This window comes from Streptomyces hydrogenans, from assembly GCF_014656075.1.
Classification (GTDB): domain Bacteria; phylum Actinomycetota; class Actinomycetes; order Streptomycetales; family Streptomycetaceae; genus Streptomyces; species Streptomyces hydrogenans.
Genome location: NZ_BNBS01000064.1, coordinates 1 through 46,842 on the forward strand (window position 1 = coordinate 1; position 46,842 = coordinate 46,842).

Sequence of the window (46,842 nt, forward strand, 5' to 3'; positions counted from 1 at the left end):
GGATCCGCCCCGCCACCGCCCCCGCGCGGCCCCGCCGGTCCGGCCGCACGGCGCGGGCCGGCGCCCCCGTCCCCGTACCCGCCCCGCGTCCGTCCTCGCACCGGCGGGTGGTGATGCGCTGCTGACGGGCCCCGCCCCCGGCAGCCCTTCCCACCCGACCCCGCACCCGCGAGGAGCACCGTCATGCCCACGGACCCGTACGCCGTCCTCCAGGCCCTGCTGCGCGCCGAGGCCGCCCGCGCCCGCCGCACCGCCGAGCCGCCGTCCGCACCGGCCCCCGCACCGGCCCCCGAACCGGCCGCGGAGCCGGTACCCGCCCCCGGCCCGGACCGCGAGCCGCCGGTCCGCTGACCGCCGGGATCCGGCCGCCCCGCGTCCCGGGGCGGCCGGATCCGTCGGGTCATCGGGGAATCCGATTTGCGGCCGCCCGTCCGGGCGTACGAGGCTGACCGGATGACCTCGACCGACCGGACCCCCCACCCCGCTCGGTCCCCTGACCCCGCCCCGGGCCCCGCGCCCGGACCCCGCACCCCCGCCGCCCCCGCCCCCCGAGCCGCCGACCGGTGCCTCGCCTTCGCGCGGCGCCCCTGCTGGGACCGGCCCGACCCCGCGTACCGGGTCCGCCGCTGGCCCGACCTCACCGCGCTCTGCCTGGCCACCGTCTTCTTCTGGTCGAGCCTCAGCCCCTCGCTGGTGCCCCGCCCCTGGTACCTCCAGGGCATCGTCGGAGGCATCACCGCCGCCATCGGCTACGCCCTCGGCTCCACCGTCGCCTGGCTCTTCCGGGCCGTCGTCCCCCGGCACCCGGGCGAGCGGGTCCGCGTCCGCTGCTGGCAGGCGTACTGGCTGCTCGCCCCGCTCGCCAGCCTCTGGCTCGTCTCCGAGTCCGCCCGCACCCAGCGCCGGCTGAGGGTCCTCCAGGACCTGCCGCCCTCGCTGACCTGGCACACCCCGATGATCGCGCTGATATCCCTCGCGCTGCTCGCCCTCGCCCTGCTCCTGGCCCGGCTGGTCCGGCTCGGCGCCGTCACCCTGATCCGGCTCCTCGGCAGGCTGCTGCCCAGGCCCGTCGCGTACGCCACCGGCGCGCTGCTCACCGCCCTCGCCGTCCTCGTCGGCGTCCGCGACATCGTCTACGACCGGGGGATCGTCGACGTCGCCGACCGCATCGCCGCCGCCACCAACGGCGGCACCAAGGCGGGCATCGAGCGGCCCGCCTCCCGCTTCGTCTCCGGCGGCCCCGGCTCGCTCCTCGGCTGGGACACCCTCGGCTACGAGGGCCGCAACTTCACCGGCTCCACCCCCACCCGGACCGCGCTCACCGCCTGGAGCGGGCACCCCGCCCGCGACCCCGTCCGCGTCTACGTGCCCTCCACCCCGCCGGTCGCCTTCGCCGACGACCGCCCCTTCGCCGCGCAGGCCGCGCTCGCCGTCCGCGAACTCGACCGCACCGGCGCCTTCGACCGGGCCGTCCTCGCCGTCGCCGGCACCACCGGCACCGGCTGGGTCGACCCGAACGTCGCCGAGGCCCTGGAGTACATGTACCGGGGCGACACCGCGATCGTCGCCGTCCAGTACTCCTACCTGCCGAGCTGGGTCTCCTTCCTCGTCGACAAGGAGAAGGCCGGCCAGGCCACCCGCGCCCTCGTCGACGCCGTCCGCGCCCGGCTCGCCACCCTGCCCGAAGGGCGCGGGCCGAAGCTGGTCGTCACCGGCGAGAGCCTCGGCGCCTACGCCGTCGAAGCCTCCTTCGGCAGCGTCGACGCCCTCCTCGCCGGCACCGACGGCGCCCTCCTCATGGGCCCGCCCGACTTCTCGCCGATCTCCCGCGAGCTGCGCCGCGACCGCGACCCGGCCAGCCCCGTGTGGCGCCCCGAGTACGACGGCGGCCGCCACGTCCGCTTCGGCCAGTTCCCGGCCGCCGACCTCGCCCGCCCGGCCGCCGCCTGGGAACACCCGCGCGTGGTCTACCTCCAGAACGCCTCCGACCCCGTCGTCTGGTGGTCGCCCGGCCTGCTCCTCGACCGGCCCCGCTGGCTGTCCAGGCCGCTCGGCCCGGACATCACCCCCGAGATCCGCTGGTTCCCCTTCGTCACCTTCTGGCAGACCTCGGTCGACATGGCGGTCTCGTACGGCGTCGACGCCCCGCACGGACACCGCTACGGCGCCGGAGCCGTCGACGGCTGGGCCGCCGTCGTCCCGCCCGAGGGCTGGACCGACGCCGACACCACCCGGCTGCGCGCCTACATCGGCCACCGCCGGGCCGCCTACTGACGGCCCGCCGGCTCCCGCTACGCCTCCGCGGGAGCCTTGGCCGGCGCCGTCGCCGGAGCGCCCGGCCGCCCGTGCGCGGTCAGCAGCCCCACCGTCGCCGCGGTCAGCGCGATCAGCGCCACGAGCCCCGGCACCAGGCCGACCAGCGGGCCCGCGAGCACCCCGCACACCCCGCCGGCCAGCAGCACCCGCGGCGGCCGGCCCGTGGAGCGCCACGCCAGCGCGGCCGCGCCCAGCAGGTAGACGCCCACGCCGCCCGTCAGCGACCAGGCCACCACCCCGTGCAGCGGCTCGGCGAGACCGTAGTGCCCGGTGTCGGCGACCTGCTGGAGGACCTTCTTCATGCCGAGCGCGCACAGCACCACGCCCGCCACCAGCGGCAGGTGCAGGAAGGTGTACGCGTCCCGGGCGAAGCGCGTGCGGTCGTCGCCGGCGAGCCCCGCGAGCCGGTGCTCCGCCGCCTCGCCCAGCCGCCGGAAGTACAGCCACCACAGGCTCGCCGACAGCAGCAGCCCGGCCGTCGCCGCGCCCAGCACCGCGACCGTCAGCGGGAAGCCCGACACCCCGACGCCCATGGCCACGATCGACTCGCCCAGCGCGATGATCACGATCAGTCCGTGCCGTTCGGCGAAGTGCCCGGGGGAGTTGACCCGCCAGCCCGACGAGCCCGTGACGTAGATCCCGCCGTAGTCCACCGCCACCGCGCCCAGCCACAGCAGCAGCTGGGTCCGGCCGGTGTACGCCGAGCCGGCCAGCAGCAGCGCGAGCGGCGGCAGCACCGACACCAGCGCGGTCCGCCGCAGCGTCCGGCGCAGCGCCGCGTCCCCCGGCGCGCTCACCCAGTACGAGACCAGGTGCAGCACCCGCACCGCGCCGTAGCAGAGCACGAACAGCAGCGCGGCCGGCAGCCCGCCGGGCTCGTCCGCGAACACCTCGGGCACCGCGAACGACACGATCAGGACCACGGCCATCACGGTCACCAGCACCCCGAAGAGCGCGCCCGAGTCGGCCCGCACCACATTGCCCAGCCAGGCGAAGCAGCACCAGCACCACCACAGCAGCGCGAGCACCACCATGCCGCCGACCATCCGCACCGGCGACGGCGCCGTCGCCATCAACGCCGTGACCTGCGTGATCGCATACACGAACACCAGGTCGAAGAAGAGTTCGGCGGGCGTCACCGCGTGATCGTCCGCCGTGGCCACCAGGCCCGCCCGCTGTCTGTCCCACGCCATCCGCGTGTCCTCCCCCGTGACCGGGCGGCACGCACCGCCCGGCGCGCACCCTACACACGGGGACCGACCCCGCGCGGGCCCTTCCGGACTCCGGCATGACCTCCCGGGTAATCGACCCGCCGCGGCCCCGGACGGCACGCTGTGGAGCACCGGAACCCGGGCGGCGCACTCCGCCCGGGCGCCGGCTCCCCGCCGCAACGACCCCTTCTGGAGGGTGATCCGTCATGTCCCAGGCCCTGCTCGCCGGTCTCGCCCGCACCACCCGTCCGCAGTCGATGGTCCGCCGCTTCCTCGCCCTCGACGCCGTGGTCACCGGGGCCAACGGCCTCGCCTACGCCCTCGCCTCCGGCCCGCTCGGCGAACTCCTGGGCGTGGACTCCGCCCTGCTCCTCGGACTCGGCCTCTTCCTCACGGCCTTCGCCGCCGGAGTCGGTTGGCTCGCGAGCCGCCCGCAGCCCCCGGCGCTCGCCGTGAAGCTCGTGGTGGACGCCAACCTGCTGTGGGCCGTCCTCAGCCTGGTCGCCCTCGCCGCCTGGCTGGACCCCACCACCGCCGGACTCGTCTGGACCCCGATGCAGGCCGGCACCGTCGCCGGCTTCGCCGTCCTCCAGTGGTCCGCGCTGCGCGCCGCCGGTCGCTGAGGGGCCGTCAGGCCTCCAGGGAGCGCAGGTACTCCACCGTCGCCGGGTCGGCCGGGAGCAGCGTCTCGATGGCCAGCTCGGCGACGGTCACGTCCATCGGCGTGTTGAAGGTCGAGATCGACGACACGAAGGACAGCACCCGCCCGTCGTGCTCGATCCGCAGCGGCAGCGCGAAGTACGGATACGGCTCCGGGTCCTCCACGTCGTCCGCCCCGGACGGCTCCGGCAGCGGATACGCCGTCACCTCCTCGTACACCGCGCGCAGCGCGTCCGAGCGGGCGAAGGCGATCTGACGCTCCATCTGGGCCAGCAGGTGCCCCCGCCACTCCCGCAGGTTGCGGATCCGGGGCGCCAGACCCTCCGGGTGCAGGGTGATCCGCATGACGTTCATCGGCGGCGTCAGCAGGTGCTCCGGCAGCCCGTCGAGCATCATCGCGATCGCCCGGTTGGCCGCGATGACCGTGTACGAGCCGTCCACCACGAGCGCCGGATACGGTTCGTACCCCTGGAGCAGCCGCGCGATGCCGTCCCGCAGCGTCTCCAGCTCCGGAGCGTCGAGCGTCGACTCCGCGTAGCGGGGGGCGTAACCCGCCGCCAGGAGGAGCGCGTTGCGGTCCCGGACCGGCACGTCCAGGTGCTCGGCGAGCCGGATGATCATCTCCTGGCTCGGCCGGGAGCGGCCGGTCTCGACGAAGGAGATGTGCCGGGCCGAGGAGTCCGCGCGCAGCGCCAGCTCCAGCTGGCTGAGCCGTCGCCGCTCGCGCCAGCCGCGCAGCAGCGGTCCGACGCCCGTGTCGCTCACGACTGTTGTCATGGGCAGACGGTATCCCAGAGGGGTGACCCGGGTACGTTCCCCCGGGGAGCGACGTCCGCACCACGTACCCCACCCCGCGCACCACCGACCGGAGGGAGCACCCCCGTGCCCACGCAGCCGCTGTCGCAGAAGGAGATCGAGGACCGACTGCGGGAGCTCCCCGGCTGGTCCGTCGAGGACGCCCGGCTGGTCCGCTCCTACCGGCTCCCCGACCACTTCGCCGCCACCGCCCTCGTCGTCCACGTCGCCCAGGTCCAGCAGGAACTGAACCACCACTCCGACCTGACGCTCGGCTACGACTCGGTCGCCCTCGCCGTCCACACCCACTCCGCCGGCGGCGCCCTCACCGAGAAGGACTTCGCCCTCGCCGAGCGCGTCGAGGCCATCGCCCCCGGCCACGGGGCCCACTGACCCCCCGTCACCCCCGGGCCCGCCCCGTACGATCCCCGGCATGGCGGACACCCTGCTCGACTACGAGACCGAGGCGGCCCACTACGACGAGACCCGCGGCGGCGTGCCCCGGGCCGGGGCGGCGGCCGCGGCCGTGCTGCGACTCGTGCCGCCCGGGGCCCGCACCCTGCTCGACCTCGCCTGCGGCACCGGCCTCGTCACGGAGCGGCTGGCCAGGCCCGGACTGCGGGTCCTCGGCGCCGACGCCGCCCACGCCCTGCGCCGGGCCGCCGCCGGGCGGCTCCCCGGCCGGGCGGTCCGCGCCGACGCCCGCCGGCTGCCCTTCCCCGACGGGAGCCTCGACGCGGTGTGCGCGGTGTGGCTGCTCCACCTGGTGCCGTTCACCGGGGAGATCGTCGCCGAGGCCGCCCGGGTGCTGCGCCCCGGCGGCGTCCTCGTCGTCACCGTCGACAAGGACGCCGCCCACGACGTCGGCAGCGACATCGACGCCCTGCTGCGGCCGCACCGCGCGGCCGGTGCCGCCCACGACCTGGCCGGGCGCGTCGACGCCCTCGCCGCCGCCCACGGCCTGGCCCCGGCCGGCACCACCGCCTTCACCGGGCACGGCCAGGGCGCCACGCCGACGTCCGTCGTCCGGAGGCTCCGCGCCGGTTACTACGCCTCCTGGTTCCGGGGCGACCGGGCCGCCACCGACGCCCTCGCCACCGCCCTGGCGGCCCTCCCGGACCAGGACCGCCCCCGCCGGGCCCCGGAGTACCGCCTCGCGGCGTACGCGAAGTCCGTGCCCGCCAGGCCCTAGCCGGCCGCCACGCGGCCCCCGGCCAGTTCGAGCGGGCGGCCGGCGAAGCGCCGGCGGAACTCCCGGTCGTGCGAGACCGCGACGACCGTCCCGGGGAACGCGGCGACGGCCTCCTCCAGCTCCTCCACGAGCGCGGGCGCCAGGTGGTTCGTGGGCTCGTCCAGGACCAGCAGGTCGGCGGGGCGGGAGACCAGCAGGGCCAGTTCCAGGCGGCGGCGCTGACCGGCGGAGAGCGCCGCCACCGGCACCGCCAGGTCCTCCTCGCGCAGCAGGCCCAGCGCCAGCAGCTCCCCGGCGTGGTCCTCGGGCGGCCCGGGCCGGCCGTCCGCCCAGACCGCGAGGGCGGTCCGGCGGGTGGGGGAGTGCGGCAGCTCCTGCGCGAGGTAGCCGACCCGGCCGGCCCGACGCACCACGCCCCGCTCCGGGGAGAGCTCACCGGCCAGCAGCCGCAGCAGCGTCGTCTTGCCCGCCCCGTTGGGCCCGGAGACCAGCACCCGCTCGCCGGACGCGATCCGCAGCCCGTCCACGGCGAGCCGGTCGCCGCAGCGGACCCCCTCCAGCTCGACCAGCACCTCCGCGAGCGGCCCGGCACCGGCGAACCGCCCGCCGAACCGCAGCGGTTCGGGCGGCGCGGCCACCGGCTCCCGCAGCAGCTCGTCGAGGCGGCGGCGGGCCGTCCGCACCTGCCCGGACAGCTTGTTCTCGCTGGACCGCCGGTGCTTGCCGAAGCCCTGACCGGGATCCCTCCCGGTCACGGCGAGCCGCCGCCCCGCCGCCGCGACGAGCTCCTCGGTGCGGGTCACCTCCTCCCGCCACTCCAGGTGCTCCTGGACCCGGCGGCGTCGCTCGGCGGCCTTCGCGGTCCGGTAGCCGGCCCAGCCGTCCCCGTACCGCAGCACGGTCCGCCGGTCCCGGTCGACCTCCAGGACCGTCGTGGCGAAGCCCTCCAGGAAGGCCCGGTCGTGGGTGACGACCAGGGCGGTGCCCCGGTGCGCGGCGAGCCGGGCGCGCAGCCAGTCGACGGCGTCCCGGTCGAGGTGGTTGGTCGGCTCGTCGAGCAGCAGCAGCTCGGCGCCGGAGGAGAGCACGCAGGCGAGCGCCAGCCGCGCCTGCTCGCCGCCGGAGAGCGTGGCGAGCGGCCGGTCGCCGGTGACGTGCCCGAGGCCGAGGGCGTGCAGGGAGGCGGCGGCCCCGGCGTCGGCGGTGTAGCCGCCGCGCTCCTCGAAGCGGTCGAGGAGCGTGCCGTACGCGGCCAGCTCCTCCGGCCCCGCCGTGCCGAGGCCCGCCTCGGCGGCCCGCAAGGCGGCTTCCAGGGCGCGCAGTTCGGCGAGGGCGAGGTCGACCGCGTCCTGGACGGTGTCGTCCGGGCCGACCGGATAGGTCTCCGGCAGCGTCTGGGCCAGCCGGGCGACGGAGCCGGGGAAGCGGACGAGGACCTCGCCCTCGTCGGGGGCCAGGCCGCCGTCGAGCAGCCGGAGCAGGGTGGACTTGCCGGAGCCGTTCTCGCCGACGACGACGGCCTTCTCGCCGGGGCGGACGGTGAACGACACCTGGTCGAGGACGCGGCGGTCCCCGAAGGAGACGCCGACGTGACGGAGGGAGAGCTGGGCGCGCTCGCGCATGGGTGGATTCCTCTGGGGGTTCGTGGAAGGAGGGCACACGAAACCGGCCCGTGGCCGCACCCGCGGCCGGACCGGTACCCGGAATCAGAGGAAGTAGTGGAACGTACCCATACGGCCAGGCTAACAGCCGGCCCGCGCCGGGGCCCGGGACTTTCGCCCCGGTCCCCGCCGCCCCGCCGACCGGGGCCCCGGGGGCTCAGCCCTCCGCCGCGAACCGCGCGAAGGAGCGCGGCTCGCGCCCCAGGACCCGCTTCACCCCGTCCGTCGGCTCGGCGTTGTGCCCGTCGAGCAGCGTCGCGAAGAGGTCCGCGAGCCACTCCGCCTCCGGGCGGGGGAGCCCGAAACCGGTCAGCAGCTCCGCGTACGCCTCCGCCGTCACGGACGTGTACGCCACCGGGCGCCCCGAGGCGCGGGACAGCTCCGCCGCCACCTCCGCGAAGGTCAGCGCCCGCGGGCCGGTCAGCTCGTGGACGAGCCCGGCGTGGGCGTCCGACAGCAGCGTCTCCACCACCACGTCCGCGAGGTCCGCCACGTCGACGAAGGGCTCCGGCGTGTCACCGGCCGGGAAGACCAGCTCGCCCGCCGCGACCCCCTCGGCGAGCAGCCCCTCGGTGAAGTTCTGCGCGAAGAACGCGCCCCGCACCACGGTCAGTTCGACCCCCGCCGCCGCCTCCCGCAGCGCCTCCTCCGCCGCGACGGCCGCCGGCTCGCCCCGCCCCGACAGCAGCGTCAGCCGCCGCACGCCCTCCCGTGCCGCCGCCGCGCCGAACGCGCCCATCGCCTCCGTCGCGCCCGGCGCCGCCAGGTCCGGGTAGTAGTTCACGTACGCCGCGTCCGCGCCCCGCAGCGCCGCCGCCCAGCCCTCCGGGGCCTCCCAGTCGAAGGGCACCGCGCCGGAGCGCGAGCCCTCCCGGACGGTGAGCCCGCGCGCCGCGAGCCGCTCCGCCACCCGGCGCCCGGTCTTGCCCGTCGCACCCGTCACCAGCACCGTACGGATCGTCATGGTGTGCTCCTCGCCGCTCGTTCGCACGTCCTTCGTGGATGACTCCAGACTCCCGTCCCGTGCCCCCGCCGCCCATGCTCCAGGGGCTCGCCGGCATACGCGTGCGTCTACGCTGCGGGCATGGACGCACTCGCCGGACTCCTCGACGGGCCCCGCGCCAAGGGCGCCTTCCTGCTGCGGATGGTGATGGACCCGCCGTGGTCCGTGCGGATCGAGGACGGCGCCCCGCTCTGCGTCATGTGCGTCACCGAGGGCGAGGCGTGGATCGCGCCCTCCTCGGGGGAGCCCGTGGCGCTGCGGCCCGGCGACATCGCCGTCCTGCGCGGACCGGAGCCGTACACCGTCGCCGACCTCCCCGACCGCCCGCCGCTGGCCCGCGTCGGGCCCGGCGGGGAGTGCACCACGCCGGCCGGCGAACCGCTCGCCGAGGCCATGAGCCTGGGGGTGCGGACCTGGGGCAACGCCCCCGACGGCGGCACCACCGTGCTCGTCGGCACCTACCAGATGGACGGCGAGGTCGGACGGCGCCTCCTCGACGCCCTGCCGCCCCTGGCACACCTCCCCGCCGACCTGTGGCGCTGCCCCCTGATGCCCTTCCTCGACGAGGAGATCGCGCGCGACGAACCCGGCCAGAGCGCCGTCCTCGACCGCGTCCTCGACCTGCTGCTCATCGCCGCCGTCCGCGCCTGGTTCGCCCGGCCCGGTGCCGAGGCGCCCGCCTGGTACCGGGCGATGGGGGACCCGGTCGTCGGCCGCGCCCTGCGCCTGCTCCACGACCACCCGGACCACCCCTGGACCGTCGCCTCCCTCGCCGCCAAGACGGGGGTGTCCCGGGCCGCCCTGTCCCGGCGCTTCACCGAACTGGTGGGCGAGCCCCCGATGACGTACCTCACCGACTGGCGCCTCGCCGTCGCCGCCGACCTCCTGCGCGACGGCGACGCCACCCTGGAGTCCGTCGCCCGCCGGGTCGGCTACGGCGGCGCCTTCGCCCTGAGCGCCGCCTTCAAGCGGGTGCGGGGCGTCAGCCCGCAGGAGTACCGGGCGGACGGCTGACGGAGGGGGAGGGGGCAGAGGGAAGACGGACGGGAAGCGGATCCGGGGCCGGCGGAGGGGGGCGGGTCGGGCCGGCGGAGGGGTGCGGGGCCGGGTGTCCGGGGCCGGCGACACGTTTGCCGTACCGGCAACTTTTCTCGCGTTTCCCGCGCGGTCCGGCGCAGGCTGGTGCCATGACCCAGCATCGCGCGCCCCACGCCCCGCACGCCCACGACCACGACCACGGCCCGGGCCACGCCCACCACGGCCACACGCACGGCGACGGCACCGAGCTCGACTGGGGCCGCCTCGCCCCGCTCCTGGAGAACCAGGCCGAGGTCGCCGGCACCGCCTACCGCGAGGCCGCCGCCTGGCTCGGCACCCTCGTCCCGGCCGCCGGAGTGCGCCGTCTGCTCGACGTCGGCAGCGGCCCCGGCGTCATCACCACCGTGCTCGCGGAGGCGTTCCCGTACGCCGAGGCCGTCGCCGTCGACGGCACCCCCGAGCTCCTGGAGCGGGCCCGCGCCCGCGCCGAGGCCCAGGGGCTCGCGGCCCGGGTCAGCACCCTGCGCGCCGAACTCCCCGAGGAGACCGGCAGCCTGGGCGAGGCCGACCTGCTGTGGGCCGGGAACTCCCTGCACCACATCGGCGACCAGGGCGCCGCGCTCGCCGACTTCGCCAAGCTGCTCCGCCCCGGCGGCCTGATCGCCCTCGTCGAGGGCGGCCTGGCCCCCCGTCACCTGCCCCGGGACATCGGCATGGGCCGTCCCGGCCTGGAGGCCCGCTTCGACGCCGAGCACGCCCACTGGTTCGCCCGGATGCGCGCCGAGCTGCCCGGCGCCGTGAGCGAACCGGACGACTGGCGCGCCCTGTTCACCGCCGCCGGACTCACCCCGGCCGGCACCCGCACCTTCCTCGTGGACGTGCCCGCGCCCGTGCCGCAGGTCGTCCGCGAGCTCGCCGTCAGCCACTTCGGGCGGCTCCGCGAGGGCCTCGGCGAGCACCTGGACGCCGAGGACCGCACGACCCTGGACCGGCTCCTCGACCCGGCCGACCCGCACTCCCTGCACCACCGCACGGACCTCTTCCACCTGACGGCCCACACGGTCCACACCGCCCGCAAGGGCTGAACCGCGCGGGCCGCCGCCCCCGCCGGGGCGCGGCCCGTCGGGATCAGGCCCTCAGGAGGACACCGGCTCCAGCCGCCACCACTGGTACGGCGAGTCGGTGTCCTCCCCCTGCCGGATGTCGGCGCCCTCGGCCGCCGACCCGTCCGCCACCTCCAGGAGCAGGCCGCTGACGAAGCTCACCAGCGCGACCGTCCCGGGCGCCTGGAGGTCCTGCTCGATGATCCACTCCTGGGCGCCGAAGTTGTTCGCCCGCCACTGCTGGACGAGCGCCCCCGGCTCCGTGGAGGCGTTCACCACGTCCAGCCGTTTCCCACTGGCCGCGTTGACCAGGTGGTAGAGCCCGCCGCCGTTCGGCACCGCCGACACCCGCCACGACTGCCCCGGGGCGTCCGAGGCGGCGCCCTGCTGCACCTTGGCGCCGCCGCGCCGCGAGCCCGCGTACACCTCCAGGAGCAGGCCGCTGCCCACGTTCCGCACCCGGTACAGCCCGTCCGGGACGGGGGCGGGGCCCCCGTCCGCCCTCCCCTTCACCCGGAGCCTCAGGCGCCGACGTTGAATTCCGCCGGGTTCGGGCCCAGCCGCCCGCCCTCGTCGAGCGCGGCGATCGCCGCCATGTCCTCCGGGTCCAGCTCGAAGTCGAAGACGTCGATGTTCTCCTGGATGCGGGACGGGGTCACCGACTTCGGGATCACCACGTTGCCCAGCTGGAGGTGCCAGCGGAGCACCGCCTGCGCGGGGGTCCGCCCGTGCTTGCGGGCGACGGCGACGAGCGCCGGCACGTCGAGCAGGCCCCGGCCCTGGCCCAGCGGCGACCACGCCTCGGTCGCGATGCCGAGCCGGGCGTGCAGCGCCCGGGACTCGGCCTGCGCCAGCTGCGGGTGCAGCTCGATCTGGTTCACCGCCGGCACGACCCCGGTCTCGGCCGTCAGTCGCTCCAGGTGCTCGGGGAGGAAGTTGGAGACGCCGATCGCCCGGGCGCGGCCCTCGGCGTGGATCTTCTCCAGCGCCCGGTAGGTGTCGACGTACGCGTCCTTGGCCGGCACCGGCCAGTGGATCAGGTACAGGTCGACGTGGTCGAGGCCGAGCCGCTCCAGGGAGGCGTCGAAGGCCCGCAGCGTGGAGTCGTACCCCTGCTCGCTGTTCCACAGCTTGGTGGTGACGAAGAGCTCCTCGCGGGGGATCCCGGAGGCGGCCACGGCCTCGCCGGTGCCCCGCTCGTTCTCGTAGATCGCCGCCGTGTCGATGGAGCGGTAGCCGGCCTCCAGGGCGGTGGCCACGGCCTTCGCCGCCTCGTCGTCCGGCACCTGCCAGACGCCGAAGCCGAGCTGCGGCATCTCCACGCCGTTGTTCAGGATGACCGAGGGGACCTTGCTGTCCGTGCTCACGTGGGATGGATCCTTACGTCGTCGTGGTCGTACGCGGACGGGCGCGCGAACGCCCGCCCCTTCGACTCCAACGATCACCCGCCCCGTCGCATTCCGCCGCGCGGGGCACGGTCCCGTCAGCCGTACAGCGCCTCGACCTCGGCCGCGTACGCCCGCTCGATCGCCTTCCGCTTCAGCTTCAGCGACGGGGTGAGCAGCCCGTGCTCCTCGCTGAAGGGATGGGCGAGGATCCGGAAGGTGCGGATCGACTCGGCCTGCGACACCAGCGTGTTCGCGGCCACCACCCCGCGCCGGATCTCCGTCTCCAGATCCGGGTCGCGGACCAGGTCGGCGGGGGAGAGCGGCGGCCGGCCCTGGATGGCGAGCCAGTGGTCCACCGCCTCCTGGTCCAGGGTGACCAGGGCCGCGATGTACGGGCGGTCGTTGCCGACGACCAGGCACTGGGCGATCAGCGGGTGCGCCCGGACCCGCTCCTCCAGCCCGGTCGGCGCCACGCTCTTGCCGCCGGAGGTCACCAGGATCTCCTTCTTCCGGCCGGTGATCGTCAGATAGCCCTCGGCGTCGAGCGCGCCCAGGTCGCCGGTGGCGAGCCAGCCGTCGTTGAGCACCGCCGCCGTGGCCGCCGGGTCGCCGAGGTAGCCGGAGAAGACCTGCCCGCCGTGCAGCCACACCTCGCCGTCCTCGGCGATGTGCACGGTGGTGCCCGGCACCGGCCGGCCCACCGTGCCGTACCGCACCCGGCCGGGCGGGTTCGCGGTGGCGGCGGCCGTCGACTCCGTCAGGCCGTACCCCTCGAAGACGGTGACGCCCGCGCCCGCGAAGAACAGTCCGGTCCTGCGGTCCATCGCCGAACCGCCCGACATCGCGTACCTGATCCGCCCGCCGAGCACCTCGCGGACCCGGCCGTAGACGGTCTTGTCGAAGAACTGGTGCTGCATCCGCAGCGCCGCCGACGGTCCCGGGCCCTGGCCGAACGCCTTGTGCTCCAGCGCCTCCGCGTACTTGACGGCCACGTCCACCGCCTTGTCGAAGACGGCGACCCGGCCGTCGCCCTCGGCCCTGCGGCGCGCCGCGTGGAAGATCTTCTCGAAGACGTACGGCACGGCGAGGACGAAGCTCGGCCGGAACGACACAAGGTCGGGCAGCAGCGCCGACGCGGTCATCGACGGCTGGTGCCCCAGCTTCACCCCGCCCCGCACGGCCGCGACCTCCACCATCCGCCCGAAGACGTGGGCGAGCGGCAGGAACAGCAGGGTGGACGCCTGGTCGCCGGGCCGTGAGCGGAAGACCGGCTCCCAGCCGGCGAGCAGCGCGTCGGTCTCGAACATGAAGTGGGCGTGGGTGATCACGCAGCCCTTGGGGCGGCCGGTGGTGCCCGAGGTGTAGATGACCGTGGCCATCGAGTCGGGGGTCACCGCCCGCCGGTGCCGCTGCACCACGTCCTCGTCGATGCCCTCCCCGGCGGCGGTCAGCTCGGCGACCGCGCCCGGCCCGGCGTCCTCGCCGGGATCGAGCTGCCACAGCCGCTGGAGCCTCGGCAGCCGGTCCACCACGGACCCGATGGTCATCGCGTGGTCCTCGTGCTCCACCACGCAGGCGGTGACCTCGGCGTCGTACAGCATCCAGTGGACCTGGTCGGCGGAGGAGGTCGGATAGACCGGCACGGGCTGGGCGCCGAGCGTCCACAGCGCGAAGTCGAAGAGCGTCCACTCGTAGCGGGTACGGGACATGATCGCGACCCGGTCGCCGAACCGCACCCCGTGCGCGACGAGGCCCTTCGCCAGCGCCAGCACCTCGTCCCGGAAGCGGGCGCAGCTCACGTCCTCCCAGCCCCCGTCGGCCGTCCGGCGCCCGAAGGCGATCGCGTCGGGGGTCTCGGCGGCGCGGGTGAAGACGGCGTCCGCCAGGCCGCCGCTGAGCGGGGCCGCCTCGACGGGCGGCACGGTGAACTCACGCACGGACCAGCTCCTCCCTCGACGGCTCGGTGGCTGAAAGGGGCCGCTGAGTGGGCTGCGGCGCCGTGACCGTACCCCACCCGGAGCGGCTGCGGCAGGACCTTCACCAAGCCGCGACATTCCCCGTTCGCACAGGTCAGGGCAGGTGAGGCGGCAAATGGAGGCCGGAGGGGGGTGGTTGCGTACCGTCCGGTAGGTCCGTACGGCCCGAAGTCTCCACGGAATCTGTACCGCCCGCGCACGCCCCCGCCCCCGGCCGGTATCGGTCAGTCCTGGCGCCGCAGCCCGTCGCCGCCCTCCAGGATCGCCTCCGCCAGCGCGTCCGCCGCCTCCTGCGTCGCCCCGCCGCGCCGCCCCGCGCGCAGGACGAAGTCGACCTCGCCCAGCTCCGGCAGCCCCGACCGCGCCGGTACGGGCACGAGCCCGGGCGGCACCAGGCCGCGCGTGTGGGCCATCACGCCGAGCCCCGCGCGGGCCGCCGCCACGTTGGCGCTCAGGCTGGAGCTCGTGCAGGCGATCCGCCACGACCGGCCCTGCGCCTCCAGGGCCGCGAGCGCCCGCGCCCGGGTGATGCCCGGCGGCGGGTAGAGGATCAGCGGCACCGGCCGCTCCGGGTCGAGCCGCAGCCCCGGCGCCCCGATCCAGACCAGCGCGTCGCTCCACACCGGCACCCCGCCCGCGCCGTCCCCGTCCGCCCCGGCCCCCCGCTTCGCCAGGATCAGATCGAGCCGGCCGGCCGCGAGCCGCGCCTGGAGCGTCCCCGACAGCTCGACGGTCGGCTCCAGGTCCACCTCGGGGTGGGCGCGCCGGAACGACTCCAGGATCTCCGGCAGCCGGGTCGCCACGAAGTCCTCCGAGGCCCCGAACCGCAGCCGGCCGCGCAGCCGCGTCCCGGTGAAGAAGGCCGCCGCCCGCTCGTGCGCCTGGAGGATCGTGCGGGCGAAGCCCAGCATCGCCTCCCCGTCCCCGGTCAGCTCCACGCTGTGGGTGTCCCGGACGAAGAGCGGCCGCCCGGTCGCCTCCTCCAGCCGCCGCACGTGCTGGCTGACGGTCGACTGCCGCACCCCCAGCCGGAGGGCGGCCCGGGTGAAGGACAGCGTCTGGGCGACGGCGAGAAAGGTGCGCAACTGCGCGGGCTCGTACACGCCGGCGACGTTATCGCGGAACGTGATGACAGTCAGTGCGCTGTACGGGATTCCCGATGACGCCCGCGTGGACCAGGATGGACACCACAGCACCCGACGCGGCGGCCCGGGTCCCACGCCGGGGCACACTGCCGGGACGTGCCCCGACGGCCACGCCCGCCGGCGCGCCGGGACCGGCCCTGGCGGCCCGGGCCGGTCCGACCCTGCCCCGAACCCGACCCGTCCGACCCCGACCCGTCCGGCCCCGGGCAGCGCCCCGGATCCGACCCGAGGTCCCAGACAGCCGCCCGCCGCCGGCCGCCGCCCTTCCCGGCGACGCCCCGACCCGCCCCCGTACCCCCGACCCGCCCCCGTACCCCCGACCCGCCGCGAGTGGAGCCATGAACCGACGACCCCTCCTGCCCTCCTGGCTGCCGGTCGACGGCTACGTCCTCGCCCTGCTCGGGACCGTCGGCCTCGCCGCGCTGCTGCCCGCCTCCGGAGCGGCCGCCACCGCCGCCGAGTCCGCGGCCACGGGCGTCGTCGCGCTGCTGTTCTTCCTGTACGGGGCCCGGCTCTCCACCCGCGAGGCGCTCGACGGGCTGCGGCACTGGCGGCTCCACCTCACCGTCCTCGGCGCCACCTTCCTCGTCTTCCCGCTGCTCGGCCTGGCCGCCCGCGGCCTCGTGCCGGGGATCCTCACCCCGCAGCTGTACGGCGGCTTCCTCTTCCTCTGCCTGGTCCCCTCGACCATCCAGTCCTCCATCGCCTTCACCTCGATCGCCCGGGGCAACGTCCCCGCCGCGATCTGCGCCGGCTCCTTCTCCTCGCTGGCCGGGATCGTGCTGACCCCGCTGCTCGCCGCCGCCCTGCTCGGCGGCGACACCGGCGGCCTCTCCGCCGACGCGGTCCTGCGGATCGTCCTCCAGCTCCTGGCGCCCTTCCTCCTCGGCCAGGTCCTGCGCCGCTGGGTCGCCGGCTTCCTGGTCCGCCACAAGAAGGTGCTCGGGTACGTCGACCGGGGCTCGATCCTCCTCGTCGTCTACACCGCCTTCAGCCAGGGCATGGTCGCCGGGATCTGGCACCTGGTGACCCCCGGCCGGCTCGCCCTGCTGCTCGCCGCCGAGGCCGTCCTGCTCGCCCTGATGCTGGCCCTGACCTGGTACGGGGCGGGCCGCCTCGGCTTCGGCCGGGCCGACCGGATCGCCATCCAGTTCGCCGGCTCCAAGAAGAGCCTCGCCGCCGGCCTGCCCATGGCGAGCGTCCTCTTCGGCGCCCACGCCTCGCTCGCCGTGCTCCCCCTGATGCTCTTCCACCAGATGCAGCTCATGGTCTGCGCGGTCCTCGCCAAGCGCCGCGCCCGCGACCCGGAAGCCACCGACGGCCAGACCGCGGGCGGAGAGGGCGTGGACGGAGCGGCCGCCGACGGGCAGCCCGGCGCCGGAGCGGCCCGGACCGCCGCACCCGGCCACCCGGACGCACCCGGCCGCCCGGGCGCCACTCCCACCCCCGCTCCCGGCCGTGACCGGATCGCGCCACCGGCCCCGCCGCGGTGATCATCCGGGCGGCTACCGTGCTCCCATGCCCTCACTCGATCCCGGCCGCACCGCGCTCCTCCTCGTCGACCTGATGGAGCGGATCGTCGCGCTGCCGCTCGCCCCCCGTCCCGGTACCGACCTCCTCGCCGCCGTCGGCCGGCTCGCCGCGGCCTTCCGTGCCGCCGGCGCGCTCGTCGTCCACATCCGCGTCGAGCGGCCCGGCGTCCCCGCCCAGCCGCCCGGCAGCGACCTCGTGCCCGACCTGCCGCGCGAGGGCGAGCCGGTCGTCGTCAAGCGCACCATCGGCGGCTTCCAGGACACCGGCCTGCACGAGGTGCTCAGCGGCCTCGGCGTCCGCACCCTCGTCCTCGCCGGGATCGCCACCAACCTCGGCGTCGAGTCCACCGCCCGCGCCGCCGCCGACCTCGGCTACGACCTCGTCTTCGCCGAGGACGCCATGACGGCGCTCACCGCCGACGAGCACCGGGCCTCCGTCGACCTCGACTTCCCCCGCCTCGGCACCGTCGCCACCGTCCCCGGGATCACCCTGGACGGCCGCGGATGAGCCGCGTCCCGATACGGTACGGGGCCCGCCCCTGCTCCCTCGTCGTCTGCCGGGGGTGCTGTTGCGGAGACCCCCGCAAGAACCCCGGCACCGACCACGCCGCCCAGCTCGACCGGCTCCGTGCCGCCGCCGCGGCCTCCGGCGGGAAGCTCGCCGTCCGCACCAGCGACTGCCTCGGCCCCTGTGCCCAGGCCAACATCGTGGTCATCCAGCCCTCCACCGAGGGCCGCAGGCGCGGCGGCCGGGCCGCCTGGATCGGATTCAGCCTCGACGACGACTGCCTCGACGACATCCTGGCCTGGACCGAGGCCGGCGGCCCCGGCCTCGCCCCGCCCCCGGCGACCCTGGCCCTCCAGATGATCGACCCGCCGAAGAACTGAGGAAGGACTAAGGCAGCGCGATCCGGTGCTCGCCCGCGTACACGTTCATGTCCGGCCCCCGCAGGAAGCCGACCAGCGTCAGGCCCGTCTCCGCCGCCAGGTCCACCGCGAGCGAGGACGGCGCGGACACCGCGGCGAGCACCGGGATCCCCGCCATCACGGCCTTCTGCGCCAGTTCGAAGGAGGCCCGGCCCGAGACCAGCAGCACCGCCCGGTCCAGCGGCAGCAGGTCCTCCCGCAGCGCCCGCCCGACCAGCTTGTCCACCGCGTTGTGCCGTCCCACGTCCTCCCGTACGTCCAGCAGCTCGCCGTCCTCCGAGAAGAGCGCCGCCGCGTGCAGCCCGCCGGTCGTGTCGAAGACCTTCTGCGCGGCCCGCAGCCGGTCCGGCAGCGCGGACAGGAGCGCGGGGGAGACGCGTACCGGGGGAGTGTCGGCGATCGGGAAGCGGGCCGTGGTCCGCACCGCGTCCAGGCTCGCCTTGCCGCACAGCCCGCACGAGGACGTCGTGTAGACGTTCCGCTCCAGCGTGATGTCGGGGACGACGACCTCGGGGGCCAGCTTCACGTCCACCACGTTGTACGTGTTGGTCCCGTCCTCCTTCGCCCCCGCGCAGTACACGATGGACCGCACGTCGGCGGCCGAGGCGAGCACGCCCTCGCTCACCAGGAAGCCCGCCGCCAGCGCGAAGTCGTCGCCGGGCGTCCGCATCGTGATCGCGATCGGCCGTCCGTTCAGCCGGATCTCCAGCGGCTCCTCCGCCACCAGCGTGTCCGGCCGCGCGCTCACCGCCCCGCCCCGGATCCGCGTGACCCGCCGTCGCTCGGTGACCCGTCCCATCCCCGCCGCCTTCGATTCTTCCGGTGTTCCTGCCCCTGACCCCGCCATTCTCCGCCACCCCCGGATTCCGCGCCCGAACCGGTGCGGCGCCTGACCCCTTGTCGCGGTCGGCCAAGCGACTCGGGGGAATCTTGGTGGTTTACGTCACCTGTTACCCATGAGTCGCTGGCAAGACTGGGTGGTTCCTGCCGCTGAACGAACCATCGAGGGGGTCCCGGGATGACGGGCACTCGCATCGCCGCGCTCGGGCACTACCAGCCCGCCAAGGTACTGACCAACCACGACCTGGCCGAGCTGGTCGACACGAGCGACGAGTGGATCCTCAGCCGGGTCGGCATCCGCACGCGGCACGTCGCCGGGCCCGAGGAGCCGGTCGACGAGCTCGCCGCGCACGCCGCGGGCAAGGCGCTCGCCGCCGCCGGGCTGGCCCCCGGCGACATCGACTACGTCATCGTCGCGACCTCCACCGCGATCGACCGCTCGCCCAACACCGCCGCCCGGGTCGCCGCCCGCCTCGGCATGGGCTCGCCCGCCACCCTCGACCTCAACGTGGTCTGCGCCGGCTTCACCCACGCGCTCGCCACCGCCGACCACGCGGTCCGCGCGGGCGCCGCCCGCCGCGCCCTGGTCATCGGCGCCGACAAGATGACCGAGATCACCGACTGGTCGGACCGCACCACCTGCGTCCTCACCGGCGACGGCGCGGGCGCCGTGATCGTCGAGGCCACCGAGACCGACACCGGCGCCATCGGCCCCGTGCTGTGGGGCTCGGTCCCCGAGATGGGCCACGCCGTCCGCATCGAGGGCACCCCGCCCGTCTTCGCCCAGGAGGGCCAGAGCGTCTACCGCTGGGCCACCACCAAGCTCCCGGCCCTCGCCCGCGAGGCGTGCGCCCGTTCCGGCATCGCCCCCGAGGACCTGGCGGGCGTCGTCCTCCACCAGGCCAACCTGCGGATCATCGAACCCCTCGCCGCCAAGATCGGCGCCGTCAACGCCATCGTCGCCCGGGACGTCGTCGACTCCGGCAACACCTCCGCCGCCTCCGTGCCGCTCGCCCTCGCCAAGCTCGTCGAGCGCGGCGAGCTGCCCTCCGGCGCCCCCGTCCTCCTCTTCGGCTTCGGCGGCAACCTCTCCTACGCGGGCCAGGTCGTCCGGATCCCCTGAGCGCGGGGCCCGGCTGCTCCGTTCGGCGGAGCGCGAGGGGGAGCCCGGTGGCGGCTCCCCCCGGGCGCGCCTAGCTTCGATCGCGGTGGGGGTCTCCCCGCCCCGCCGCGAACCGGAGGACCGCATGCGCGCGATACGTACCGCTTCCGCCGCCCTGCTCGCCACCGCGGCCGTGGCACTGTCCGCCCCCGCGGCCCTCGCCGGCGACGACCCGGGCGCCGACCCCGGCACCGGCCGGAACATCACCTCCTTCGGCTTCTCCGTCACGCCCCGGACCGTCGCCCCCGGCGGCACCGTCACGCTGACCTCCGACGGCTGCGAGGTGTCGTCGGTGACCGTCACGTCGGGGATCTTCGACACCGTGACCCTCACCGAGGGCCGTCCGGGCACCGCGACCGTCGACATCGACGCCAAGGCGGGCGCCGAGTACGAGATCGCCTTCGACTGCAAGGGCGAGCGCGGCACCACCACCCTCACCGTGGACCACGGCACGGCCCCGCCCCCGGCCCCGGTCACCCCGCACCCTCCGCGGCCCCCGCACAAGGGCGTCAAGGCGGGCTTCGGCGGCTCCACCGGCTCGGACGCGCTGGGCACCGCGGAACTGGCGGCCGGCGGCGTCCTCATCGCCGCCGCGGCCGGCACCGCCGTCGTCCTCACCCGCCGCCGCGGCCGGACCGGCGGCCGCCCCTGAGACGGCCCCTCCGTCCCGGTGTGACGAGGTCCGGGACGGAGGGGCGACCACGCGACGACCCGAGACGAGGCAGGAGGCCCGAGGTGGTGGAGGGCGCGCACGGCCGGCGCGGCGCCTGGGGCGTCGTCGCGATCCTCCTCCTCACCGGCGTCCACCTCGTCCGCGGCGGTACGCAGGAGCTCACCGCGGCAGGACCCCCGCGGCCCCTCGCGGCGGACGCCCCGGCCCCGGCCGCGCCTCCGCCCCCGGCCCGCGCGGCCCTGCCGGCCTCCGCCCCGCTCGCCGTCGCCATCCCGGCGATCGGCGTGGACGCGCCGCTCACCCGGGTCGGCCTGGACGCGGACGGCTGGCTGGAGGCCCCGCCGCCGGAGCACCCCGACCGGGCCGGCTGGTACGGGGGCTCGGTCACCCCCGGGGAACCCGGCACCGCCGTCCTCGCCGGTCACGTCGACACCCCCGCGGGCCCCGCGGTCTTCCACGCCCTCGGCGCCCTGACCCGCGGCCGCGTCGTCGAGGTCCGCCGGGCCGACGGCCGCACCGCCGTCTTCACCGTCCACGCCGTGGAACTCGTCCCCAAGGACGGCTTCCCCGCCGACCGCGTCTACGCCTCCACCCGCACCCCGGAACTCCGCGTCATCACCTGCGGCGGCGCCTACAGCCGCGCCACCGGCTACACCGGCAACGTCGTGGTCTCCGCCCGCCTCACCGCCGTCCGCTGACCTGACGAATTCCGGACACCCGCTGGCCTGGACCAACCCCCCGGGGCCATCGTGGTACCCGGAGCAGGCGTCGGGGGGCGCCGGGCTCCCGGCCGCCACGGCGGCATCCCCGGGGATGGGCGGTCCCCGTGCGCCCGGTCGTGACCCGGGGTCCGCCGGCGCACGGGCCGCCCCCTCCACCACCCCCGACTGACCACGGAAAACGCCGGTGAAAGCGCCCGCCAACCCCTGGTAGAGTTATCCATGTCGCCGCGGGGAACACCCGCGAACACACACCCTGTCCGGGTGGCGGAATGGCAGACGCGCTAGCTTGAGGTGCTAGTGCCCTTTATCGGGCGTGGGGGTTCAAGTCCCCCCTCGGACACCACACGGAAAGCGCCGGTCGATGACTTCATCGACCGGCGCTTTCCGCATGCGCCGCCTAATCTGAGGACAACCCTCTCGGGGACTGCGGAGGCGTGCCATGGGCGACGCGAACGGTTCCGGTCCCGGGCGGCCGCCCCACGGCGGCGCACCACCGTCGGGGCCGCCCGCCGGCCCCCCGCCCGGCCCGCTGAGCGGACCGGGCGCCTCACCTCCCGGCCGCCGCCGGTGGCTGCTCGCGCTGATCGGGGTGATGGTCCTCGCCGTCGGCGTCGCCGGCCTCCTGGTCGGCACGGGCGCCTTCGGCGACGACGACCCGGGAGGGGGAGCCACGGCCTCCACGACGCCGCCCGCGCCCCCGGCGTCCGCGCCGCGCGAGACCCCCGTCCGCTCGCCGTCCGCCGAGCCCGCCGCCGAGGGCCTGCTGCCCTTCGGTACGACCCACCGGTACGCCGACGGGGTCGAGGTGACCGTGTCGGCGCCGGAGCGGTTCACGCCGGCCGAGGGCGCGGCCGGGCACAAGGCGGAGAACACCGCGGTGAAGGTGGACGTGACCGTCCGCAACGGCTCCGGCGAACGGCTCAAGCTGGTGACGGTGCAGGTCCAGGGGCGGGACGGCGACGGCCGGGAGGTCGCCGGGGTGTTCGACGCGGAGCAGGGGATCCTGCCGCTCGACGGGGACCTGCTGCCCGGGCGCAGGGCCGTGGCCGCCTACGCCTTCGACGTCCCGCCCCGGTCCGGGGACGTGCTGGAGGTGGGCGTGACCGTCGGCTTCACCGGCGACGAGGCGCAGTGGAGCGGCCCCCTTCCCTGACCTCCCGGACCTTCCGCGCCACCACCAGCCGGCAGTGCGGGCCGCCGTCGTCGCGGGTGCCGAAGTCGGGGAGGGGCTGGTGGGTGACCTCGTAGCCCGTCTCCTCCAGGAGGGCGCGGACGTCGGAGAGGCGGAAGGTGCGGTAGTACATGACGAAGGGCGGGCGCCAGACGGCGTTGCGGACGCGCATGGCCGCGTCGAAGGCCCAGAGGGTCCAGTAGGCGCGGGAGCCGACCGGGGGCGGGGCCGGGAGCGGGAAGGCGAGCAGGCCGCCGGGGCGCAGGGCGGCGTGGACCTGGGCGAAGAGGACGCGCTGGGCGGCGGGCAGGAAGTGGCCGAAGGCGCCGAAGCTGACCGCCAGGTCGAAGGAGGCGGTGAAGGGGAGGGCGAGGGCGTCGGCGCGGACCAGCGTCGCGGCGGGGTCCCGGCGGCGGGCCTCGGCCAGCATGTTCGCGCTGAAGTCGACGCCCGCGACCCGGCCCGCGCAGACCGAGCGGAGGACGGGGAGGCCCGCCCCGGTGCCGCAGCAGACGTCCAGGCCCGCGTCGAAGGGGCCCAGCTCCTCCAGGGCGCGGGCCACCGCGGTGAGGATCCGGTCCGGGGTGCGGAAGGGCGTCGCGTCGAACTTCGGGGCGAGCAGGTCGTAGCCGTGCTCGACCGAGGACAGCGCCTGGGCGGTCAGTTCGCGGAGGGTCGGGCCCTGCGGGGTGAACATGGGGCCGACTCTACGCAGCCGGGGGCCCGGACCGTCACAGGGCGCTGCGCACCTGCGGTGCCGGCCAGGCCGGGGCGATGCCGGTGAGCTGGCAGGTCAGCAGGTAGAGCGGGATCGGCGGGGTGTAGGGCGAGGTGCCGTCCGGGTGGTGGATCAGGCGAGGGGAGCGGTCGGGGATCTCGGCGCCGGGGGCGTAGCAGGCGGGCAGCGGCCAGACCAGGTCGAGGTCGGAGCGGGCCGGGACGAGCCACCACCACCAGTCGGTGTCGGCGTACACGCAGCCCTTGGCGGGGAGCCGGGAGAGGATCTTGAAGCCGAAGCGGGCGGGGACGCCGACGGCGTCGCAGCCGAGTCCGGTGTTCAGGCCGACGGGGACCGTGAGGCGGGTGGCGGTGAGGGAGGGTCCGCGGCCGGGGCCGTTCTCCGGGGAGCGGCGGGCGCGGGGGACGAGCAGGGTGGTCATCGACTTCAGCATGGCTCCCCCAGGTGGTGCGGGAGTTCCGCCCAGACGATCTGCGCCGTGCCGTGTCCGGTGCGCTCGGCGCCCCAGGACGCGCACAGCGCGTCGACGATGAGGAGGCCGCGGCCGCGCTCGTCCGCGCCGCAGTCGCGGATCCGGGGGCCGGCGGGGCCGCCCTCGTCGCGCACGGCGATGCGGAGGGCGTCGGCGCCCTGGCGGAGTTCGCAGACGATCCGGCTGCTCGCGGTGTGCAGGACCGCGTTGGTGACCAGTTCCGAGACGACCAGGGCGGCCGTGTCGCGTATCTCCGGTCCGCGGCCCCAGAGGACCAGCCGCTCCTCGGTGAGGCGGCGGGCGCGGCCCACGGACTCGGTGCGGGCGGGCAGCTCGAAGGCGAAGCGGTGGAGGGGGTCGCGGTGGTACGGCTCGCGGTGGTGGGGGTCCCGGTGCGGCTCGCGGTGGGGATCCCGGTACAGGGGGTCGTGGTGGGGCTGGGGGCGCTGGGCCATGACTCGGGAGCTCATGAGACCTGAGGGCTGCGCGTTACCAGAAGCCACGACCGGTTCCTCACAACAGTGGGCAGGGCTGCCGTACGTCACTGTCGCCGGGGCGCGGGGGCGCACCGGCGGCAGTCTGTACTGGTTCACCGGAACACTGTCCTCCTGACTCGGACACTTGGCAAGTGGCACTCTGAAAATTGCAGAGTGCCGTGTTCTCTCTGGCCGGGCTTCGTGGCACACTCGTCGAAACAGCGCGTCGGGGAGGTCTGAGAGTGAGCGAGCCGCGGTCCGCCCCGACGGTGGGACAGGTCGTCCTGGGCCGGCGTCTGCAGGATCTGCGCGAGCGCGCGGGCCTCAAGCGCGAGGAGGCCGCCAAGGTCCTCCACGTCGCCCCGGCCACCATCCGCCGGATGGAGACCGCCGAGATCGCGCTGAAGATCCCGTACGTCCAGCTGCTGCTGCGCGCGTACGGCATCGACGGTCCCGAGGCGGAGGCGTTCGTCGCCCTCGCCGAGGAGGCCAACCTGCCCGGCTGGTGGCAGCGGTTCCACGACGTGCTGCCCGGCTGGTTCTCCATGTACGTCAGCCTGGAGGGGGCCGCCAGCCTCATCCGGGCCTACGAACCCCAGTTCGTCCCCGGTCTGCTCCAGACCGAGGAGTACGCCCGCGCCATTCTGCGCAGCGGAGCGGTCGGCGGCGGCGACGACGCCGCCAGGGAAGAGGACATCGATCGGCATGTGGCCCTGCGGATGGAGCGCCAGTCCCTGCTGACCAGGGAGGACGCCCCGAAGTTCTGGGTCATCATGGACGAGACGGTCTTCCGCCGGCCGGTCGGCGACGGGCCCGAGGTGATGCGCGACCAGCTCGACCGGCTGCTCGAAGCGTCCGAGCTGCCGAACGTCACCCTGCAGATCGCGGAGTTCGCGTCCGGCCACCACCCCGGCACGTACGGTCCGTTCGTCCTCTTCCGCTTCGCCATGCCCGAACTCCCGGACATGGTCTACAGCGAGTACCTGACCGGCGCCGTCTACCTCGACGCGCGCCCCGAGGTGGCGTCCCACCTGGAGGTCATGGACCGTATGGCGGCGCAGGCCGCGACTGCACAACGCACGAAGGAGATCCTCCGGGATCTCCGCAAGGAGCTGTGAATGGATCGCATATACAACGGCATGCCCGCCGCGGAGCTCGGTGCCGAGGGATGGCACAAGCCCTGGAGCGGCGGGAACGGGGGCAACTGCGTGGAGGCCATGAAGCTGGCCGACGGCAGGGTCGCCGTGCGACAGTCCGCAGACCCTGAAGGACCCGCCCTCATCTACACCCACGGGGAGATCGCCGCGTTCATCGCGGGGGCCAAATCCGGTCAGGCTGACTTTCTCCTCACCTGACCCCTTCCGCCGCACCACCACCGTCACGTAACTCTTGTAGCAGCGCCACCCGTTCGTCCCTACCAGGAGAGCCGACGATGACCCAGGACCCCGCATCCGTCCGCGAGATTCGGATCGACACCAGCAAGCCGCACCCGGCGCGGATGTACGACTGGTTCCTGGGCGGCAAGGACAACTACCCCGTCGACGAGGAGATGGCCCGCCAGCTCCTCACCGTCGACGCCCGCGGCCGCGACATGGCCCGGGTCAACCGGGCCTTCATGCACCGCGCCATCCGCTGGCTCAGCGCCCACGGCGTCCGCCAGTACCTGGACGTCGGCACCGGCATCCCGACCGAGCCCAACCTGCACCAGATCGCGCAGGAGGCCGCGCCGGACTCCCGGATCGTCTACTGCGACAACGACCCGATCGTGCTCGCGCACGCGGCCGCCCTGCTGCGCTCGACCCCCGAGGGGGCCACCGAGTACATCCAGGCGGACGCCCGCGACCCGGAGACCATCCTCGAAAGGGCCGGAAAGGTCCTTGACTTCGACCAGCCCATCGCCCTGTCGATGCTGGCCCTGCTCCACTTCCTGGGCGACGAGGACGGCGCCCAGTCCCTCGTCTCGAAGCTCGTCGACCAGCTCGCCCCGGGCAGCTACCTGGTCCTCTCGCACGTCACCGGGGACTTCGACCCCGAGGGCGCGGCGAAGGCCGTCGGCATGTACAAGGCCCGCGGGCTGACCCTGCGGCCCCGCACCCGCGACGAGCTCGCCGCCTTCTTCGACGGCCTGGAGCTCGTCGAGCCCGGGGTGGCGCTCACCGCCGAGTGGCACCCCGAGCTGGGGGAGCCGGTGCAGGTCCAGGGTGACGGCCCCATCCCGGGCTGGGCCGCCGTGGCCCGCAAGCCCTGACCGCACGCGCGCGTCACGGGGGGCCGGCCCGCGGGCCAGCCCCCCGTCGCTTTCACGGGCGCAGGTACGCGAGCCCCGGGTGCGCCGCCGTGTAGCCGTCGAGCAGCCGGCGGGCCACGCCCACCGAGTCCACCAGCGGGTGCAGCGCGAGGGCCTTCACCGCGGTCGCCCGCGCACCGCTCTCCGCCGCCGCCAGCACCTCCCGCTCCACCGCCTTGACCGCCGACACCAGCCCCATCGCGTGGTCCGGCAGCGGGTCCGCCGCCAGCGGACGGGCGCCGTCGGCGTCCACCAGGCACGGCACCTCGACCACCGCGTCCGCGTCGAGGCCCGGCAGCGCGGTGCCGTTGCGGACGTTGAGGATGAGCGTGGCCCGCTCGCCCCGGGCGATCGCCCGCATCAGCGCCAGCGCCACCTTCTCGTAGCCGCCCGACTCCAGGTCCTCCTCGGCCCGGTCCCCGGCGCCCGCCGCCTCCCGGTTGTGCGCCATGTACGTCGCCTCGCGGTCGGCGAGCGTGCGGTGCCAGGCGTCCAGGGCCCGCACCTCGGGCTTCGCCGCCTCCGCGTAGAAGCCGGCCTGCTGTTCCAGGAGGTACGCCCCCCGGGTCTTCGCCGCGCCCCGGTAGGAGGCGACCGCCTCCCGGTTGAAGTAGTAGTAGTGCAGGTACTCGTTGGGGACCGCGCCCAGCGACCGCAGCCACTCGGTGCCGAAGAGCCTGCCCTCCTCGAAGGAGCCGAGCAGCGCCTCGTCCGCGAGGAGCCGCGGCAGCTCGTCCCGGCCGTCCACCCGCAGCCCGCGCAGCCAGCCCAGGTGGTTGAGGCCCGCGTAGTCGATCCCCACCCGGTCCGGGTCCACGCCGAGCACCCGCGCCACCCGGCGGCCGAGGCCCACGGGGGAGTCGCAGATGCCGACGACCCGGTCGCCGAGGATCCGGGACATCGCCTCCGTCACCATCCCGGCCGGGTTGGTGAAGTTGATGACCCAGGCGTCCGGGGCGAGCGCGGCGATCCGGCGGGCGATGCCGACGGCGACCGGCACGGTCCGCAGGCCGTACGCGATCCCGCCCGCGCCCACCGTCTCCTGGCCCAGCACCCCCTCGGCCAGCGCCACCCGTTCGTCGGCGGCCCGGCCCTCCAGGCCGCCGACCCGGATCGCGGAGAAGACGAAGTCCGCTCCGCGCAGGGCCTCGTCGAGGTCGGTGGTGGCCGTCACGGCGGGCGCGTCCGGCACCCCCTCGGCCTGTTCGGCGAGGACCCGCGCGACGGCCGTCAGCCGGTCCCCGTCCAGGTCGTGCAGGGTGACGTGGGTGATCCGCCCCTCGGCGTGGTCGCCGAGCAGCGCGCCGTACACCAGCGGCACCCGGAACCCGCCGCCTCCGAGAATCGTCAGTCGCATGTCCCGTACGCTACTCGGCCGCCCCCTCCGGACGGCCCGAAGCGGCCCCGGCGTCCACGCCGCCGTCCGCATCCCGGGCAGCCGGCGCCGGGAGAGAATGGCCGCATGTCCCGACGCAAGCCCCGCCCCCGCACACCCGCGCCCGCCCCGGCCCTCACCGCCGACACGCCCTGCCCCTGCGGTCTCGACGCCGCGTACGGCGCCTGCTGCGGCCGCTTCCACGCCGGTACCGGCGCCACCGCGCCCACCGCCGAACTGCTGATGCGCTCCCGCTACAGCGCCTTCGTCGCCGGCGACGCGGCCTATCTGCTGCGCACCTGGGCCCCCGAGACCCGTCCGGGGACCCTCGAACTCGACCCCGGCATGCGCTGGACCGGTCTGGAGATCGAGGCCACCACCGACGGCACCGCCTTCCACCAGCGGGGCACCGTCACCTTCACCGCCCGCTACGTCCACGCCGGCGAGCCCGGCTCCCTCCGCGAGCACAGCCGCTTCACCCGCCACGACGGCGCCTGGGTCTACGTCGACGGCGACTTCCCGGACGCCTGACCCCCCGCCGTCCCGGTCAGCTGCCCACGGACACCGGCTTCTTCTCCGGGTGGCCCGTCGGCATGCCCGAGGCGAGGTCCTCCGCGACGACCTTCTTCGCGATGGCGTCGGCGGCGGCGCGGAGTTCGGGGCCGCTGGGCCGGCCGCGCTCCCGCTCCAGGCGGTCGGCGAGCCAGTCGCCCCAGGCGTGGGTGATGACCTCGGCCTCGCGGGCACCGGCCGGGGTGTGGGAGAGGAGGTTGCCGTCCCGGGTGAGGAAGCCCTCGTCGACCATCCGGTCGAAGACCGGGAAGATCACCTCGGGCGGCAGCCGCCGGCTCGCCGCGATCAGCCCGAGGCTCGCGTGCCCGACCGTCCGGGTGTGCAGCTCCACCTGCATCACCGCCCAGGCGCCGGCCGTGTCGAGGCGGGTGTCGGAGCCGGCGACGATCCGGCGGGCGGTGTCCATGTCGACCCGGCGCAGCAGCCGTCCCACGGAGAGTTCCAGGAGCTTGGCGGAGTCGCCGCTGCCGGTGGGGGAGGCGAAGCCCTCGCCCATGTCGGGGGCGGCCTCGCGGACCGAGTCCCGCAGCTTCACCTGCTTGAGGAAGAGGGCGACGACGAAGCCGACGACGGCGACCGGCACGGTCCACAGGAAGACGGTGTGCAGGGTCTCGGCGTAGGCCCGCACGATCGGGTCGGCGACCCCGCCCGGCAGCGCGTGCACGCCCTGCGGGCTCGTCGCGGCCTTGGCGACCGTCTCCGGCGGGATGCCGACCGGTCCGCCGAGGACGGACGCCTCGGCCACGCCGGTGGTGAGGTTGGGCTTGAGGGAGTTGGTGTAGATCGTGCCGAAGACGGCGGTGCCGAAGGAGCTGCCCAGCGTGCGGAAGAAGGTGACGCCGGAGGTGGCGGTGCCGAGGTCGGCGTAGTCGACGGTGTTCTGCACGGCGATGGTGAGGACCTGCATGCACAGGCCGATGCCGACGCCGAGCACGAACATGTACAGCGATTCCAGCCACGTGTTCGTGTTCTCGTCCATCAGCGAGAGCAGATAGAGCCCCAGGCCCATGACGGCGCAGCCGACGATGGGGAAGATCCGGTAGTGCCCGGTCTTGCTGACCACGTTGCCGCTGTAGATCGAGGCGATGAGCAGGCCGACGACCATCGGCAGCGTCCGGATGCCCGAGATCGTCGCGGAGTCCCCGTCCACGTACTGGAGGTAGGTCGGCAGGAAGGTCATCGCGCCGAGCATCGCGAAGCCGACGACGAAGCTGAGCACCGAGCAGACGGTGAAGACCGGGTTGCGGAACAGCCGCATCGGCAGCATGGGTTCGGCCGCCCGGGCCTCCGCCCAGCAGAAGAGGCCGAGGGCGACGATGCCGCCGGCGAAGAGCCCGATGATGACGCCGGAGCTCCAGGCGTACTCGTTGCCGCCCCAACTGGTCGCCAGGATCAGGGCGCTGGAGCCGATCGCGACCAGCGCGATGCCCAGGTAGTCGATGACGGGCCGGCTGGCCGAGCGGACCGAGGGGATCGTCCGGGCGGCGGCGATCACGACGAGGATGGCGATCGGCACGTTGACGTAGAAGGCCCAGCGCCAGCTGGCGTGGTCGGTGAACAGGCCGCCGAGCAGCGGCCCGATGACCGTCGAGACGCCGAACACGGCGCCGATCGCGCCCTGGTACTTGCCGCGTTCGCGCAGCGGGATCACGTCGGCGATCAGCGCCATCGCGGTGACCATGAGGCCGCCGGCGCCGATGCCCTGGAGGCCGCGCCAGACGATCAGCAGCGTCATGTTGGTGGCGAGGCCGCAGAGGAAGGAGCCGGTGATGAAGACGATCGCGGAGATCTGGAAGATCAGCTTGCGGCCGAAGAGGTCGCCGAACTTGCCGACGAGGACCGTCGCCACGGTCTCCGCGAGCAGGTAGGAGGTGACGACCCACGACATGTGGGCGGCGCCGCCGAGGTCCGCGACGATCGTGGGCAGGGCGGTGCCCACGATGGTCTGGTCGAGCGCGGCCAGCAGCACACCGAGCATGATCGTGCCGAAGACGATGTTGCGGCGGCGGCCTTCGAGCGGCGCGGGCGCGGCCGGGGCCGCCGGGCTTGCGTCGGTGGTCGTGGTCACCCTCGCAGCGTCACACCGTGCCGCCCCCGCTGCCCGTGGGATGCCGCCGAACGGGCGACGGCCCCGGGCCCGTGTCGACGGCGGCGTCAGGGGAGTGCCGGCACGGGCCCCGGGGCCGTACCGGCACCGGCGTCAGGGCCGTACCGGCAGCGTCGGGTGGTGCCTGGCCAGGATCTTGTTGGCCCGGGCGAGCGCGGCCAGCGCGTGCTCGCGGTCGGCCCGGTCCTCCGCGCAGAGCGGCCCGCGGAAGCGGTAGACCTCGCGCGCCGCGCAGTCCGCCTCGATCTCCGCCTGGAGGACGTGCGCGGGCAGACAGGAGCCGATGAGGGCGGCCACGCGGTCGGGGATCGGGACGGGCACGAGGGGAGAGGGCGAGGCGATCACGGGTCAGTCCTAGCGGTTCGTGGGGGCGGACGGGAAGGGCTCTCACCTCCATACGTACCGGATGGCGGGAGCGGTTCCGGCACCCTCGGGGCCGCGGTGGGCCCTGGGGGCGCGCGGCCCGCTCCGGGTGCGCGGGCGCACCCCTCCGGCACCGCCTTACCCCGGTGATCGCGCGCACCGGCGTTCCCGCAGGTACGGGGCACGGCGCCGGACCGGCTTTGCGCACGGTTCCTGCGTATCGGGACCGCGGCCGGGTGGCGGGCGGCTCGGCCGGGCGCCGCGCAAGCCCCTGGACGACACTGCCGGTGTGAAGGAAATCACGTGGCGCCGAGGCGCCGGGACCGGGAAGATCGTCGGCCCGTCCGGTCAGCCCAGCACGTCCGACAGGTCGTACGAGACGGGCTCCTCGAGCTGTGCGTAACCGCACGACTCCGGGGCGCGGTCCGGGCGCCAGCGCTTGAACTGCGCGGTGTGCCGGAAGCGGTCGCCCTCCATGTGGTCGTAGCCGACCTCGCACACCCGCTCCGGCCGCAGCGCCACCCACGACAGGTCCTTCTTGCCCGACCAGCGGCTCGGCGCGCCCGGCAGCCGGGCCCCGGCGTGCGCGGCCTCCTCGGCCCAGGCGGCCCAGGGGTGCCCGTCGGGCGGGTCCATCCGCAGCGGCTCCAGCTCCTCGATCAACTCGGCCCGGCGCCCGGCGCTGAAGGCGGCGCAGACGCCGACGTGCTGGAGGGCGCCCCGGTCGTCGTACAGGCCGAGGAGGAGCGAGCCGACGACGGGGCCGCTCTTGTGGAAGCGGTATCCGGCCACGACGACGTCGGCGGTGCGCTCGTGCTTGACCTTGTACATCAGCCGGGCGTCCGGCCGGTAGGGCAGGTCGAGCGGCTTGGCGATCACCCCGTCGAGCCCGGCCCCCTCGTACCGCTCGAACCAGCGTGCGGCCAGTTCCGGGTCCCGGGTGGCGGGGGCGAGGTGGAGCGGGGCGGTGGTGCCGTCGAGCATCCGCTCCAGGGCCGCGCGGCGCTCGGACAGCGGGGTGTCGAGGAGCGCGTCGTCGCCGAGGGCCAGCAGGTCGAAGGCGACGAAGCGGGCCGGCGTGGTCTCGGCGAGCATCCGGACCCGGGAGTCGGCCGGGTGGATCCGCTCGGAGAGCCGGTCGAAGTCGAGCCGCCCCTCGTGCTCGATGACGATCTCGCCGTCGACCACGCACCGCTCGGGCAGCCGCTCGGCCAGGGCGGCGGCGAGGTCGGGGAAGTAGCGGGTGAGCGGCTTGCCGGTGCGGCTGCCGATGACCAGCTCGGGACCGTCGCGGTGCACGATCGCCCGGAAGCCGTCCCACTTGGCCTCGTACTGCATCCCGGGCGGGATCTTCTTCACGGCCTTGGCGAGCATCGGCTTCACGGGCGGCATCACCGGCAGATCCATGGGTCGATTGTCCGGTATGCGACATGGGGCGGCGAGCCCTAGGGTGGCGCTCATGGCAGGCAAGGCGGCAGCGGTGGAACTGGAGGCGGGCGGCCGCACCGTCCGCGTCTCCAACCCGGACAAGGTCTACTTCCCGGAGCCCGGCTACACCAAGCTCGACCTGGTGAGCTACTACCTCGCCGTCGGCGAGGGCATCACCCGCGCCCTGCGGGACCGGCCCACCACCCTGGAGCGGTACCCCGACGGGGTGACGGGCGAGTCCTTCTTCCAGAAGCGGGCCCCGAAGCACCTGCCGGACTGGATCCCCACCGCGCACATCACCTTCCCGAGCGGGCGCTCGGCCGACGAGCTGTGCCCCACCGAGCCGGCCGCCGTGCTCTGGGCCGCCAACCTCGGCGCCGTCACCTTCCACCCCTGGCCGGTGCGGCGCGCCGACACCGACCGCCCCGACGAGCTGCGCCTCGACCTCGACCCGCAGCCCGGCACCGACTACGCCGACGCGGTGCGGGCCGCCCACGAACTGCGGGCCGTCCTCGGCGAATACGGGCTGCGCGGCTGGCCCAAGACCTCCGGCGGGCGGGGCCTGCACGTCTTCGTCCCGATCCGCCCCGACTGGACCTTCGTCCAGGTCCGGCGCGCCGCCATCGCCTGCGGACGGGAGCTGGAGCGGCGGATGCCGGACCGGGTCACCATGAAGTGGTGGAAGGAGGAGCGCGGCGAGCGGATCTTCGTCGACTACAACCAGGCGGCCCGCGACCGCACGATCGCCTCCGCCTACTCGGTCCGCCCGCGCCCGCACGCCCCGGTCTCCGCCCCGCTGCGCTGGGAGGAGGTCGACGACGCGGTGCCGGAGGACTTCGACATCCGCACGATGCCGGCCCGCTACGCCGAGCTGGGCGACGTGCACGCGGACATGGACGACGAGCGCTTCGACCTGGAGCCGCTGCTCGAACTGGCCCGGCGCGACGAGGCCGAGCACGAGCTGGGGGACCTGCCCTACCCGCCGGATTACCCGAAGATGCCCGGCGAGCCGAAGCGGGTCCAGCCGAGCCGGGCGAAGCGGACGGAGGAGAACGGTTCCGGCGCGGCCGACGAGCCGCATTGATCGGACGTTGACGGTGTGTTTAGCGCCCCGCGCCAGAGTGGAGCCATGCAGACCGACACCGCCGTGCTGACCTTCCCGGCCCCCCGCCCCGCCGCCGACCTCTCCTGGCGTGAGGACGCGCTGTGCGCCCAGGCCGGGCCGGAGTTCTTCTTCCCCGCCCCGGGCTCCTCGACCCGCGAGGCCAAGCAGCTCTGCGGCGCCTGCGAGGGGCGCGTGGCCTGCCTGGAGTACGCGCTCGCGCACGACGAGCGGTTCGGGGTGTGGGGCGGGCTCTCGGAGAAGGAGCGGCTCCGGCTCCGCCGCGAAGGCGGCCGGGGCTGACGGCCCCGGCCGCCTCGGCCGTGCGATGGGGTTCCGCCGGTGGCGGCGGAACGCGACGTCCCGCGATGGCGGTACGTGAGGGTCCCGCCGGTGTGGCGGCGGGGATCAGCCCGCGGCGCGGGCGGCCATCCGGGCCTTGCGGGCGGCGAGCTTCTCGTCGAACTTCGACGCCTCCGCGTCCAGCCCGTTCATGTAGAGGCCCAGCTCCTCCTGGGCGCGCAGCCCGTCGGGGCCGAGGCCGGCGATCTCCAGGACCTTGAGGTGCCGGAGCACCGGCTCCAGGACGTCGTCGTGGTGGATGCGCATGTTGTAGATCTCGCCGATCGCCATCTGCGCGGCGGCCCGCTCGAAGCCGGGGATGCCGTGGCCCGGCATCCGGAAGTCGACGACCACGTCCCGCACGGCCTGCATGGCCAGGTCGGGGGCGATCTCCAGCGCGGCCTTCAGCAGGTTGCGGTAGAAGATCATGTGCAGGTTCTCGTCGAGCGCGATGCGGGCGAGCATCCGGTCGCAGACGGGATCACCGGACTGGTGCCCGGTGTTGCGGTGCGAGATGCGGGTGGCGAGCTCCTGGAAAGACACGTACGCCACGGAGTGCAGCATCGAGTGGCGGTTGTCCGACTCGAAGCCCTCGCTCATGTGCGCCATCCGGAACTGCTCCAGCTTGTCCGGGTCGACGGCGCGGGAGGCGAGCAGGTAGTCGCGCATGACGATGCCGTGCCGCCCCTCCTCCGCGGTCCAGCGGTGCACCCAGGTGCCCCAGGCGCCGTCGCGGCCGAAGAGGCTGGCGATCTCGTGGTGGTAGCTCGGCAGGTTGTCCTCGGTCAGGAGGTTGACCACGAGGGCGGTCTTCCCTATGTCCGTCACCTTCGACTGGGACGGGTCCCAGGCTTCCCCGTCCTCGAAGAAGCCCGGGAAGTTCCGGGCGTCCGACCACGGCACGTACTCGTGCGGCATCCAGTCCTTGGCGACCTTGAGGTGCCGGTTGAGCTCCTGCTCCACCACCTCTTCCAACGCGTACAGCAAGCGCGCGTCGGTCCACCCTGCCGAGCTGCCGAGGTGGGGAGAGGTGAGCGTCACGGGAACTCCTGGGGACGGAGAAGGGCAAAAACGGAACTACCTACGGACTCGTAGGTTACGAGACCGTAGGTTAAGGCTCCGTAAGGCGGCGTCCAAGCCCCGCTTGGAGCTTGTCCGGTTACCTTCCGTTATGTGCGCAGCTCGCGTCGGGCGTAGGAGACGCAGGTCACGTCGGCGACGGTCACCCGTGAGCAACTGATCGGCTACTCAGAGCAGATGGTCGGCCGCGCCGGACTTCACCGCGGAGATCAGCGCGCGCAGGGCCTCCACCGAGTCGCTGACGTACTCGCCGGGGCTGAGGGTCGAGCCGATGTAGGCCCGGCCGGCGTCGTCGAGGCCGAAGCGGAAGCAGTTGGCCCCCTCGCTGCAGAAGGCGTCGCCCCAGGCGATGTCGACGCGGGCGGAGGAGGTGGCGGGGGAGGGGGAGGTGGTGACGTTCATGGTGGGGGTCCTTCACAGGTCCTGGGCTATCGAGCGGATGAACGCGCGGGAGTCGGCGGTGGACAGGGCCAGTCCGCGCAGCCGTTCCAGCAGTCCCTGGTACCGGCGCAGCTTCATGTCGGAGTCGAGGAGCATCGAGCCGTGCGAGGAGTCGAGCTGCACGGTGTCGAGCTGCGGCACGGGCGCGGACACATAGGTGAACGACTGTCCCGCGCCGGGGAAACCCCCCGCCGCGAAGGGGATGACCCGCACCGTGACGGTGGCCCGCTCGGACTGGTCCAGGATGTGCTCCAGTTGGGCGCGGGCGACCTTGGGGCCGCCGAACTGCATGCGCAGCGCCGCCTCGTGGATCACGGCCTCGTACGGCACCGGCCGGTCCAGGGTCTCCTGGCGGCGCAGCCGCAGGGCGAGCCGGGCCTCCAGGTCGGGTCCGGGCAGCAGTGGCACGGCGGTGTCGAAGACCGCCCGGGCCTGCTCCTCGGTCTGGAGGAGCCCCGGGACGTGGGTGGTCACCGCGGTGGCCAACTCGGCGGCGTGGTATTCGAGTTCGGCGATGTCGAGGAGGGTGGGCGGCAGGAGTCCGCGGTGTTCCTCCCACCAGCCGCGGTCCCGCTCCTGTGCCATGGCGGCGAGCAGGTCGACGAGGCCGGTGTCGGGGCAGCCGTAGTTGAAGGCCAGGGTCCGCACCCGCTCGGGGCTGATGCCGAAGCGGCCGGACTCCACGTTGGGGATGCGGGTGCGGTCGACCCCCAGGAGGGCGGCGGCCTGCTGGGCCGACATCCCCGACTGTTCGCGCAGTTTGCGCAGTTCCGCGCCGAGTCGCTGCTGGCGCGCGGTGGGGCTGCTCCTGGGTGGCACGTCGTTCTCCCTCGTCCTGCCGGGCGGCCCCCTGCCGTCCGACTTCCGTGCCGCTGATCGCTCCCTGTCCGGAAACAGCGCCACTACGTGCAAGTAGTAGCACTGTGCTCCGCATCTGCGCTACGGTCGGTAGCGCAAGTCTCACACGGGGCGACCATGACCGTGTGCAGAGCACCCCCATGTACAGGAAATGTGAGCAATCCGATGAAGGGCGCCCTGCGTTGCCTTCCGGCCGCCGTCCCGGCCGCCGGGCCCATACCCCCCGCCACGGAGAACCTCAGCTACTCGATGCTGCTCCCCGGTGGCGCCTACTGCGCGGGCCTCGCCCGCCACGCCGTCCACGGCCTCCTCGACCGCCACGGTCTCGCCGAACTCCGCGACACCGCCTCCCTCGCCGCCTCCGAACTCGTCGCCGCCGCCTATCGGTTCACCCCCGACCGGGAGATGGCGCTGCGCGTCCGCTGGCAGTACGACGCCCTGCGGATCGTCCTCTACGACCAGCATCCGGCCCATCGTCGGCCGGACCAGGCCGAGCGGTGCCGCGACCGCCGCAGCCGCAGCATGTGGCTGCTGGCCGCGGCGGTCGAGGAGCAGGGCGGAGACTGGGGCCTGGCGCCCGCCCTGACGTCCGAGGGTGGCACCAAGTCCTGGGCGTTACTGCACCGTTGATCCCGAGAACGTCCGGAGCTCCTCCGCCGACGTCGGCCGCAGGTGGCCGTCGAGGAGCAGCCGGCGCGTGATCCCCAGCGACTCCAAGAACGTCAGGTCGTGACTGGCCACGACCAGCGCCCCCTCGTACGCGCGAAGGGCCGCCGTCAGTTTCCGCACCGACGCCATGTCCAGGTTGTTCGTCGGCTCGTCCAGCAGCAACAGCTGCGGAGCGGGCTCCGCCAGCAGCAGCGCCGCGAGCGCCGCCCGGAACCGCTCCCCGCCCGACAGGGTGCCCACGAGCCGGTCCGCCCGCGCTCCGCGGAACAGGAACCGGGCGAGCCGGGCCCTGATCGCGTTCCCCGACGCCGTGGGCGCGAACCGGGCCACGTTCTCCACGACGCTGAGCCCGTCGTCCAGGAGGTCGAGCCGCTGCGGCAGGAAGCGGAGCGGCACCAGCGTCTCCAGCTCCCCGGACACCGGCTCCAGCTCCCCGGCGAGCGTCCGCAGCAGCGTCGTCTTGCCCGCGCCGTTGCGGCCCACCAGCGCGATCCGCTCGGGACCCCTCAGCTCGAACGCGCCGTCGACCCGCGCCCCGTACCGCAGGCGCAGATCCCGCAGCCGCAGCACCTCGCGGCCCGCCGGCACCGCGGTGTGCGGCAGCTCGACGCGGATCTCGTCGTCGTCCCGCACCGCCTCCACCGCCACGTCCAGCCGCTCCCGCGCGTCCGCCAGCCGGTCCGCGTGCAGGTTGCGGTGCTTGCCCGCCGACACCTGGGCCGCGCCGCGCCGGGTGTGGGCCACCACCTTCGGCACCGCCTTGTTCTCGAAGCTCTTCTGCGCGTACCGCCTGCGCCGCGCCAACTTCATCTGGGCGTCGGAGAGTTCGCGCCGCTGCCGCTGGACGTCCGCCTCCGCGACGCGCACCATCCGCTCCGCCGCCGCCTGTTCGGCGGCGAGCGCCTCCTCGTATGCCGAGTAGGGGCCGCCGTACCAGCTCACCCCGCCGTCGTGGAGGTCGGCGATCTGGTCGACCCGCTCCAGGAGCTCCCGGTCGTGGCTGACCACCACCATCACCCCGGACCAGCTCTCCACCGCCGCGTAGAGGCGTGAACGGGCGTACAGGTCGAGGTTGTTGGTGGGTTCGTCGAGCAGCAGCACGTCCGGCCGGGCCAGCAGCAGCGCCGCGAGCCGCAGCAGCACCGACTCGCCGCCGGACACCTCGCCGACCGTGCGGTCCAGGTCGACGGAGCCGAGACCGAGCCCGTCGAGCGCGGCCCGGGCCCGCTCCTCGACGTCCCAGTCGTCGCCGATCACGGTGAAGTGCTCCTCGGCCGCGTCGCCCGCCTCGACGGCGTGCAGCGCGGCGCGCGTGCGGTCGATCCCGAGGATCCGGTCGACCCGCAGGCCGGTGTCCAGGACCAGGTTCTGCGGTAGGTGGCCGATCCGGCCGGACGACGCCACGGAGCCCGCGGTGGGCGCGAGTTCGCCCGCGAGCAGCCGGAGCAGGGTGGACTTCCCCGAACCGTTCGTACCGACCAGGCCGGTACGGCCGGGACCGACCGTCACCCGGAGGTCGTCGAAGACCTCGGTGCCGTCGGGCCAGGAGAAGGAGAGCGAGGTGGCGGAGAGAAAGACGGGGTGATGTGACACGAGGGCCTCCGGTGCCGCGAGCACGGTGTGAGCGTGGACGGTGTGCGACGCGTGAGACACCGGGGCGCGGGCAGCGTGGGGAACGGCTCGTCCACCGAGGTCGAGAACGGCGCGCACGGCACGGGGGCCACACGCGGCACGGTGTCTCGGGACCTCAGATGAACAACGTTCCTTCTCCGATCGGGAGGCGATCTGACCTCGTCGACCGTAGGACCCGCGCGGAGGGGAGGCAAGCGGTTTTCACGGCGGCCCGGGGAGCGGGGAGGGGGACGGCCGGCCCTACGGCAGGCCGCCGAGCAGTTCGGCCAGGTCCCGGTCCCAGTCGAGGTACTGGTGCTCGCGCCCGGCCGGCACCAGGTGCTGCGAGCGCTCCAGGAAGCGGCGCAGCTCCGAGGTGCGCACGTGGACCATGGCCACGCCCTCCGGCGCGTGGAACTCGACGACCGTGCGGTCGTAGCCGTACGGACGGAGCCGTACGTCGCCGTCGCCGGCGGGCCGCTCGACGCCCTGCACCAGCAGCTCCCGGGCGAAGGCCCACGAGACCTCGACGCCCTCCAGGGTGGCCGGTGGCGGGAAGGCCATGCTGACCGCGTACGGATCCTCGCGGTCGTAGCGAAGGGTGGCGGGGACGGTCTCCATCCGGGGAGCGGAGGCGACCATACGGGCCTGGACGGGCTGCTCGATCACGGCGGACACGGCAAACTCCTCTCGCGCGGTTGCGATCCTGAGCGTCTCCCCGACACCAGGGCACCTGACACCCATGAAGACGAGCGGAACCGCCGAAACGTGCACTCACTGCCTGCGTGAGGTGCGTCACCGGGGGACGAAAGGGACATCGGGGCGGATGGCGCCCCGCACGGCGCGGAACGCGGGACGGGGAAAGGGCCGGCGGCACGGGCGGCCGCCGCCGTCACCGGTTCACCGGGTCACCGGCGCTCCTCGGCCACGTCGTCGGCGTCCTCGTCCGGCTGAGCGCAGGGCCCCGAGTGGTCGCAGTACGGCTGGTTCCCGGAGGCGCCGCACCCGCAGAGCTCCACCCGCGTCTCGCGCCGGACCCCCGCCCCGCCCGCGACCAGCAGGTCGCCCCGGACCACCAGCCGGCCGGAGGGCGAGCGGCGCACGGTGGTGGGGACGTCCGGTGCCTCGGCCGCGCCGCCCGGGGCCGGCCGGTACTGGAGCGCGCCCGAGGGGCAGCGCCGGATCACCTCGGCGACCCGCTCCGGCGTGGCGCCGTCCGGCAGCACCCACGGGCGGCGGGACAGGTCGAAGACCTCGGGCAGACCGTGCACGCACTCGGCCGCGTGCAGACAGCGCCGCGGCTCGAACGTCACGGTGATGCCCTCGCCGTCGTACTCCTTGAGCCGCGGCTTCTCGGCGAGAGGGGGCTCCGCCCCGGTCTCCGCTGTTCCCTCGGTCATGCGCCCAGCCTAGGAACGCCCGGTGCGCCCCGCACCCCGACGGCGCCGAGCGGGACGCCCTCTGGACGGGCCGGGGCCGCCGCCGCTAGCTTCCGGCGCCATGACTCCTGTGCGAAAGATGCGAACGGCGCGACGCACGATGACGGCGGGACGGGCGGGGCTGACGGGACTGCTGGGGGCGGCGCTGGCGCTGACCCTCGCGGCCCCCGCGCGGGCCGGGGCGACCCCCACGGCCCCCACGGCCTCCACCACCGCCTCCGGTCCGGCCCCAGCGGCCGCCGCCCCGGCCCCCGTGCCCGGGGCCGGCTGGCGGCTCACCCCCACCGGGACCGACGTCCGCTTCCGCGGCCTGGCGGCGGTGGACCACCGCACCGCCTGGGCCGCCGGCTCCCGGGGCACCGTCCTGCGCACCACCGACGCCGGCCGGAGCTGGCGTGACGTCTCCCCGCCCGGCGGGGAGGGTCTGGAGCTGCGTGACGTCGAGGCCCTGGACGCCCGCCGGGCCGTCGTCCTCGCGATCGGCGAGGGCGAGGCGTCCCGCCTGCTGCGCACCGAGGACGGCGGCGCCACCTGGACCGAGGCGTTCCGCAACACCGACCCGCGCGCCTTCTACGACTGCGTGACCTTCCTCGACCGCCGCCACGGCCTCGCCCTGAGCGACCCGGTCGACGGCAGGTTCCGGATCCTGTCCACCCGGGACGGCGGCCGGACGTGGGAGGTCCTGCCGGACTCCGGCATGCCCGCGGCCCTGCCCGGCGAGGCCGGTTTCGCCGCGAGCGGGCAGTGCCTGGTCACCGCGGACCGGGGACACGGCGGGGACGTCTGGTTCGCGACCGGCGGCGGCGCCACCGCCCGGGTCTTCCACTCCGCCGACCGGGGCCGCACCTGGACCGTCACGGACAGCCCGGTCCCGGGCGGCGACCCGGCCCGGGGCGTCTTCGGCCTCGCCTTCCGCGACCGCGAGCACGGCATCGCCGTCGGCGGCGACTACCGCGCCGGGCAGCCCTCGCCGGCGGCCGCCGCCGTCACCGCCGACGGCGGGCGCGACTGGACCCCCGCCGGGACGCCCCCGCCCGCGTACCGCTCCGGCGTCGCGTGGCTCCCGCACTCCAGGACCGCCGCCCTCGCCGTCGGCCCGACCGGCACCGACCTCACCCGCGACGGCGGCCGCACCTGGCGGACCGTGGACACCGGCTCGTACGACACCGTGGACTGCGCCCCGGACGGCGGCTGCTGGGCCTCGGGCGAGAAGGGCAGGATCGCGCGGCTCGCCCGCCGCTGAGCCCTCGCGGGTCAGGCCGGCGGCTGCTCGCGGTAGCCGGCCAGGCCCTCGACGGTCTTCGACGCGTAGAACTCGGTGATCCGGTACGCGCACACGCCCTCGGCGCTGAAGGGGTCGGCCGCCGCGATCCGCTCGATCGCGGCCCGGTCGACCCCGGCGGCCAGGATCACGCCGCCGTCGCGCGGGTTCTTCCGCCCGGACGCGAGGAACACCCCGGCGGCGTACTGCTCGTCCAGCCAGGCGATGTGCGCGTCCATGAGGGCGTCGGCCCGCTCGACGGGCGCGGTGTAGGTCAATTCCAGTACGAACATGCGTGCAAGGCTACCGGCGGGGCCCGCCGGGACGATCAGCCCCCGAGGGTCTCGGCGGCGGTCTCGAAGCGGTGCTCGGTGGGCTTCAGGACCTCGTACAGGTACCCGAAGTAGGAGGTCTCCGCCGTGCCCGTGAGCACCGCGTGGAGGAAGGCGGCGCAGCCCGGGCCGTGGTGCTCCCAGAGCGGGCCGCGCCCCTCGTTGTAGAGGACCGGCCACTCCTCGGGCGGGATGCCGGGCCGCACCAGCCAGTACAGGAACGCCCCGGAGCCCTCCTCGAACGCCCACGGCACCACGCGCGCGCCGGGCTCCTCCAGCTCCTCGGGCCGCTCCTCGCCGACGTCGTCCCACAACGAGGCCAGGATCTCGTCCCGTTCGGCCGCCTGCGCGAGCAACAGGCAGTCCGCGCGCGCCGACTCCGGGGCGAGCAGCCACACCGTCGAGGTGAAGATCCCCGCGCCGTACGTCTCGACCAGCAGCTTGTAGTCGGCGGGCAGCGGCACCCCGAGGGCGCCCTCCACCTCCGCCCAGTCCACGGCGGGCGGGGGATCGGCGGGCGGCGGGCAGAGGCGCACGAGGGCGTCGATCGCGGTCACGGCGGGGACGGTACCCCAGGCCGCCCGCCGTAGGGTGACCGGCATGGCGATCATCGGGGTTCCGGCGGACTGGCCCGCCGACGAGGCGGCGGCACTGGCCGTCCAGCACGCGCTGCGCGGACGGCTCGTGCTGGACGAGGACGGGCCGCCGGTGGGGGAGGGGCACGTCACCGGTCTCGACGTGGCCTACGACGACGCGCGCGACCTCGTCGCCGCGGCCGCCGTGGTCCTCGACGCCGGGACCCTGGAGGTGGTCGAGGAGGCCACCGCCGTGGGACGGGTCTCCTTCCCGTACGTGCCGGGGCTGCTGGCCTTCCGGGAGATCCCCACGGTGCTCGCCGCCCTGGACGCGCTCACCGCCGACCCCGGCCTCCTGGTCTGCGACGGCTACGGCCTCGCCCACCCGCGCCGGTTCGGGCTCGCCGGCCACCTCGGCGTGCTCACCGGCCGGGTCTCGATCGGCGTCGCCAAGAACCCCTTCACCTTCTCCTACGAACAACCCGGCGGCGAACGGGGCGACTTCACCCCGCTCCTCGCCCAAGGGGAGGAGGTCGGAAGGGCGTTGCGCACCCGGCGCGGGGTGAAACCCGTCTTCGTCTCGGTCGGACACCGGATCTCCCTGGCCAACGCCTGCGCGCACACCCTCGCGCTCACCCCGCGCTACCGGATCCCCGAGACCACCCGGCGCGCCGACGCGCTCTGCCGGCGGGCCCTCGCGGAGGCGCGCGGCTGAGTACCGGCTGAGTAGCCGTACGGATGCCCGCTGTCAGACCCGCACGGCACAGTGATCCCCATGGCCACCCCCGTCACCACGGGCCCCCGCCGTCGCTCCGGCGGCCGCGCGCTGCCCGTCGTCCTCGCCGTCGCCGCGCTCTCCGCGCTCGCCTGGACCTGCGCCATCCTGTACGTGCTCGCCGACTGGACCACGGGGTGAACGGGCGGCTGCGGTGCGTCGTGCTGGACTGCCCCGACGCCTTCGGACTCGCCCGGTTCTACCGGGAGTTGCTGGGCGGCGAGGTCGACGCCCCCGATCCGGGGCTGGCCGTGGGCGCCGGCTCCGCCGTGCTGCGCGACGCGCACGGGCCGGTCCTCGCCTTCCAGGACGTGGCCGACCACCGGCCGCCCGTATGGGGCGCCCCCGAGCAGCAGTTCCTGCTGGACATCCGGGTCCCGGACCCGGCCGCCGCCCACGAGGCGGTGCTCGCCCTCGGAGCCGTACCGCTGAGCGGCACGGACGCGGCCGAGGGCGCGGCGTCGTGGCGGGTCTACGCCGATCCGGCCGGGCACCCCTTCCGGCTCATGGGGCCCTGAAGCCCCTCCGCGCCCCGGCTTTGACCGGCGCGCGCGGTGGGCAGGATGAGCGGATGGACCTGCACACGACCCCCCGACGGCTCGTCTCCTCCGGCTCGCCGCTCGAACCGGAGATCGGCTTCTCCCGCGCGGTACGGCACGGCCCGTACGTCTCCGTCGCCGGTACGGCCCCGATCGCGCCCGACGGCACCACCTCCGCGCCCGGCGACGTCTACGCCCAGACCGTGCGCTGTCTCGACATCGCCGAGGCCGCCCTGCGCGAGGCGGGCGCCCGCCTCGCCGACGTCGTCCGCACCCGTGTGATGCTCACCGACGCCACCACCTGGCGGGAGGCCGCCCGCGCCCACGGGGAGCGGTTCGCCGGGGTCCGTCCCGCCTGCACCTTCGTCGAGGTGTCCCGGTTCATCGACCCCGCCTGGCTGGTCGAGATCGAGATCGACGCGATCGTCGCGGAGCACACCGCGCCCGCCGACATGGTCGGCTGGTGAGTCCGGGGCCGCCGGGTCACCGGCCGGCGGCACACCGGCCGTTCCGGAGCCCCGCCGGCGGCTGACCACCGACGGGACTCCGGCGCGCGGGCCGCCGGCCGTCCGGACACGCGCCGGTCGACCGGCGCGCCCCCGGCCCGCCCGCTACTCCGCGTGCGCCACCCGGAAGCGGAGTCCCGCCGCCCGGAGCCGGGTGATGAGCGCGTCGCCCATCGCCACCGCCGTCGTGACCTGGCCCGCCGTCTTCGGCAGCGGGTCCAGGGCGAGGCAGAGCGCGGACTCGGCCAGCATCTTCGCCGTCTCGTCGTAGCCGGGGTCGCCGCCCGACACCTCGGTGAAGACCCGGCGTCCGCCACCCTCGCCGACGAAGCGGACCGTGAACCAGCTGCGGGAGCGCCGCTCGGCGGAGGGGCCGCTGCCCGCCGCGTACCGGTCCATCAGCCAGCGCCGCGCGGCGGGCACCTGGGCCGCGGTGACGGCCGCGCCCAGCGCCGCCGTGCCGCCGAGCGCCATCGGCAGCGTCTTCACCGAGGCGTAGTGGCGGTAGCGGAAGTCGGGGCCGTACCGCTCCAGGGCGGCGGCCGACCGGGCCACCACCTGCGGGTCCAGGGTCGGCAGCGGCAACGCCCAGGTGCCCGTCTCGGTGCTGAACCGGGGCGCGCCCAGGGGCGCGTGGGCCCGCCGGCCGACCAGCCGGGGCGCGTGCAGGCGGCGGTCGCGGGCCGCCCGCAGCATCTGCCGGCCGCGTCCGAAGGCGGTCAGCGCGGAGGCGAAGGTGCCGCCGGAGAAGACGGCGCCGGCCCGGACGAAGCCGTCGACGCGCAGCGGTACGCCCTCCGGCAGCCGCTCCACGGTGAAGAGCACGCCGAGGTCGTGCGGCACCGAGTCGAAGCCGCAGGCGTGCACGATCCGGGCGCCGGTCTCCCGGGCCCGGGCGTCGTGGCGGACGTACATGAGGTCGACGAACTCGGCCTCGCCGGTCAGGTCGAGGTAGTCGGTGCCGGCGTCCGCGCAGGCCGCGACCAGGCCCTCGCCGTACCAGACGTACGGGCCGACGGTGGAGGCCACCACCCGCGCCGCGCCGGCGAGCGCGCGCAGCGACACGGGGTCCTCCGCGTCGGCGACCAGCAGCGGCAGTCCGGCGAGGTGCGGTCGGCCGGCGGCGAGCCGGTCCCGCAGCGCCGCCAGTTTCGCGGGTGAGCGTCCGGCGATCGCCCAGCGGCACCCGGCGGGGGCGTGCTCGGCCAGATACTCCGCGGTCAGCTCGCCCACGAACCCGGTCGCCCCGTAGAGCACCACGTCGTACGGCCGCGCCCCCGTCTCCCGGCCGGCCTCCCGCCCCGCGTCCGCCCCTGTCTCCATCGAGCCCCACTCCCGTCCCTCGGCGTCGTCGTCGGCGGAGGATAGCGGACCGGGCCGCCCCACCGAATTTCCAAGCGCTTGCTCGGCCGGGGGGCTTGTGCCGAGTGGAACACGTTCCTAGCATCTTCGGTGTTACATCATTGGTGTCACACACTCTGGGGGCTCGATGCAGACGAGGCAGACCGAGCGGACCGGCCCGCTCGCCGGTGTCCGGGTCGTGGAACTCGCCGGCATCGGCCCCGGCCCCTTCGCCGCCATGCTCCTCGCCGACCTCGGCGCCGACGTGGTCCGCGTCGACCGTCCCGGCGGCGCCGGCCTCGGCGTCGACCCGGCCAAGGACCTCACCAACCGCAACAAGCGCTCGGTCCTCCTCGACCTCAAGTCCCCCGAGGGCCCCGCCGCCGTCCTCGACCTGGTCGAGCGCGCCGACGTCCTGGTCGAGGGGTACCGCCCCGGCGTCGCCGAACGCCTCGGCGTCGGCCCCGAGCCGTGCCTGGCCCGCAACCCCCGGCTCGTCTACGGCCGGATGACCGGCTGGGGCCAGGACGGGCCGCTCGCCCACACGGCGGGCCACGACATCGGCTACATCGCCGTCACCGGCGCCCTCGGCATGATCGGCCCCGACCCGGACGGCCCGCCGACCGTCCCCGCCAACCTCGTCGGCGACTACGCGGGCGGCTCGCTCTACCTCGTCATCGGCGTCCTCGCCGCCCTCCAGCACGCGCGGACGCACGGCGAGGGCCAGGTCGTCGACGCGGCCATCGTGGACGGCACCGCCCACCTCACCAGCATGATCCACGCCATGCTCGCGGCCGGCGGCTGGCAGGACCGGCGCGGCTCGAACCTCCTCGACGGCGGCTGCCCCTTCTACGGCGTGTACGAGACCTCCGACGGCGGCCACATGGCGGTCGGCGCCCTGGAGCACCGCTTCTACGCCGAGTTCGCCCGCCTTCTCGACCTCCCGGACGCCGACGGCCTGCGAGGCGACCTCGCCCGCTGGCCGGAGCTGCGCGAGGCCGTCGCCGCGCGCTTCCGGAGCCGTACGCGCGCGCAGTGGACCGAGGTCTTCGAGGGCACCGACGCCTGCGTCGCCCCCGTCCTCTCGCTCCGCGAGGCCCCCGGCCACCCGCACCTCGCGGCCCGCGCCACCTTCGCCGAGCACGGCGGGCTGGTCCAGCCGGCCCCCGCGCCCCGCTTCTCCGCCACCCCCGGCACGCTCCGCACCGGACCCGCCCTGCCCGGCGCCGACACCGCCGAGGTCGCCCGCGACTGGGCCGTGCCCGCCCTGCGCCCCGCCCCGGACGTCCCGCCCACCCAGGAGTCGAAGACCGCATGAAGCGCACGCTCTACACCGAGGACCACGAAGCCTTCCGGGCGGTCGTCCGCACCTTCCTGGAGAAGGAGGTGCTGCCCCACTACGAGCAGTGGGAGAAGGACGGCATCGTCTCCCGCGAGGCGTGGCGCGCCGCCGGCCGCCAGGGCCTCCTCGGCATCGCCGTCGAGGAGGAGCACGGCGGCGGGGGCAACCCCGACTTCCGGTACGCCTCCGTCCTCGCAGAGGAGTTCACCAAGGCCGCCGCGCCGGGCCTCGCCATCGGCCTGCACAACGACATCATCGGCCCGTACCTCACCAAGCTGGCCACCGAGGAGCAGC

At 74.9% G+C, this 46,842-nt stretch carries 53 protein-coding genes and 1 tRNA gene; 29 read left to right on the forward strand and 25 right to left on the reverse strand.

Features of this window, described 5'->3' with window-relative positions:
* Positions 1–183 precede the first annotated feature (183 nt).
* Complete coding sequence (locus tag IE321_RS24725; protein ID WP_190224565.1) at positions 184–351, forward strand: hypothetical protein; 168 nt, start codon at positions 184–186, stop codon at positions 349–351.
* Between the two features lie 102 nt (positions 352–453).
* Positions 454–2,274, forward strand: a complete 1,821-nt coding sequence (locus tag IE321_RS24730) for an alpha/beta hydrolase (RefSeq protein WP_190224566.1) — start codon at positions 454–456, stop codon at positions 2,272–2,274.
* Positions 2,275–2,291: 17 nt separating this feature from the next.
* Here IE321_RS24730 and IE321_RS24735 read toward each other — a convergent pair whose 3' ends face one another.
* Positions 2,292–3,509, reverse strand: coding sequence for a low temperature requirement protein A (locus IE321_RS24735; protein WP_190224567.1), 1,218 nt, complete (start codon positions 3,507–3,509; stop codon positions 2,292–2,294).
* A gap of 224 nt (positions 3,510–3,733) precedes the next feature.
* Here IE321_RS24735 and IE321_RS24740 point away from each other — a divergent pair, with 224 nt between their 5' ends.
* The gene (locus IE321_RS24740) at positions 3,734–4,150 is read left to right on the forward strand and encodes a hypothetical protein (RefSeq protein WP_190224568.1); all 417 of its coding nucleotides are present in this window, start codon (positions 3,734–3,736) and stop codon (positions 4,148–4,150) included.
* Between the two features lie 7 nt (positions 4,151–4,157).
* On the opposite strand, the gene IE321_RS24745 is transcribed toward IE321_RS24740, so the two are convergent.
* Entirely contained in the window at positions 4,158–4,964 is an 807-nt protein-coding gene (locus IE321_RS24745) for a helix-turn-helix domain-containing protein (RefSeq protein ID WP_190224569.1), read from the reverse strand.
* Between the two features lie 105 nt (positions 4,965–5,069).
* Here IE321_RS24745 and IE321_RS24750 point away from each other — a divergent pair, with 105 nt between their 5' ends.
* Both IE321_RS24750 and IE321_RS24755 read left to right on the forward strand, forming a co-directional pair.
* Positions 5,070–5,375, forward strand: coding sequence for a 4a-hydroxytetrahydrobiopterin dehydratase (locus tag IE321_RS24750; RefSeq protein WP_043231701.1), 306 nt, complete (start codon positions 5,070–5,072; stop codon positions 5,373–5,375).
* 52 nt (positions 5,376–5,427) lie between these two features.
* Positions 5,428–6,174: a class I SAM-dependent methyltransferase gene (locus IE321_RS24755; RefSeq protein WP_190224597.1), complete on the forward strand. Its 747-nt coding sequence runs from the start codon at positions 5,428–5,430 to the stop codon at positions 6,172–6,174.
* Here the strand turns inward: IE321_RS24755 and IE321_RS24760 are convergent.
* The gene (locus IE321_RS24760; protein ID WP_190224570.1) at positions 6,171–7,796 is read right to left on the reverse strand and encodes an ABC-F family ATP-binding cassette domain-containing protein; all 1,626 of its coding nucleotides are present in this window, start codon (positions 7,794–7,796) and stop codon (positions 6,171–6,173) included. The two genes, IE321_RS24755 and IE321_RS24760, sit on opposite strands and share 4 nt — an antisense overlap.
* Positions 7,797–7,992: 196 nt before the next feature.
* On the reverse strand, positions 7,993–8,799 hold the full coding sequence (locus IE321_RS24765) for an NmrA family NAD(P)-binding protein (protein ID WP_190224571.1): 807 nt from the start codon (positions 8,797–8,799) through the stop codon (positions 7,993–7,995).
* Between the two features lie 120 nt (positions 8,800–8,919).
* Here IE321_RS24765 and IE321_RS24770 point away from each other — a divergent pair, with 120 nt between their 5' ends.
* Positions 8,920–9,852 carry an AraC family transcriptional regulator gene (locus IE321_RS24770; protein WP_190224572.1) on the forward strand — a complete coding sequence of 311 codons (933 nt, stop codon included), beginning with the start codon at positions 8,920–8,922 and terminating at the stop codon, positions 9,850–9,852.
* Positions 9,853–10,025: 173 nt separating this feature from the next.
* Entirely contained in the window at positions 10,026–10,961 is a 936-nt protein-coding gene (locus IE321_RS24775) for a class I SAM-dependent methyltransferase (RefSeq protein WP_190224573.1), read from the forward strand.
* Positions 10,962–11,012: 51 nt separating this feature from the next.
* On the opposite strand, the gene IE321_RS24780 is transcribed toward IE321_RS24775, so the two are convergent.
* The 4 genes from IE321_RS24780 to IE321_RS24795 form a co-directional block, all read right to left on the reverse strand.
* Positions 11,013–11,492: an RICIN domain-containing protein gene (locus tag IE321_RS24780; RefSeq protein WP_051842903.1), complete on the reverse strand. Its 480-nt coding sequence runs from the start codon at positions 11,490–11,492 to the stop codon at positions 11,013–11,015.
* Between the two features lie 8 nt (positions 11,493–11,500).
* Entirely contained in the window at positions 11,501–12,295 is a 795-nt protein-coding gene (locus IE321_RS24785) for an aldo/keto reductase (protein WP_190224598.1), read from the reverse strand.
* A gap of 167 nt (positions 12,296–12,462) precedes the next feature.
* Positions 12,463–14,304: an AMP-dependent synthetase/ligase gene (locus tag IE321_RS24790; RefSeq protein ID WP_226652778.1), complete on the reverse strand. Its 1,842-nt coding sequence runs from the start codon at positions 14,302–14,304 to the stop codon at positions 12,463–12,465.
* Positions 14,305–14,567: 263 nt separating this feature from the next.
* Positions 14,568–15,446 carry a LysR family transcriptional regulator gene (locus IE321_RS24795; RefSeq protein ID WP_190224575.1) on the reverse strand — a complete coding sequence of 293 codons (879 nt, stop codon included), beginning with the start codon at positions 15,444–15,446 and terminating at the stop codon, positions 14,568–14,570.
* Between the two features lie 380 nt (positions 15,447–15,826).
* On the opposite strand from IE321_RS24795, the gene IE321_RS24800 reads away from it, so the two are divergent.
* Genes IE321_RS24800 through IE321_RS24810 form a run of 3 tightly spaced genes read left to right on the forward strand, consistent with a single transcriptional unit; the run spans position 15,827 to position 17,908 of the window.
* Positions 15,827–16,981 (forward strand): bile acid:sodium symporter family protein, encoded by a 1,155-nt coding sequence (locus IE321_RS24800; protein ID WP_190224576.1) that lies wholly within the window; start codon positions 15,827–15,829, stop codon positions 16,979–16,981.
* Positions 16,982–17,006: 25 nt separating this feature from the next.
* Positions 17,007–17,528: a cysteine hydrolase family protein gene (locus IE321_RS24805; protein ID WP_190224577.1), complete on the forward strand. Its 522-nt coding sequence runs from the start codon at positions 17,007–17,009 to the stop codon at positions 17,526–17,528.
* Positions 17,525–17,908: a (2Fe-2S) ferredoxin domain-containing protein gene (locus IE321_RS24810; RefSeq protein WP_190224578.1), complete on the forward strand. Its 384-nt coding sequence runs from the start codon at positions 17,525–17,527 to the stop codon at positions 17,906–17,908. Before IE321_RS24805 ends, IE321_RS24810 begins: the two co-directional genes overlap by 4 nt.
* Before the next feature lie 7 nt (positions 17,909–17,915).
* Here the strand turns inward: IE321_RS24810 and fdhD are convergent, their stop codons facing one another.
* Complete coding sequence (fdhD, locus tag IE321_RS24815) at positions 17,916–18,746, reverse strand: formate dehydrogenase accessory sulfurtransferase FdhD (RefSeq protein WP_043231212.1); 831 nt, start codon at positions 18,744–18,746, stop codon at positions 17,916–17,918.
* 219 nt (positions 18,747–18,965) lie between these two features.
* Between fdhD and IE321_RS24820 the strand changes: the two genes are divergently transcribed.
* The 5 genes from IE321_RS24820 (at position 18,966) to IE321_RS24840 (ending at position 22,497) form a co-directional block, all read left to right on the forward strand.
* Positions 18,966–19,910 carry a beta-ketoacyl-ACP synthase III gene (locus tag IE321_RS24820; RefSeq protein WP_043231214.1) on the forward strand — a complete coding sequence of 315 codons (945 nt, stop codon included), beginning with the start codon at positions 18,966–18,968 and terminating at the stop codon, positions 19,908–19,910.
* 124 nt (positions 19,911–20,034) lie between these two features.
* On the forward strand, positions 20,035–20,601 hold the full coding sequence (locus tag IE321_RS24825; protein ID WP_190224579.1) for a hypothetical protein: 567 nt from the start codon (positions 20,035–20,037) through the stop codon (positions 20,599–20,601).
* An 83-nt stretch (positions 20,602–20,684) separates the two neighbouring features.
* Complete coding sequence (locus IE321_RS24830) at positions 20,685–21,320, forward strand: class F sortase (protein WP_043231218.1); 636 nt, start codon at positions 20,685–20,687, stop codon at positions 21,318–21,320.
* Between the two features lie 279 nt (positions 21,321–21,599).
* A tRNA-Leu gene (locus IE321_RS24835) sits at positions 21,600–21,687 on the forward strand.
* A gap of 96 nt (positions 21,688–21,783) precedes the next feature.
* Complete coding sequence (locus tag IE321_RS24840) at positions 21,784–22,497, forward strand: DUF4352 domain-containing protein (protein WP_190224580.1); 714 nt, start codon at positions 21,784–21,786, stop codon at positions 22,495–22,497.
* On the opposite strand, the gene IE321_RS24845 is transcribed toward IE321_RS24840, so the two are convergent.
* Genes IE321_RS24845 through IE321_RS24855 form a run of 3 tightly spaced genes read right to left on the reverse strand, consistent with a single transcriptional unit; the run spans position 22,457 to position 24,196 of the window.
* A complete protein-coding gene (locus IE321_RS24845; protein ID WP_190224581.1) occupies positions 22,457–23,212 on the reverse strand; it encodes a class I SAM-dependent methyltransferase in 756 nt (251 codons plus the stop codon). The genes IE321_RS24840 and IE321_RS24845 overlap by 41 nt on opposite strands.
* Before the next feature lie 34 nt (positions 23,213–23,246).
* On the reverse strand, positions 23,247–23,687 hold the full coding sequence (locus IE321_RS24850; RefSeq protein WP_051842821.1) for a hypothetical protein: 441 nt from the start codon (positions 23,685–23,687) through the stop codon (positions 23,247–23,249).
* Positions 23,681–24,196, reverse strand: a complete 516-nt coding sequence (locus tag IE321_RS24855) for an ATP-binding protein (protein WP_229916527.1) — start codon at positions 24,194–24,196, stop codon at positions 23,681–23,683. The genes IE321_RS24850 and IE321_RS24855 overlap by 7 nt, the downstream gene beginning before the upstream one ends.
* Before the next feature lie 248 nt (positions 24,197–24,444).
* On the opposite strand from IE321_RS24855, the gene IE321_RS24860 reads away from it, so the two are divergent.
* The 3 genes from IE321_RS24860 (at position 24,445) to IE321_RS24870 (ending at position 26,450) form a co-directional block, all read left to right on the forward strand.
* Positions 24,445–25,320 (forward strand): Sco1979 family transcriptional regulator, encoded by an 876-nt coding sequence (locus IE321_RS24860; RefSeq protein WP_190224582.1) that lies wholly within the window; start codon positions 24,445–24,447, stop codon positions 25,318–25,320.
* Positions 25,321–25,557 carry a DUF397 domain-containing protein gene (locus tag IE321_RS24865; protein ID WP_030495614.1) on the forward strand — a complete coding sequence of 79 codons (237 nt, stop codon included), beginning with the start codon at positions 25,321–25,323 and terminating at the stop codon, positions 25,555–25,557.
* Between the two features lie 77 nt (positions 25,558–25,634).
* A complete protein-coding gene (locus IE321_RS24870; RefSeq protein WP_043231221.1) occupies positions 25,635–26,450 on the forward strand; it encodes an SAM-dependent methyltransferase in 816 nt (271 codons plus the stop codon).
* Between the two features lie 52 nt (positions 26,451–26,502).
* Here the strand turns inward: IE321_RS24870 and IE321_RS24875 are convergent, their stop codons facing one another.
* Positions 26,503–27,846 carry a 6-phospho-beta-glucosidase gene (locus tag IE321_RS24875; RefSeq protein WP_043231223.1) on the reverse strand — a complete coding sequence of 448 codons (1,344 nt, stop codon included), beginning with the start codon at positions 27,844–27,846 and terminating at the stop codon, positions 26,503–26,505.
* A gap of 105 nt (positions 27,847–27,951) precedes the next feature.
* Here IE321_RS24875 and IE321_RS24880 point away from each other — a divergent pair, with 105 nt between their 5' ends.
* Positions 27,952–28,395 carry a YchJ family protein gene (locus tag IE321_RS24880; protein WP_043231225.1) on the forward strand — a complete coding sequence of 148 codons (444 nt, stop codon included), beginning with the start codon at positions 27,952–27,954 and terminating at the stop codon, positions 28,393–28,395.
* Between the two features lie 16 nt (positions 28,396–28,411).
* Here the strand turns inward: IE321_RS24880 and IE321_RS24885 are convergent, their stop codons facing one another.
* The 3 genes from IE321_RS24885 to IE321_RS24895 form a co-directional block, all read right to left on the reverse strand.
* Entirely contained in the window at positions 28,412–30,505 is a 2,094-nt protein-coding gene (locus IE321_RS24885) for an MDR family MFS transporter (protein ID WP_190224583.1), read from the reverse strand.
* A gap of 132 nt (positions 30,506–30,637) precedes the next feature.
* Positions 30,638–30,886 (reverse strand): hypothetical protein, encoded by a 249-nt coding sequence (locus IE321_RS24890; protein ID WP_370531499.1) that lies wholly within the window; start codon positions 30,884–30,886, stop codon positions 30,638–30,640.
* Between the two features lie 369 nt (positions 30,887–31,255).
* The gene (locus IE321_RS24895; protein WP_190224584.1) at positions 31,256–32,314 is read right to left on the reverse strand and encodes an ATP-dependent DNA ligase; all 1,059 of its coding nucleotides are present in this window, start codon (positions 32,312–32,314) and stop codon (positions 31,256–31,258) included.
* A gap of 52 nt (positions 32,315–32,366) precedes the next feature.
* On the opposite strand from IE321_RS24895, the gene ligD reads away from it, so the two are divergent.
* Positions 32,367–33,419 carry a non-homologous end-joining DNA ligase gene (gene ligD / locus IE321_RS24900; protein WP_190224585.1) on the forward strand — a complete coding sequence of 351 codons (1,053 nt, stop codon included), beginning with the start codon at positions 32,367–32,369 and terminating at the stop codon, positions 33,417–33,419.
* Between the two features lie 45 nt (positions 33,420–33,464).
* Positions 33,465–33,740, forward strand: coding sequence for a WhiB family transcriptional regulator (locus IE321_RS24905; RefSeq protein ID WP_051842824.1), 276 nt, complete (start codon positions 33,465–33,467; stop codon positions 33,738–33,740).
* Between the two features lie 105 nt (positions 33,741–33,845).
* On the opposite strand, the gene IE321_RS24910 is transcribed toward IE321_RS24905, so the two are convergent.
* The 3 genes from IE321_RS24910 to IE321_RS24920 form a co-directional block, all read right to left on the reverse strand.
* The gene (locus IE321_RS24910) at positions 33,846–34,820 is read right to left on the reverse strand and encodes an acyl-ACP desaturase (protein ID WP_043231236.1); all 975 of its coding nucleotides are present in this window, start codon (positions 34,818–34,820) and stop codon (positions 33,846–33,848) included.
* Between the two features lie 207 nt (positions 34,821–35,027).
* Complete coding sequence (locus IE321_RS24915; RefSeq protein WP_190224586.1) at positions 35,028–35,261, reverse strand: hypothetical protein; 234 nt, start codon at positions 35,259–35,261, stop codon at positions 35,028–35,030.
* 12 nt (positions 35,262–35,273) lie between these two features.
* Positions 35,274–36,119 (reverse strand): helix-turn-helix domain-containing protein, encoded by an 846-nt coding sequence (locus tag IE321_RS24920; protein WP_190224587.1) that lies wholly within the window; start codon positions 36,117–36,119, stop codon positions 35,274–35,276.
* Positions 36,120–36,311: 192 nt separating this feature from the next.
* Between IE321_RS24920 and IE321_RS24925 the strand changes: the two genes are divergently transcribed.
* Positions 36,312–36,788, forward strand: coding sequence for an ATP-binding protein (locus tag IE321_RS24925; RefSeq protein WP_226652774.1), 477 nt, complete (start codon positions 36,312–36,314; stop codon positions 36,786–36,788).
* Here IE321_RS24925 and IE321_RS24930 read toward each other — a convergent pair.
* From IE321_RS24930 to IE321_RS24940, 3 genes are all read right to left on the reverse strand, one after another.
* On the reverse strand, positions 36,774–38,420 hold the full coding sequence (locus IE321_RS24930) for an ABC-F family ATP-binding cassette domain-containing protein (protein WP_190224588.1): 1,647 nt from the start codon (positions 38,418–38,420) through the stop codon (positions 36,774–36,776). The genes IE321_RS24925 and IE321_RS24930 overlap by 15 nt on opposite strands.
* Positions 38,421–38,699: 279 nt before the next feature.
* The gene (ssgD, locus tag IE321_RS24935; RefSeq protein WP_043231242.1) at positions 38,700–39,116 is read right to left on the reverse strand and encodes a spore wall synthesis regulator SsgD; all 417 of its coding nucleotides are present in this window, start codon (positions 39,114–39,116) and stop codon (positions 38,700–38,702) included.
* A gap of 230 nt (positions 39,117–39,346) precedes the next feature.
* The gene (locus IE321_RS24940; protein WP_190224589.1) at positions 39,347–39,838 is read right to left on the reverse strand and encodes a (4Fe-4S)-binding protein; all 492 of its coding nucleotides are present in this window, start codon (positions 39,836–39,838) and stop codon (positions 39,347–39,349) included.
* Positions 39,839–39,956: 118 nt separating this feature from the next.
* Between IE321_RS24940 and IE321_RS24945 the strand changes: the two genes are divergently transcribed.
* On the forward strand, positions 39,957–41,120 hold the full coding sequence (locus IE321_RS24945) for a WD40/YVTN/BNR-like repeat-containing protein (protein WP_229916530.1): 1,164 nt from the start codon (positions 39,957–39,959) through the stop codon (positions 41,118–41,120).
* Between the two features lie 11 nt (positions 41,121–41,131).
* Here IE321_RS24945 and IE321_RS24950 read toward each other — a convergent pair whose 3' ends face one another.
* A complete protein-coding gene (locus tag IE321_RS24950; RefSeq protein ID WP_031004604.1) occupies positions 41,132–41,431 on the reverse strand; it encodes a YciI family protein in 300 nt (99 codons plus the stop codon).
* A 35-nt stretch (positions 41,432–41,466) separates the two neighbouring features.
* Positions 41,467–42,027, reverse strand: a complete 561-nt coding sequence (locus tag IE321_RS24955; protein ID WP_226652773.1) for an SMI1/KNR4 family protein — start codon at positions 42,025–42,027, stop codon at positions 41,467–41,469.
* Between the two features lie 43 nt (positions 42,028–42,070).
* Here IE321_RS24955 and IE321_RS24960 point away from each other — a divergent pair, with 43 nt between their 5' ends.
* From IE321_RS24960 to IE321_RS24975, 4 genes are read left to right on the forward strand one after another with little or no spacing between them, the layout of a single operon-like run.
* Positions 42,071–42,760, forward strand: a complete 690-nt coding sequence (locus IE321_RS24960) for an endonuclease V (protein ID WP_190224590.1) — start codon at positions 42,071–42,073, stop codon at positions 42,758–42,760.
* A 60-nt stretch (positions 42,761–42,820) separates the two neighbouring features.
* Complete coding sequence (gene mmpA, locus IE321_RS24965; RefSeq protein ID WP_190224591.1) at positions 42,821–42,961, forward strand: morphogenic membrane protein MmpA; 141 nt, start codon at positions 42,821–42,823, stop codon at positions 42,959–42,961.
* The gene (locus IE321_RS24970; protein WP_190224592.1) at positions 42,958–43,338 is read left to right on the forward strand and encodes a VOC family protein; all 381 of its coding nucleotides are present in this window, start codon (positions 42,958–42,960) and stop codon (positions 43,336–43,338) included. The genes mmpA and IE321_RS24970 overlap by 4 nt, the downstream gene beginning before the upstream one ends.
* 53 nt (positions 43,339–43,391) lie before the next feature.
* The gene (locus IE321_RS24975; protein WP_190224593.1) at positions 43,392–43,826 is read left to right on the forward strand and encodes a RidA family protein; all 435 of its coding nucleotides are present in this window, start codon (positions 43,392–43,394) and stop codon (positions 43,824–43,826) included.
* Between the two features lie 144 nt (positions 43,827–43,970).
* Here the strand turns inward: IE321_RS24975 and IE321_RS24980 are convergent, their stop codons facing one another.
* Positions 43,971–45,188 carry a saccharopine dehydrogenase family protein gene (locus tag IE321_RS24980; RefSeq protein ID WP_190224594.1) on the reverse strand — a complete coding sequence of 406 codons (1,218 nt, stop codon included), beginning with the start codon at positions 45,186–45,188 and terminating at the stop codon, positions 43,971–43,973.
* 166 nt (positions 45,189–45,354) lie between these two features.
* Here IE321_RS24980 and IE321_RS24985 point away from each other — a divergent pair, with 166 nt between their 5' ends.
* Positions 45,355–46,524: a CaiB/BaiF CoA transferase family protein gene (locus IE321_RS24985; protein ID WP_190224595.1), complete on the forward strand. Its 1,170-nt coding sequence runs from the start codon at positions 45,355–45,357 to the stop codon at positions 46,522–46,524.
* Positions 46,521–46,842 (forward strand): acyl-CoA dehydrogenase family protein (locus IE321_RS24990; protein ID WP_190224596.1); only part of this gene is annotated, 322 nt, incomplete at its 3' end. The genes IE321_RS24985 and IE321_RS24990, both read left to right, overlap by 4 nt.

Bases quoted from the DNA above. Each gene is read 5' to 3' on its own strand.
- IE321_RS24870 (WP_043231221.1), top strand. From the start codon at position 25,635: ATGACCCAGGACCCCGCATCCGTCCGCGAGATTCGGATCGACACCAGC.
- IE321_RS24800 (WP_190224576.1), top strand. From the start codon at position 15,827: ATGAACCGACGACCCCTCCTGCCCTCCTGGCTGCCGGTCGACGGCTAC.
- IE321_RS24960 (WP_190224590.1), top strand. From the start codon at position 42,071: ATGGCGATCATCGGGGTTCCGGCGGACTGGCCCGCCGACGAGGCGGCG.
- IE321_RS24725 (WP_190224565.1), top strand. From the start codon at position 184: ATGCCCACGGACCCGTACGCCGTCCTCCAGGCCCTGCTGCGCGCCGAG.
- IE321_RS24950 (WP_031004604.1), bottom strand. From the start codon at position 41,431: ATGTTCGTACTGGAATTGACCTACACCGCGCCCGTCGAGCGGGCCGAC.
- IE321_RS24855 (WP_229916527.1), bottom strand. From the start codon at position 24,196: ATGAGCTCCCGAGTCATGGCCCAGCGCCCCCAGCCCCACCACGACCCC.
- IE321_RS24745 (WP_190224569.1), bottom strand. From the start codon at position 4,964: ATGACAACAGTCGTGAGCGACACGGGCGTCGGACCGCTGCTGCGCGGC.
- IE321_RS24945 (WP_229916530.1), top strand. From the start codon at position 39,957: ATGCGAACGGCGCGACGCACGATGACGGCGGGACGGGCGGGGCTGACG.
- IE321_RS24840 (WP_190224580.1), top strand. From the start codon at position 21,784: ATGGGCGACGCGAACGGTTCCGGTCCCGGGCGGCCGCCCCACGGCGGC.
- fdhD (WP_043231212.1), bottom strand. From the start codon at position 18,746: ATGGGACGGGTCACCGAGCGACGGCGGGTCACGCGGATCCGGGGCGGG.
- IE321_RS24895 (WP_190224584.1), bottom strand. From the start codon at position 32,314: ATGGATCTGCCGGTGATGCCGCCCGTGAAGCCGATGCTCGCCAAGGCC.
- IE321_RS24975 (WP_190224593.1), top strand. From the start codon at position 43,392: ATGGACCTGCACACGACCCCCCGACGGCTCGTCTCCTCCGGCTCGCCG.
- IE321_RS24825 (WP_190224579.1), top strand. From the start codon at position 20,035: ATGCGCGCGATACGTACCGCTTCCGCCGCCCTGCTCGCCACCGCGGCC.
- IE321_RS24850 (WP_051842821.1), bottom strand. From the start codon at position 23,687: ATGCTGAAGTCGATGACCACCCTGCTCGTCCCCCGCGCCCGCCGCTCC.
- IE321_RS24980 (WP_190224594.1), bottom strand. From the start codon at position 45,188: ATGGAGACAGGGGCGGACGCGGGGCGGGAGGCCGGCCGGGAGACGGGG.
- IE321_RS24820 (WP_043231214.1), top strand. From the start codon at position 18,966: ATGACGGGCACTCGCATCGCCGCGCTCGGGCACTACCAGCCCGCCAAG.
- IE321_RS24740 (WP_190224568.1), top strand. From the start codon at position 3,734: ATGTCCCAGGCCCTGCTCGCCGGTCTCGCCCGCACCACCCGTCCGCAG.
- ligD (WP_190224585.1), top strand. From the start codon at position 32,367: ATGGCAGGCAAGGCGGCAGCGGTGGAACTGGAGGCGGGCGGCCGCACC.
- IE321_RS24905 (WP_051842824.1), top strand. From the start codon at position 33,465: ATGCAGACCGACACCGCCGTGCTGACCTTCCCGGCCCCCCGCCCCGCC.
- IE321_RS24915 (WP_190224586.1), bottom strand. From the start codon at position 35,261: ATGAACGTCACCACCTCCCCCTCCCCCGCCACCTCCTCCGCCCGCGTC.
- IE321_RS24760 (WP_190224570.1), bottom strand. From the start codon at position 7,796: ATGCGCGAGCGCGCCCAGCTCTCCCTCCGTCACGTCGGCGTCTCCTTC.
- IE321_RS24845 (WP_190224581.1), bottom strand. From the start codon at position 23,212: ATGTTCACCCCGCAGGGCCCGACCCTCCGCGAACTGACCGCCCAGGCG.
- IE321_RS24730 (WP_190224566.1), top strand. From the start codon at position 454: ATGACCTCGACCGACCGGACCCCCCACCCCGCTCGGTCCCCTGACCCC.
- IE321_RS24770 (WP_190224572.1), top strand. From the start codon at position 8,920: ATGGACGCACTCGCCGGACTCCTCGACGGGCCCCGCGCCAAGGGCGCC.
- mmpA (WP_190224591.1), top strand. From the start codon at position 42,821: ATGGCCACCCCCGTCACCACGGGCCCCCGCCGTCGCTCCGGCGGCCGC.
- IE321_RS24810 (WP_190224578.1), top strand. From the start codon at position 17,525: ATGAGCCGCGTCCCGATACGGTACGGGGCCCGCCCCTGCTCCCTCGTC.
- IE321_RS24880 (WP_043231225.1), top strand. From the start codon at position 27,952: ATGTCCCGACGCAAGCCCCGCCCCCGCACACCCGCGCCCGCCCCGGCC.
- IE321_RS24765 (WP_190224571.1), bottom strand. From the start codon at position 8,799: ATGACGATCCGTACGGTGCTGGTGACGGGTGCGACGGGCAAGACCGGG.
- IE321_RS24940 (WP_190224589.1), bottom strand. From the start codon at position 39,838: ATGACCGAGGGAACAGCGGAGACCGGGGCGGAGCCCCCTCTCGCCGAG.
- IE321_RS24985 (WP_190224595.1), top strand. From the start codon at position 45,355: ATGCAGACGAGGCAGACCGAGCGGACCGGCCCGCTCGCCGGTGTCCGG.
- IE321_RS24775 (WP_190224573.1), top strand. From the start codon at position 10,026: ATGACCCAGCATCGCGCGCCCCACGCCCCGCACGCCCACGACCACGAC.
- IE321_RS24865 (WP_030495614.1), top strand. From the start codon at position 25,321: ATGGATCGCATATACAACGGCATGCCCGCCGCGGAGCTCGGTGCCGAG.
- IE321_RS24805 (WP_190224577.1), top strand. From the start codon at position 17,007: ATGCCCTCACTCGATCCCGGCCGCACCGCGCTCCTCCTCGTCGACCTG.
- IE321_RS24785 (WP_190224598.1), bottom strand. From the start codon at position 12,295: ATGCCGCAGCTCGGCTTCGGCGTCTGGCAGGTGCCGGACGACGAGGCG.
- IE321_RS24735 (WP_190224567.1), bottom strand. From the start codon at position 3,509: ATGGCGTGGGACAGACAGCGGGCGGGCCTGGTGGCCACGGCGGACGAT.
- IE321_RS24875 (WP_043231223.1), bottom strand. From the start codon at position 27,846: ATGCGACTGACGATTCTCGGAGGCGGCGGGTTCCGGGTGCCGCTGGTG.